Genomic DNA, 45308 nt, shown 5'->3' with positions numbered 1-45308 from the left:
TGCTCGTGTGTCCAGAGCCCAGCCGCGCCCTTCGCGGGACATTGATGGTCATCCGGTGAGGTTTGGTGCTGGAGCAGTGCGGTGTGTCTGGGAAACTGCATCTTGTGGATGGTTACCTCGGCATCATCGTGATCGTGGCCGTCGTCGCCCTGCTGGCGGTGGGTGGCCTGTTCCTGTTCTTCCGGCCCAAGGGCAAAGGCGCTCCCACGCTGGAGGCGCCGCCTCGGCCCCAGGCACCGGCAGGCGAGCAGCCGCAGGCCCCTGACCTCGGTGAACAGCAAGGTGCCGCGACCACCACACTGCCTCCGCCCCCCGCGGAAGAGCTCGTCAAGGCGCCGGAGATCGAGGTCCCTCCGCCGTCCGCGGGCCGGATGGTACGGCTGCGCAGCCGCCTGGCCCGATCGCAGAGCGCGCTGGGCAAAGGACTGCTCGAACTGCTCTCCCGGGACCGGCTCGACGACGAGGTCTGGGACGAGATCGAGGAGACCCTGATCACCGCTGACGTCGGCGTGGCCCCGACCCGGGCCATCGTCGAGGACCTGCGGACCAAGGTGAAGGTCCTCGGCACCCGCACACCCACCGAGGTGCGGGGCATGCTCCGCGAGGAGCTGCTTGCGCAGATCGCCCCCGAACTCGACCGCACCATCAAGACCCGGCCGACCGGCGAGCGGCCGGCCGTCGTGCTGGTCGTGGGGGTCAACGGCACCGGCAAGACCACCACGACGGGCAAGCTGGCCAGGGCGCTCGTCGGCGACGGCAACAAGGTCGTGCTGGGCGCGGCCGACACCTTCCGCGCCGCGGCGGCCGACCAGCTCCAGACGTGGGGCGACCGCGTGGGCGCGGCTGTGGTGCGCGGCCCCGAGGGCGGCGACCCGGCGTCCGTGGCGTTCGACGCCGTCGCCCGCGGCATCGACGACAAGGTCGACACCGTCATCGTCGACACCGCCGGCCGCCTGCACACCAAGACCGGCCTTATGGACGAGCTCGGCAAGGTCAAGCGGGTGATCGAGAAGAAGGCCGTGGTCGACGAGGTGCTGCTGGTCCTCGACGCCACGACGGGCCAGAACGGCATGCGCCAGGCCCAGGTGTTCGCCGAGGTCGTCAACATCACGGGCATCGCCCTGACCAAACTCGACGGCACCGCCAAGGGCGGCATCGTGATCTCGGTTCAGCGGGAACTCGGCGTGCCCGTCAAGCTGGTGGGCCTCGGCGAGGGCCCCGACGACCTGGCGCCGTTCGACCCCGAGGTCTTCGTCGACGCGCTCCTCGGCGACTGATCACTCGCGGGGCGCGGGCCGGGTCAGGTGCGCATGAGCGCGCGCAGCGCGGCCAGGTGGGGTTCGATGTCGATGTGCCGTTCGGCCAGCCACCGGTCGTCTCCGTAGGTGTCGCGGTAGCGTTCGCCGCCGTCGCAGATCAGCGTGACGACGCTGCCCTGCTCGCCGGCGGCGCGCATCTCCTTCACGATCTCCATCGCGGCCGCGATGTTGGTGCCGGTGGAACCGCCGACATCGCGCCGCGTGACCTCCTTGACCCAGCGCATCGCGGCGATCGACATCGCGTCGGGCACCTGGGTCATCCGGTCGATGACCGTGGGAAGGAACGACGGTTCGACCCGGGGACGCCCGATGCCCTCGATCCTGGAGCCGCCCGCTACGTGATCGTCGCCCGACGTCCATGCCGGGTAGAACGCCGAGCCGTCGGGGTCGGCCACGCACAGCCGCGTCCGGTGGCGGCGGTAGCGGATGTAGCGGCCGATGGTCGCCGACGTGCCTCCAGTGCCCGCGCCCACCACGATCCAGGCCGGCTCCGGGTGCCTCTCGTGCGCCATCTGCTGGAAGACGCTCTCGGCGATGTTGTTGTTGCCTCGCCAGTCGGTGGCCCGCTCCGCGTAGGTGAACTGGTCCATGTAGTGCCCGCCGGTCTGGTCGGCCAGCCTCCGCGACTCCGCGTAGATCGCCCCCGGGTCGTCCACGAGATGGCACTTGCCGCCGTAGAACTCGATGATCTCCCGCTTCTCCGGTGAGGTGGTGGCGGGCATGACCGCGATGAACGGCAGGCCCAGCAGCCGTGCGAAATACGCCTCGCTCACTGCGGTCGAACCGCTGGACGCCTCGATGATCGTCGTCGTGGGGCCGATCCACCCGTTGGCCAGGCCGTACAGGAAGAGAGACCGGGCGAGGCGGTGCTTGAGTGAACCGGTCGGGTGTACCGATTCGTCTTTCAAGTAGAGGTCGACGCCCCAGTGGGCCGGGAGGGGGAAGACGTGCAGGTGAGTGTCACAACTGCGGTTCGCATCCGCTTCCACGGCCGTGATCGCGTCGGCGGCCCATGCGCGCGTCGAGGGGTCGTGCCGGTCCAGGTGTTTCATCCCGCCACTGTAACGAGGATGGTAGAACGTGAGTTTTGCCACACTTTACGCAGGATTGAGGTCAAGGTGTTACGCTACTGAGATTCGTCCGGCCTGCGTGTGACTTCGACCGCGCAGGGCCCGAAGCCTGAGCGACGGTGCTGAACAGGCAAAACGCTTAACAATGCGCTTATGGTTCGCCTGGAACGATGACCTCGGGACAGCAAATGAATCTGGCGTTCTCGCATGGGACCATGCCGGACGGGTAACGGGGGAGAAGTTCCGTAGGGGGATGACATGATCTCGATGACCGACGAGCAGCGACACGCGTGGTTCGAGCGTGACGTCGTGCCGGTGACCAGTCAGCTCTACGCGTCCGCCATGCGGCTCACCCGTAACCCGGCCGACGCGGAGGACCTGGTCCAGGAGACCGTGACCAAGGCATACACGTCCTACCACCAGTTCCGCGAGGGCACCAACCTCAAGGCGTGGCTGCATCGGATCCTCACCAACAACTTCATCAACGACTACCGCAAGAAGCAGCGCTCGCCGAAGTTGTCCGCCGCGGAGGACATCGAGGACTGGCAGCTCGCCGCGGCCGAGTCGCACACGTCGACCGGGCTGCGCTCCGCGGAGACCGAGGCCCTCGACCAACTGCCCGACACCGTCGTGATGAACGCCCTGCGGTCCCTCCCTGAGGAGTTCCGCCTGGCCGTCTACCTGGCCGACGTCGAGGGCTTCGCCTACAAGGAGATCGCCGACCGCATGGGCACGCCCATCGGTACGGTCATGTCCCGTCTACACCGCGGCCGGCGCCAGCTTCGCGCCATGCTCGAGGACTACGCCCGTGAGGAGGGCGTCGTCCGGGTGGCGGAGCCCGCCGTGGCCGCCTGATAGCTCCTCCTCCGCTCCCAAACGGTACGGCTGTCGCGATCGCGGCAGCCGTACCGGCATGCCGGGGGTCAGGCGGCGGCGATGAGCGCGACCGCGCCGAGCGCGAAGCCGACGCCGGCCAGCTGCACCCGGCTCAGCCGCTCACCCAGCACGTAGCGGGCCAGCAGCAGCGTGCTCGCGGGATAGAGCGAAACGAGCACCGCGACCAGGGTCAACATGCCGCGCTGCGCGGCGAACACGTAGAGCACGTTGGCCGACATGTCGAGCAGGCCGGCCGCGGCGGTCACCCGGAGCGTTCCGGGGATGGGGCGCAGGCTCCTGCCGGTGACGACGGCGAGCAGCGCGACCAGGGTGATCGACGCGATGCGGGATCCGAGCAGCGGCCACAGTCCCGCGTCCGCGGGCGCCACTTTGAGCAGGATGAAGAAGCCGCCGAACCCGGCGCCGGAGATGAGGGCGTTCAAAATCGGCCACACCCTGGACCCACCCGCCGGGCCGTCGGGGGAGCGGCTCACCAGGGTGACGGCGACCAGGCCGAGCACCACGCCCGCGAGGGCGACGACAGAGGGACGATCACCTTTGAACAGGCCGAACAGCACCGGAAGGCCCATCGAGGTGGTGGCCGTGACGGGCGCGACCACCGACATCATGCCGGTGGCCAGTCCCCGGTAGAACATCACGATGCCGGCGGCGCCCGCCACGCCGGCGGCCATCCCCCAGAGCATGGCTGTGGGGCTGAACGTCCCGTTCAGAAAGGGCATCAGGGCAGCGATCAGCAATAAGCCCCCGAGCTGGGAGAACACGACGACCGCGAGCACGCGCGAGCGCCTGGTGGCCAGACCTCCGAAGAAGTCGGCCGTCCCGAAGATCACCGCGCACGCCGTCGCAAGTGCAGCCGCCGTCACCTGATCGCCTCCTGATGGTCACCGTGATAGTGCAATGGATTGTATATGTGAATCACTAGACTGTACCTATGCCGGATCCGGAAACTCTTGCCGCCGCCATCGCGGCCAACGTCCGCGGGCAGCGCGCCCACCGCGGCATGACCCTCGACGAGCTGGCGACCAGGTCGAACGTCAGCAGGGGCATGCTCATCCAGATCGAGCAGGGCAGGACGAATCCCAGCGTGAACACGCTGAGCCGGATCGGCGACGCCCTCGGCGTTACCGTGGGGCGGCTGGTGGAGGTGTCGGACACCCCGGTGGTCCGCGTCGTCCACGCCTCCGAGGTCGTCACGTTCGAGCACAGCGGCGGCGGCTCCGCCCGATTGCTCGTCGGCACCGACGCGCCCGCGATCCTGGAGTTGTGGGACTGGCACCTCGGCCCGGGAGAGGGGCACGACGGCGACGCCCACCCGGCGGGAACCCGCGAGATGATCACGGTCCTGGAGGGGTCGCTCACCCTCACCGTGTACGGCAGGAGCCATGTCGTGGGAGCGGACGAGGCGGTCGTCTTCAGCGCCGACCGGCCGCACCGCTACGCGAACGAGGGGGACGTGCCCCTGCGGTTCGTCATGGTGGTGACCGAGCCGGCAGAACGTCTAGATGACTGACGGGTATGCCTGCGCGGTCACGCTCCGAAGTCTCATCATTACCCCATGGGTATGCGAGGGCGGGCTCAAGGTTGGGTACATCCCTTTTTGTGCGCCTGTATTCGGCAACGGTCTGTGAGTGCTCTGCGGCGGGTGGTGGCGGATGAGTGAGTCGCAGGCCGCGATCGAGAAACTCCGCGTGGAGCTCGCCGCGCTCGGGGTTGACGACGCCTACGAGATCGGCGACGACGTGACCCTCTCGGTCTGGATCGGCCTGGTCGTCAGCTTCCGTGAAGGTCTTTACCGTTGGCGGGAGGGTGCCGTGAAATGCCGCCATCTGGGTACGGACCCGGTTGGATGCGCCACCCGGGTCGCTCGCCGGTACGCCGAGCTCAAGGCACACGTGCCGCCCTGGTGGGAGGAACTGGCCCAGGTTCTCCGGGGGGAAGGGGCCGAGAGGCATCCCTGAGGGTCCGCGGCCCCCCGATCGCACGGGGGGGTCGTATGCGGGTTGGTTCGCTGCTGCTGTCGTCCCTGCTTCTGCTCACCGCCTGCGGACAGGCCAGGTCGTCCGCCGTTCAGGGCCCGCCCGAAGCACCTGGCAAGGCGTACGACGTGGCCGGGCGGTTCGACGCCCAGGTGCTCGGAAGCAGGCTGGTGGCCCGCCAGCGCGGCTGGCCGGGTCCACGCATGCCGGTCGCCCCGCCGCCCAGGAAGATCGATTGCAAACAGCTCAAATGTGTGGCGCTGACCTTCGACGACGGACCGGGTGACGGAACGGGCGCCGTGCTGGACGCCTTGGCCGCCCACCGCGCCCGCGCGACGTTCTTCATGCTCGGTCAGATGGTCACCGACGAGACCCGCGGCTTCGTGCGCCGGATGGTCTCCGAGGGACACGAGCTGGGCAACCACTCGTGGGACCACCCCTCCCTCGTGGGCCTGTCGCAGGAGGCGCTGCGGCGCGAGCTCCAGCGCACACAGGACGTGGTGCGGCAGGTCGCCGGCGTCAAGATGCGCCTGATGCGCCCGCCGTACGGGTCGACCGACAAGGGCGTGGAGGATGCGACGAGGGAGGAGGGGCTCTCCCAGATCCTGTGGGACCTCGACACGCTCGACTGGAGGGACCGCAACGCCGCCCTGGTGGCCAAGCGGTCCGGTGAGGCGAAACCCGGCGACATCGTCCTGATGCATGACATCCACCCGACCACGGTCGAGGCGCTGCCTCGCCTGCTCGACGAGCTGGATCGCAAGCACTTCACGTACGTGACGGTCTCCGAGCTCATCGGCAGCCTCACTCCCGGAAAGGCCTACCACAAGGAATGAAGGGCTACGACTTCCCGGGGCCCGCCCTTGAACTGGGGGCGCTGGTGAAAGACGACGGCACGGCCGACCCGTCGTCGCCGATCCGCGTGCCTCTGGCCATGATGAACCGGCACGGGCTCGTCGCCGGGGCTACGGGAACCGGAAAGACCAAGACCCTCCAGCTCATGGCGGAGCAGTTGTCCGGCCAGGGGGTTCCGGTCTTCCTCGCCGATGTCAAGGGCGACTTGTCGGGCATGGCCTCGCCCGGCCTGCCGTCCGACCGCACCGCCCGGCGGGCCGCCGAGGTGGGCCAGACATGGGCCGGTACGGCATGCCCGGTCGAGTTCTACTCCCTGGGCGGCATCGGGGAGGGCGTCCCGCTGCGTGCGACGATGACGGCCTTCGGGCCGACGTTGCTCGCCAAGGTGCTGGGCCTGAACGAGACCCAGGAATCGTCCCTCGGGCTGATCTTCTACTTCGCCGACAAGCACGGCATGCCGCTGCTCGACCTGAAGGACCTCATCGCCGTCATCCAGTACCTCACCGACACGCCCGAGGTGCTGAAAGGCGTCGGCGGGTTGTCGGGGGCGACCGCCGGCGTGATCCTGCGCGCACTGATCAACTTCCAGTCGCAGGGGGCCGACGCGTTCTTCGGCGAACCCGAGTTCGACGCGCGTGACCTGCTGCGCCAGGCCCCGGACGGCCGGGGGTTCGTCTCGATTCTGGAACTGCCCGCCGTACAGGACCGGCCCCGGCTCTTCTCCACGTTCCTGATGTGGCTGCTCGCGGACCTCTTCGAGGCGCTGCCCGAGGTGGGGGACCCCGACAAGCCGAAGCTCGTCTTCTTCTTCGACGAAGCCCATCTGCTGTTCAGCGACGCGTCGCGGGCGTTTCTGGAGTCGATCACGCAGACGGTGCGCCTGATCCGCTCGAAGGGCGTCGGCGTCTTCCTCGTCACCCAGACGCCCAAAGACGTGCCGGCTGACGTGCTGGCCCAGCTCGGAGCCCGGGTGCAGCACGCGCTGCGCGCCTTCACGCCGCAGGACGCCAAAGACCTGAGGGCGACCGTCTCCACGTTTCCCGAGTCGTCCTATGACCTGCAGCGGCTGCTCACCGAGCTCGGCATCGGGGAGGCGGTCGTGACCGTGCTGTCGGAGTCGGGGGCGCCGACGCCCGTCGCCTGGACCCGGCTGCGCGCCCCGCAGTCGCTGATGGCACCCTCAGACCCCTCCGTGGTGCACGAGGTGATCGCGGCCTCGCCGCTGCAGGCGAAATACGGCACGGCCGTCGACCGTGAGTCGGCCTACGAGATGCTGAGCGCCCGGCTGGCTGCGCATGAGGCGCCCGCCGACTCCTACGGCGCCCCGCCGAAGGAGCCGCGCCGCGAGGAGGAGCAGAAGAAGTCGGTGCTGGAGAACGTGCTCGGCTCCTCGGAGTTTCACGCGATGGCCCGGTCCGCCGCCTCGGCCCTGGGCCGGGAGATCACCCGGTCGATCTTCGGCACCGCCCGCAGGCGACGGTGAGGGACGTGGTCTCGGAGGGACGTGCTTAGGTTGGTCCCATGGGTTTCAGTGGCTTTCCCGACGAGGCGCTCATTTTTTACGAGGGCCTCGTGGCCGACAACTCCAAGGGATATTGGGCGGCCAACAAGGCGCTCTACGACAGCGCGGTCAAGGAGCCGATGCTGGCCCTGATGGACGAGCTTGCCCCCGAGTTCGGCGCGCCGCACCTCTTCCGGCCCAATCGCGACGTGCGCTTCTCCAAGGACAAGTCGCCCTACAAGACCCATCAGGGCGCCTATGTGCAGGCCGACCTGAGCGGCGTCGGTTACTACGTGCAGCTGGACGCCGAAGGGCTGTACGTCGCGGGAGGCTGGTGGGCCGGGGGCGACCAGATCCTCCGCTACCGCGAGGCGCTCGACGACGAGGCCGCCGGCGAGCGGCTGGAGCGTGTCATCGCGTCGCTTCCGCCCGAGCTGACCGTCGGCGGCGACCGCCTGAAGACCCGGCCGCGGGGGGCGCCCGAGGACCACCCCCGGCTGGAACTGCTCAAGCACAAGTCGCTGCACGCCGGGCGCAGGTTCGAGCCGGAGTTGTGGCTGGGCACCCCCGAGACCGTCGACCGGGTCCGGGCCACCTGGAGGTCGCTGACGCCGCTGGTCGACTGGCTCCGCGTCCACCTGAGCTGAATGGCCTGGGGTCAGGCGAGCACCCTGATCACGCCGCAACCGATCCGGTTGCCGGCGTCGCCGCTCTTCATCGTCATGGCGTCGGGGCCGGAGGCGCCCGTCGCATCGGCCGGGTGGGTGTAACGGCTCGGGATGTTGGCGAAGTTGTCCGCCTTCGCGTGCACGACGACCGCGCTGCCGTCGGCGTCGGCGAGCTGCCCCAAGGTGAACCGGTCGGTGACGAAGGTCAGAGTCGCTGTGCCGTCGGCTGTCACGAGCAGCGAGGGCAGGTTGCCCGCGGCCAGGCCGTACGCGCCGGCCGCCGGGTCGAGATGGGCGCCCGCGCTGGTGAAGGCGCTGCCCGTGGCCGGGTCGATGGCGTGCGGGTCGCAGGTGCCCGAGGTGTGGATGTGCAGGCCGTGGAATCCGGCGGTCAGGCCGCGTGCGGTGACCGTCACCCGGGATTTGACGGCGTCGTAGCGGTCGATCCGCAGCGTGCCGAGCGGGATGCCGTTGACATCCTTGATCACAGCGAGGGCTGACGGGCCCACGGGGGGACGGTTTTCCGGCATGGCCTGGGCGAAGATCCCCGTGCCGACGCAGATGGCGAGGTTGGCGGCCAGGGCGAGATGGGTCTTGCGAAGCATGGACGGCTCCTCCGTGTGCGCTCGTGACCTGGCACAGGACAGCACGTCCCAAGGAGAGGAGGCGGGCCGGAAACGCCGCTCACGACGTGTCGTTTGCCCCGCCGTTGCCATCTCCCCGCGACTCTTGGGGCTGATCATGCAGAAACCAGCACGCGCTGGTGGTGATCACGCAGAAGCCCGCGCGCGGTTGGTGGTGATCATGCAGAAACTCGCAGGCATGCCGTCTGAGCTGCCCCGAGACGCCGCGTGATCATGCAGAAGTTCGACGATATGGAGGCCCACCAGCGAAAACGCCTTCCGTGATCATGCAGGGCGTGCATGACCTCGGAAGGCGTTTCATCGAGCTAGGGCGGGCCTGGCCGTACGGAGGGTCCGGCCTGGTCGTACGGGTCGGCGGGTCAGCTGCCGCGCTTTGCGCGGGCGGCGGCGCGGCCGCGGCTGGCCGCGTCGAGCACGACCTTGCGGAGGCGGACGGTCTCCGGCGTGATCTCGACGCACTCGTCGTCGCGGATGAACTCGAGCGCCTGCTCCAGCGACATGGGACGCGGCGGGATCAGCTTCTCCGTCTCGTCGCTGGTCGACGAGCGCATGTTGGTGAGCTTCTTCTCCTTGGTGATGTTCACGTCCATGTCGTCGGAGCGGGAGTTCTCGCCGACGATCATCCCCTCGTAGACCTCGGTCGTGGGGGCGACGAAGAGCGTGCCGCGCTCCTGGAGGTTCAGCATCGCGAACGCCGTGACCGGGCCCGACCGGTCGGCGACCAGGGAGCCGTTGTTGCGGGTGCGCAGCTCGCCGAACCACGGCTCGTACGAGTCGAAGACGTGGTGCACCAGGCCGGTGCCGCGCGTCTCGGTGAGGAACTCCGTACGGAAGCCGATCAGGCCGCGCGCCGGCACCACGAACTCCATCCGGATCCAGCCGGTGCCGTGGTTGGTCATGTGCTCCATGCGGCCCTTGCGTACGGCAAGCAGCTGGGTGACGGCGCCGAGGTATTCCTCCGGGCAGTCGACGGTGAGCCGCTCGACCGGCTCGTGCACCTTGCCGTCGATGAGCTTGGTCACGACCTGGGGCTTGCCGACGGTCAGCTCATAACCCTCGCGGCGCATCTGCTCGACGAGGATGGCCAGCGCCAGCTCGCCGCGGCCCTGGACCTCCCACGCGTCGGGGCGGTCGGTGGGGATCACGCGCAGGGAGACGTTGCCGACGAGCTCCTTCTCCAGGCGGTCCTTGACCATCCGGGCGGTGACCTTGGAGCCCTTGACCTTGCCCACGAGGGGGCTGGTGTTCGTGCCGATCGTCATCGAGATCGCCGGCTCGTCGACCGTGATCAGCGGCAGCGGGCGCGGGTCCTCGGGGTCGGCCAGGGTCTCGCCGATCATGATGTCGGGAATGCCGGCGATGGCGATGATGTCGCCTGGGCCGGCCTCCTCGGCCGGCTTGCGCTCCAGCGCCTCGGTCATGAGCAGCTCAGAGATCTTGACCCTCTGGATGGAGCCGTCCGTACGGCACCAGGCCACCTGCTGGCCCTTTGTGATCGTGCCCTGGTGAACACGGCAGAGCGCGATCCTGCCCAGGTAGCTCGAGGCGTCGAGGTTGGTGACGTGCGCCTGGAGCGGGGCCGTCGGGTCGTACGTCGGCGCGGGGATCGTCCTGGTGATCGTGTCGAACAGCGGCTCGAGGTCGTCGGAGTCCGGCAGGCCGCCGTCGGCGGGACGGTTCAGGGAGGCGCGCCCGGCCTTGGCGGAGGCGTAGACGATCGGGAAGTCGATCTGCTCCTCGGTGGCGTCGAGGTCGAGGAACAGTTCGTAGACCTCGTCGACGACCTCGGCGATGCGCGCGTCGGGGCGGTCCACCTTGTTGATGCACAAGATCACCGGCAGCTTGGCGGCGAACGCCTTGCGCAGCACGAAGCGCGTCTGGGGCAGCGGGCCCTCGGAGGCGTCCACGAGCAGCACGACGCCGTCGACCATGGACAGCCCGCGCTCCACCTCGCCGCCGAAGTCGGCGTGGCCGGGGGTGTCGATGATGTTCAAGGTCATCCCGCCGTGCCTGACGGCGGTGTTCTTCGCGAGAATGGTGATGCCCTTCTCGCGCTCCAGGTCGTTGGAGTCCATGACTCGCTCGTCGACGTCCTGATTGGCGCGGAACGCCCCGGACTGCCATAGCATGGCGTCCACCAACGTGGTCTTGCCATGGTCGACGTGCGCGATGATCGCGATGTTCCGCAGGTCGTCGCGGCTGTTCAAAGGCATAGTGGCGTCTCGCTCTGGTTTGTCGGGGTGGCGTCCGCGTCCCGGGACTTCGGCGAGACGGACATCCGCCGCTACGTGCGGCCACTCGATTTTAGTTGATCCCCGTTACCACCAGATGCCATGCATCCGCAGATCACCACTTTTGCGGGTGAACACCGTGTGACCTTGGGTTTCGGGCGTCGTGGTGCATGATCACGTACGGCGCTTTCGCAGGTGGGGTGGAGTGGCGGCGAGTTTCTGCATGATCGCGCACGAGGTTTTTGCAGGTGAGAGCGCGGGTCGGCGAACTTCTGCATGATCACGGGGAAGGTGTTTGCAGGTGGGAGGGGATGATCCCGAACTTCTGCATGATCACGCGCAAGGGGGTGGTGGGGGCGTTGAGGGGGGCAGGAATTAGGGTCGGCGCCATGGGTTTTGCTCCTGCCTTCGGGGCGATGCTGCGGACGGCCGACGGCATCAGGATCGACGCCTCGCACACGCCCAACGGCTCGCTCGGCCTCGGCATCGTCGTCGCGCACGGGTTCACCGGCTCGTGGAGGGAGCGCCCCACCCGGCGCATCGTGCACGTCCTGTCCGGCTTCGGCGGCGTGCTCTCGTTCGATTTCCGGGGGCACGGGCGGTCGGGCGGGGTGTCCACGGTCGGCGACCTCGAGGTGCTCGACCTGGACGCCGCGGTCAAGCATGCCCGTGCCGTCGGCTACGAGCGAGTGGTCACTGTGGGGTTCTCCATGGGGGCCGCCGTCGCCGTACGGCACGCCGCCCTGCACAAGGGCGTGGACGCGGTCGTGGCCGTCAGCGGCCCCGCCCGCTGGTACTACCGGGGCACCCGCCCGATGCGGCAGGTCCACTGGGCCATCGAGCGGTGGTCGGGGCGGCTCGCCGCCCGGGTGGCCAAGCACACCCGCATTTCCAACGGCACGTGGGACCCCGTCCCGCTGCCGCCGCACGAGGCCGCCGGGCTGATCGCACCCACGCCGCTGCTGATCGTCCACGGGGATGCGGACCCGTTCTTCCCCCTCGATCACGCCCATCAGCTGTACGAGGGAGCCAAGGAGCCGAAGGAGTTGTGGATCGAGCCCGGCTACGGCCATGCCGAGGCGGCCGCCACCCCTGACTTGATCCGGAAAATTGGCCGGTGGATTTCGCGAACCAAATCCCAATAACGGCCGTCTATCTCAAGTACGGACCCCGAGAGGGTTTGGATCGCCGATTCGAGGGGTCGGCGCGCACCTTCACGGGTGTGGCCCAGCGTCGCGGGGGCGCGCTGGGTGGTCTTCCTGGTCCTGTGCGGTCGGCTCCGGCACGCCGCCCGCGCAGGACCGGGCGAGTTGGTCGATCCGGGCAGGCTCAGCCCAGCCGGGCGATGGACTTGTATTCCAGGTAGGCCGACAACCCCTCGGGGCCGAGCTCACGGCCGAGCCCGCTGGCCTTGAAGCCGCCGAACGGCGTGTTCGGGTCCATCGTGTTCATCATGTTGACGCCGTAGGTGCCGGTGCGCACCTGCCGGGCGACGTCCACGCCGTGGTCGGCGTCGGCCGTCCACACCGAGCCGGACAGCCCGTAGTCGCTGTCGTTGGCGATCCTGATCGCGTCGCCCTCGTCCTCGTACGGTATGACCGTCAGGACCGGGCCGAAGATCTCCTCGCGGGCGATGCGCATGTCGTTGGTCGCTCCGGCGAACACGGTCGGCGCGACGTACCACCCGCGGTCGAACGGCCGGTCGAGGCCGCCGACGACCGGCTTGGCGCCCTCCTCCAGCCCGGCCCTGATGTACCCCTCGACGCGATCCTGTTGCCGCTTCGCGACCAGGGGACCGATGCCGGTCGCCGGGTCGGCCGGGTCGCCGACGGCCTGGCCGGTCACCATGTCGGCGACGGCCTGGACGACCTCGTCGTACCGGCGCCGGGAGGCCAGGATGCGGGTCTGGGCGACGCAGGCCTGGCCGTTGTTCATCAGCGAGGCGATCGACAGGAAGCCCATGGCGGAGGGCAGGTCGCAGTCGTCCAGAATGATCGCCGCGGACTTGCCGCCGAGTTCCAGCGTGCAGCGCTTGAGCTGCTCGCCGCAGATCGAGGCGATGCGGCGGCCTGCCGCGGTCGAGCCCGTGAAGGCCACCTTGTCGACGCCCGGGTGGGAGACCAGGTGCTCGCCGGCCTCGCGGCCCGCGGCCACGATGTTGACCACGCCCGCGGGGATGCCGGACTCCTTGATCATGTCGGCGAGGAGGTAGGAGTCGAGCGGCGTCTCGGGGGCCGGCTTGATCACGACCGTGCAGCCGGCGACGAGGGCGGGGGCCAGCTTGGTCATGATGACGAACTGGGGCACGTTCCACGGCACGATCGCGGCGACGACGCCCACGGGCTCCCTGCGGATGGTGATCGGGCCGAACGCGCCGGGTCGTTCGTCCTCCACCGGGAAGGTGGCGCCCAGCCCGGCGAAGTACTGCAGCATGCCGAGCGGCTGGGGAGCCTGCGCGAGCTGGGAGAACGTGATGGGGGAGCCCATCTCCAGGGTGATCGTCTCGGCGATCTCCGCTTGGCGGTCGGCGTAGATCTCCGCGAGCCTTCCCACGACGGCGGCCCGCTCGGCCATGGTCATGCGCGGCCACGGGCCGTGGTCGAACGCCTCACGCGCCGCCGCCACCGCCCGGTCCATGTCGGCCGGGGTGCCGTCGGGCACGCGCGCGACGATCTCCTCCGTGTGGGGCGAGACCACGTCGATGGTGCCGGTGCCCGCCGGGGCGATCCAGTCACCCCCGATGAAGAGCTTGTCGTGCTGGAGCATGTCTCCGCCTCCTGGGGCGCCTCACGAATCTGAGCGAGTGCTCTGATCTCGCGTGCGGACCGCACAGCACGCCGCACGCTCAGTGAGACCGAATCATGTTCTGTCGATGGTGGCAAGAGCCTTCATGCGTACGGCTCCCGCCCCGCGAATCGGGAGCGGGAGCCGTACGTCAGGCCCGCCCTACAGGGTGGTCGGGTGGAACAGGTAGGACATCGAGCGCTTCACCAGGTCGGTGCGCATGGCCTGGGTGGTCGCCCCCTCGGCGCCGAAGCCGAAGTAGACCGTGTCCTTGGTGACGACGCCGGCGCCGTCGTCGAGCGTCTGGTCGCTGCGTGCCCAGTCGTTCGTCGCGGTCTCGGACCCGTCGGCGGGCCCGGGGACCGTCCAGCCGTCGAGGCCGTCCTCGAACGAGGTCTGGGAGACGGTCGCGCCGTCGGCCGTGACCGTCGCGTCGTCGACCCATACGCCGAGGCCCTGGGTGCCCCAGTCGCTGATGTAGGAGACGGAGACCTCGACCTGCTTGCCCGCGTACGCGGTCAGGTCGACCGACCACTGCTGCCAGCCGTTCGAGGAGCCGGAGGCCGCGTGCCACGCGCCGGTGGTGCCGGTCGGCGTGCACGAGGACGCGCCGTCGAAGGTCTGGTAGCGCGCGGTGGACGGGTGGATGGTCACCCAGCCGCTGGCGCAGCTGTCACCGGACTCGTCCGAGGTGTGTCCGTTGGCGTCGGGCAGGGTCGTCCAGTCGTCCTGGCCCACTGTGTGCGCCTCGACGGTGAGGAAGTCCCAGCCCGGCTCGGTGTTGTACGAGGTCCAGAAGGACAGGTTGCCGCTGGTCTTCCCGGTCAGGTCGACCGTACGGGTGAGGCGCTTCCAGGAGACGTCGGCCTGGCCGCTGTCGACGTCCCAGGCGCCGGTGTGCGGGGAGAACGGAGCTCCGCCGCTGTACTGCCACTTCAGCGGAGCGGAGCTGGCGAACTGCGGGAAGGTTTCCGGCGACAGCACCGACGAGGTGGTGACGAACGCGGACGTGTGGTCCTGGTTGTCGGCCGAGTCCCCGCCGTTGAGGGTGCCGAGGAACCCCTTGAAGGTGGTGGACGTGCCCTTGAGCGGCAACGGGTTGCCGTCGGAGTCCTGGCCGCCGCCGTCGACGAAGGTGTAGGCGCCCAGGTAGTACTGCACGAAGTCGTTGCTCAGCGCGAGGCACGGCGGCTTGGTGCCGGTGGTGCACTCGGGCTGGCTCGGATAGTCGGGCTCGTACCAGTAGGCGTTGTTGACGTTCTGCGCGTACAACGCGTACTTGCCGGTCGCCAGGAGCTTGCCGCCCTCGTTGAGGTAGTCGCGGAAGGCCAGTTCGAGCGCCTCGGCGAGGTTGGCGGCGGTGCCGCCGGGCTGGGTGGCCGCGCGCGGGATGATGTCGTCGCCCGTCTCCCAGATGACCGCCTTGTAGTGGCTGAGCACGCCGAGCGGGTGCGGAGCCGTGCGGCCGTTCTTGTCCACGTCGTAGACGTCGGAGGTGTATCCCGCCTTGGCCAGCGCCGCCGCATAGTCGTCGGCGTACTTGGCCTGCGTCACGCCCTGGGCCGGGCTGGCCCCGGTGACGTCCTCGGCCGCGACGACGAGCACCTTGCCGCCGATGTCGCTCGCCACCTTGTACGTGAACGACTCGCTCTTGCCGGTGCGGGAGGTGAACCACACCTTCACGCTGTCGCCCGGCTTGGCGCCCTTGACGGTGCCGCGAAGCTGGTGGAAGTAGGTGTCGTAGTGGGAGCCGTATCGCTCGCCGCCCTTCCACTCGGAGGTGCCCGCGCTCCGCGCGGCGCCGCCGTTGATCTGGTAGCGCAGCGTCACGGGACCGAGCTTGCGCTGGGCGTCCACCTGCACGACCTGGTCCCTGCCGTAGCTCACGCCGAACTTGTCGACCACGAAGTCGGGCACCGTGTTGCCCAGGTGGCTGGTCGGCTCGGTCGGGTCGAGCGCCGACTTCAGGATGTCGAGCGCGAACGGCAGCTGCTTCTCGAACTCGGCCTGGACCAGCGCCTCGTCGTCGGGGAACACGAAGCCGCAGCCCTCGCAGCCCTCGTCGAGCTCGGGCGTCCACGCGAGCGTGCCGTACTTCTCGTGTGCGTGGTCGGTGGTCTCACCGTTGGTCGTGTACAGCTCGGCGCTCACGCCGGGGTCGAATCCGGGGACGGCCGGGTTCTCGTCGGTGCCGGTCAGTGCGAGGTAGACGGGGTCGTCGGCGGTCTTGGTGGCGACCTGCCAGCCCTGGGGATAGAGCAGCAGCGGGCCGTAGGAGTGGTAGTTGACCTGGGCCTTCGGGCGCAGGCGCTTGAGCAGCCCGTCCATGGCTTTGGTCTCAGGCTCGGAGGCGGGCGCCTTGCCGCGGTAGGTCTCGCTGCTGAAGACGCCGGACGAGCCCTCGTCGTCGTAGCGCCACTTGGTCGGGAAGTTGCGGTTGGGGTCGACGCCGTCGTTGCCGGTGATCTCGCCGTCACCGTCGTTGTCGCGCAGGTTCTTGCGCCACAGGCGGTTGCCCTCGGTGAAGGTGAAGTCGTAGCCGTCGGGGTTGGCCACCGGGACGAACCACACCTCGGTCGTGGTCAGCAGCTTGCCGATCTCCGGCTTGGCCTTGTTGGCGACCAGGTATTTCAGCAGGCGCATGTCGACCTCGGTGGAGATCCACTCGCGGGCGTGCTGAGTCGCGGAGTACAGCACCGCCGGCTTGGCCCCGTCGGGCAGCACCCGGGCCGCCTTGGTCAGCTTGACGGCGAGGATGTCCTTGCCCTCGACGGTTTTCCCGATCGACGTGAGCTTGGCGACGTCCTTGTTGGCATCGGCGATGGCGCGAAGCTGGTCGGCGATGCCGCCCTTCTCCGAGTAGGACCGCCATACGGTGTAACCACCCGCGGCCTGGGCCTTCGCGGCCTGCAACTGCGTCTGGCCCTGGGGGTTGCGCACGGGTTGCGGCGTGTAGCCGAGAATCTGCAGCTTCTTCAGGTCGATCGGGGTGGCGGTGAGCTCGATGTGCTCCTTGGCCCCCGTGCTCTCATGCTGGACGACGTCGAAACCCTTCTGCGCCAGCATGCCGGCCGTTCCGGCGGGGCTGTCCATCTGGTAGAGCTCGCTCCGGTCCTTGGGCGGGAGCGGATCCGGGGTGACGGCCTGGGCGCCGGAGACCGGCATCAGGGACGTCGCCAGCACGGTGCTCGCCGTCAGGACTGAAAAGATCAGTCTTCGGGACATCGATACGGCCCTTCGTCGGGAAAGGATCTCCCGAAATCTCGCCTGTGGTCAGCGCTCCCGCAAGTCATGTCGGGACTCGTGTAAGTCTCGAAATAGTCACGACCACGCCAATCGCGAATCCGACGATTCGATGAAAAATGGGCTTATTCCTCACTAATGAGGCATGAGTTTCTCCCGTTCCGGTAGCAGACACAAAGATCGTCTTCTATAGTTTCTGTCCGAATAGGAATGGAGGCCGTGTGCGAGCGGGGCGCTGGGCTGGGCTGGCGGTGGTCACCACCGCGCTTCTCGTGACGTTCGCGGTGCCGTCGGAGGCCGCGCCGGATGAGCAGGCCACGCTGAGCCAGCTCACCAAGCAGGCAGCCGCTCTGGAGAAGGCCTACCGCGGCGAGATCGCCAGCCTCGACGACGCGCGCGACTCCGCCGGCAAGGCCTCCTCGCGCGCGAAGAAACTCCAAAACGATCTTCGTACGGCACAGCGGCAGGTCGTGGAGTTCGCCCAGATGTCGTACATGGGCGGCGGGATCGACGACTCGCAGTTATTCAGCATGCGCGTCGACCTCGGCACGTATTCGACGATGGAGTATCTGTCCGACCTGCGCGCCGAGCAGCTCAACAACGTCAAATCGTTGCTCGAGGAGCACACGAAGGCGACGAAGAACGTCGGCGTCAAGATTCGCGAGCTCCGCGAGCGCATCAAGGAATTGCAGGCGAAGCAGCGTGACGTTGAGCGGCGCATCGCCAAGTTCGGCATCCAGAAGCCGGGATCGTCGTCAGGCCTGACCAGCCGCATGATCAACGTCCGGGCCGCCATTATGGCGGTCTTCCCCATGCCGTTCAGCGTCGGCTGCCTGCGGGTGGGCGACCCCGGTGAGCACGGCAAGGGCCGCGCCTGCGACTTCATGATGAGCTCGGGCGGGCGCATGCCTGACGCCGTGGCCCAGGAGCGCGGCGACGCCGTGGCCCAGTGGTGCATCGACAACGCCGGCAAGTACGGGATCATGTACGTCATCTGGCGGCAGCGCATCTACGACATGCGCACCGGAGGCGGTTGGCAGCCGATGGAGGACCGCGGCGGCATCACCGCCAACCACTACGACCACGTGCACGTGTCGGTGCTCTGAGCTCAGCCCTGTTGCGCGAGGAACTCTTTGAGCCAGCGGTAGGACGCCTTCGGCGTGCGCTTCTGGGTGTCGAAGTCCACGTGCACGAGCCCGAATCGCTGGCTGTAGCCCTCGGCCCATTCGAAGTTGTCGAGCAGCGACCACACGAAATAGCCCCGGACGTCCACGCCCTCGGCCTGCGCCTGGCGCAGGGCCGCGATGTGGCCGTCGAGGAACGTGATCCGCTCCTGGTCGTCGACCCCGTCGTAGGAGCAGCCGTTCTCGGTGATGTAGATCGGCGGGAGGGCCGTGCCGTACCGCGATTTGAGGGTCACCAGCAACTCCCTCAGGCCGTCGGGCACCACCGGCCAGCCGAACGCCGTCGTGGGATAACCGGTGATGCCGGCGTCCTCGAACGGCAGGCCGGCGCCGCCTCCCGGCCCGGAGATCCGGGTGGGGTTGTAGTAGTTGATCCCCAGGCCGTCGAGGGGCTGGGCGATCGTCTCCAGATCTCCAGCGCGGACGAAATCCAGACTCCCCATGCCGTACGCCGAAAAATCGGGATATGTGCCCAGGAAGAGCGGGTCGTTGAACAGCCGGTTGTGCAGGGTGTCGTAGGCGTCGGCAGCGGCCAGATCCTCGGCGGAGCCGGAGGCGGGCCACACCGGCGTGCAGTTGTTGGTGATGAGCACCTGCTCGGCGCCGTGGCCGCGCAGAGCCTGTACGGCCAGGCCGTGCCCGAGCAACTGGTGATGGGCCGCCGGGAGCGCGTCGAGGAAGAGGGCCTTGCCGGGGGCGTGGATGCCCAGGGCGTACCCGAACACCATGTGGATGAAGGGCTCGTTGAGGGTGATCCACATCTTGACCCGGTCCGACAACCGGTCGGCGACGACGGCGGCGTAGTCCGCGAAGTAAGCGGATGTGTCGCGATTGAGCCAGCCGCCTTCTTCTTCCAGAGCCTGCGGGAGATCCCAGTGGAAGAGCGTGGGCGCGGGGACGATGCCCTGCTCGCACAGCGCGTCGACCAGTCGGTCGTAGAAGTCGAGCCCCGCCTGATTGACGGGGCCGCGGCCGGTCGGCAGCACGCGGGGCCAGGCGATCGAGAACCGGTAGGCGTTCAGCCCCGCGTCCTTGATGAGCGCCACGTCCTCCGGCCAGCGGTGGTAGTGGTCGCAGGCCACGTCACCGGTGTGCCCGTCGCGGATGCGGCCGGGCTCGTGGGTGAAGGTGTCCCAGATCGACGGGCCCTTGCCGTCCTCATGGGCGGCTCCTTCTATCTGGTAGGACGCGGTAGCCGTACCCCAGAGGAACATCGCCGTCTCCTGTGCGCCGGGCCCATGACGTGAGTGAAGCTCATGTTAATCTGCCAGTCGCCGAGCGGGGTGACAATAGCGGAATGACGGACGCCACGGGTGGGACGCTGCGCCGTCGGCCCGCGCAGCGGCGCAGCCAGGAGCGGGTCGAGCGCATGCTGGACGAATGCGCCCGGCTTCTCGACGAGGTCGGCTACGACGCGCTGACGACCAAGGAGGTCGCGCGGCGGGCCGAGGTGCCGATCGGCACGTTCTACCAGTTCTTCTCCGACAAGCAAGGGCTCGTGAAGGCGCTCGCCCAGCGCAACCTCGACGCCTTCCTCGACCGGGTGACCAGCCGGCTCGCCGCCGCGTCGCCGTCCGGCTGGGGCGACGCGGTGGACCTCGGCATCGACGAGTTCGTGGACATGAAACGCACGACGCCCGGTTTCGGGGTGGTCGATTTCGGCGAGGTGGTGGCGACGCCCGGCGGCCCCGCCGTACCGGGAACGCAGCGCATGCTCGACGCGGCTCTGGAGAACAACGTCGTGGTGGCGGCGCGCTTGCGCTCCCTCATCGCCGATCTGCTCGGCCTGCCGGCGGCCGATGGGATGGCCCGCGCCTTCCTGGTGGCGGTCGAGGCGGCCGACGCGGTGCTGAAACTGGCCTTCCGCGCGCATCCGGACGGCGACCCCGAACTGATCGCCGAATGCAAGCGGCTGGTCCGGCGTTATCTGGCCGACCATCTCTCGTGATCACGAAGAGGACTGGTAGGCCCGGGCCTGGAGGTTGTAGAGGTCGGCGTAGAGGCCGTCGACCGTGATGAGCTCGGCGTGGGTGCCCTGCTCCACGACCTTTCCGTGGTCGAGCACGTAGATCCGGTCGGCGTAGCGCACGCTCGCCAGCCGATGGGTGATCAGCACGACGGTCCGGCCGTCGGCGTGGCGCCTGATCCGCTCGAAGAGCGCATGCTCGGCCCGGGCGTCGAGGGCGGCGGTCGGCTCGTCGCAGATCAGCAGGGGCGCGTCCCGGTAGAACCCGCGCGCCACGGCGATCCGCTGCCACTGGCCTCCCGACAGTTCCTGGCCGTCCTTGAAACGGCGGTCGAGGAGGGTGCGGTAACCGTACGGCAACTCGGCGATCACCTCGTCGGCGCCCGCGACCTCGGCGGCTTGGACCACGGCCTCCTCGCCCTTCTCCATGCCCATCGTGATGTTGTGGCGGGCGGTCAGCGGCCATCGGGTGTGGTCCTGGGCGATGACCGCGATGTTGTGCCTGAGCAGGTGCGGGGCGACCCCGCGCAGGTCGGTGGAGTCCCAGGTGATCCGGCCGCCGTCCGGGTCGTAGAGCCCGGCGAGGATCTTGGCCAGGGTCGTCTTGCCCGAGCCGTTCTCGCCGACGAGCGCCACCACCTCACCCTTGTCGATGCGGACGGAGACGCCCACGAGGGCGGGTTTCTCCGCCCCCGGATAGGTGAAGGTGACGTCTTCGGCCGTGATCTGCTCGAAGCCGGCCGGTGCCTTCCCTGTGCGGTCCGCGGCGACGCGGGTCTCGGCTTCGGCGAGGAATTCGAGGTAGTCGGTGAAGTACAGCCCTTCCTCGTACAGCCGGTTGGTCGCGTACATGAAGTTGGCCAGCGAGGCCTGCGCGGAGCGGATGGCGAGGACCGCGGTGCCGGCGACCGCGAGGGGCACCGCCGCGACGGCCAGCAGCACGCCGAGTGCCACGTAGACGGCCGCCTGGCCGACGCCACCGAGCGCTTCGCCCACGATCCGGGTGTAGGTCTGCCGGCGGGCCAGGCCGAGCAGCACCCCCTGCTCGGACTGGGCGAGGCTGTCATACATGCGGAGCAGGAACCCGCGCATCGTGAAGGTGCGCACCTCGGCCGCGGTGTCCTTGTCGGCCATCAGGTCCGAGACGATCCACTTGCGGCGCCTCGCGGGCACGAGCCGCAGGTCGATGGCGTAGCCCATGCGCGCCGAGCGGACGGCCGCCCACGCGTCGGGCAGGACCGCCAGCAGGAGCAGCGGCAGCAGCAGCGGATGCAGCACGCCGAGCACACCGGCGGCCGCGACGATGCCGACGACACCGCTGATCGTGTCGATCGCCGTGTAGACGACGGTGCCGGCCATCTGCATGCCCCGCGCCTGTGCCCGCTGGAGCGAGTCGTGGAAGTCGGGGTCGTCGAAGCTGACGAGGTCGACCTGGCTGGTCAGCTCGTAGAGCCGTTGCTCGGCGATTCTGCGTACCTGCGGGCCAAGCCGTGCCTGAGCCCACCCCGCCCCCGCCTGCAGCACGGTGCGCACAGTCGCCGCCGCACCGACCAGGAGCAGACTGGGCAGTGCCGCCCTCACCCGGTCGGGCGTGGGGCCCGCCTCGAACAACGCGGTCAGCACGCCGGTCGTGGCGAGCAACCCGAAGGCGGTGAACACCCCGCCCAGCAGGCTCAGCGCGATTGTGGCCAAGGTGTCGCGCGGGCTCGCCCTCCATGCCATGCCGAGCGCCTGCCGGATCAGGCCGGGGAGCCGGCGGGCCATCGTGAGGAACCCCAGCCCGATCATCGCGTCGCTGTGCCTGAACCATTCGGGCGACTCGACGTCGGCGAGGGCTATCGAGTCGTCTTCCTGATCGTCGTGCTGACCATCCTGTTGATCGTCCCGTGAAGTGACCGCCATGGCTGCAGTGTGAACGGCCCCTCCGACAATTCCCATGGCCGTTCCGGTGAGCGGGCACGACCGGACTCGGGCTCACAGGCACCGGCGGGGCTTTGGTGTGGTTATGGTGCATCATGGGCAATCGGGGGCGAATAGTGCTGTTGGCGGGGTTCCTCTTGGCCGCCTGGAACCTCCGGCCGGCGCTCGCAGGCGTGTCCCCCTTGCTCACCGACATCATGGGAGACCTCGGGCTCACCCCCGCGGCGGGCGGAGCGATCACCACGGTCATGGTGTTGTGCCTTGGACTGCTCGGGCCGCTGGCCCCCGCCCTGTCCGCCCGGCTCGGCCTCGACCGCACCCTGCTCGTCGGTCTGCTCCTCCTCGCCGCCGGTGTGCTCGTGCGCAGCTCCGACGGCCTCGCCGGCCTGTACGGCGGAGCCGCCCTCGCCGGTGCGGCCATCGCCGTCATGAACGTCGCCATGCCCGGCCTCGTCAAGCAGCACTTCCCCGCCCGGGTGGGGGTCGTCACCGGGATCTACGTCTCCTGCCTGGTGGCAGGTGCGGCGGTCGCGTCGTCGGCCATGGTGCCGCTCGCCCGCGAGTGGGGCTGGCGGACGGCGGCGGCCTCGGCGGCCGTGCTCGCGCTCGTGGGGGCGCTCGTGTGGGCCCCGCAGGCCTTCCGTCCGGTGTCGCGTGGCGGGGCGAGCGCCCGCCGCGGGCGATATCGCGCCCTTCTGCGACGCCGCACGACATGGGTCGTGACGGCGTTCATGGGGCTGCAGTCCCTGACCTTCTACGTCATGCTCGCCTGGCTGCCGACGATCTTCCAGGACGCCGGGCTGTCCGCGGAGAAGGCGGGATACCTCCTCGGTCTCACCAACCTGGCCCAGATCGGGGCGACGCTCACCGTGCCCATTCACGCGGGAAGGGCCAGGTCGCAGGCTCCGCATGTGGCGGCGGCCGCCGTGCTGACCATGGTGGGATACGCCGCCGTCCTGATCGCCCCGGCCACGCTCCCGTGGTTGTGGATGATCGTGCTCGGCATCGGGCAGGGCGCCTCCATCGCGCTCGCGCTGCTCATCATCACCCTGCGCGCCCCCGACCCCGCCTCGGTGACGGCCCTTTCCGCCGTCGCCCAGTCGGCCGGCTACACCCTGGCAGCCCTGGGGCCCGCCGCGATCGGGCTGATCCACCAGTTCTCCGGCGGCTGGACCGTGCCGCTTCTCGCCGGCCTCGGCCTGTGCGTGCTCCAGCTCGGCTTCGGCGTGAGGGCCGGTTACCCCGGTCCGCTCGGCTCGATCGCTGGGGAGCACGCCGTGGCCGAGGCCACGCCGTCGCCGCGCAGCCCCGGGCCGTGAGCCAGGCTATGCTTTAGGTAAGCCTTGCCTAATTTGTGACTCGCTGGAGGAGTCGTGCTCTCTGGCGCCCTCGCCTCGACCGTCGAGGCCCTCGAAGGCCTCGCCGCCGAGCGTGACGGCGTCATCGGGGTGCTCCCCGGGCTCGTCACCTCGGAATCCGAGGGGTGGACCCGAGTCACCGATCTGGTGCGGGAGCCGTACGAGGAGTTGGACGGCCTCGTGCGGGAGACGGCCGAGCGCTGGGGCGCGCCGCGCCACGTGGGGGCGGCGTTGTTGTGGAAGACCTACGGCTACTGGCACACACTGCCGATGGCCCTCGGCTGGGGGCTCGGCCGGCGGGTGCCCCTGATGCGCATCGAGGACACCCTGGTCCGCTCGTCGGAAGCCGGGGTCACCATCGCGGCGGAGAAGGTCACCGTCGCCGTCCTGCCCGGCGACCCGCTGGAGGGCCGGCCCGGCACGGTGACCGTCGGGAGCCTCGGCGCGGCGATCAGGGAGGCGCTGCTCGACGGACAGAGGCCCGTCATCCACGCGCTGGGCGCCCTGGCAAGGGTGGGGGAGCGCACGCTGTGGGGCTCGACGGCTGAGGCCTTCGTCGGCCCGCTGCTGGACCTCGGGAGTTATGAGCAGGCGGCGGGGCTTCTCGCCGAGATCGGCTCTCCGGTCGACGGCCTGGTCGAGCCCCACGGGGCGGGCTACCGCCGCCGCACCTGCTGCCTATGGGTCACCATTCACCCCGACGACCCCTGCACCACCTGCTGCATCCCCGACCTATAGGCGTGATCATGCAGATCTTCGCGGAAACCGTCATTGACCTGGCCTTACGCGAATCGTGATCATGCAGAACCTCGCCGAAACCGGCGCCCACCTGCGCAGACGCTTTTGGTGATCATGCAGACGCTCGCCGGTCGCGGGGAACGCCACGTGCATGATCACGATTTGTATTTGCGCAGCTCAACGGCTGAATCGCCGAACTTCTGCATGATCACGTTAAGGGTTCACGCAGGTCAGCAGGCATGATCCCGAACTTCTGCATGATCACGGCCAAAAAATGGGGGGTCAGGCGGGGTCGAGGGGGCGGAGTTCGTCGGCGTAGCTGACCGACTGGCGGCGCATCATTCCATCACCGCTGATCGAGTACTGCCCCAGGCGCCACAGGGGAGGGGAGTAGGCGTGGATCGACACGCTGCCGTGCCGTGCCCCGGTCAGCCGGTGGATGTGGTCGGGTCCGAACGAGAACGAGTCGCCCTCGCTCACCGAGACCTCCAGATGCTCACCACCGATCCGGGGGTTGCACTCCTTCAGCTCGCCCGAGACCACCCGGACGGCGCCCGACGAGATGTCGTGGTCGTGCCAGCCCGTGTCGTCCTCGGGGCGCCAGCACAGCAGCCACACGTCCACATAGGAGTCGCGGTAGAGCGAGGCGTAATGCCGGCCGCCGTCCTCGGCGCCCTCGAAGTTCAGGTGCTCCTGCCAGAGATCGGGTTGCGCGGCCAGCTCGTTCACCAGCTCGGACAGCTCGCGTCTGTCGAGCGCGCGGGCCGGGAGCGTGTCGAAGGGAACACAGCTCTCGGCGACCTGGACGGTGGGGGTGCTCATGACTGCGACTCCTTTCGTTTCAACAAGCGGTGGGGATTGGCCACGCGGATGGCGTGGACGGCGGCGTCGCCGAAGTCCGGGTTCGGGGCCTCCGCGTACGGAAGGTCCGAGCCGTTCACGACGACGTCGATGCCGAGCTCCCTGACCACGGCGTCGATGGCGCGTGGTCCGTAGGAGGAGGTCTCGACGAACACGGCCGAGTCGACGAGGCCCCGGCCGGAGCCTCCCCGGTTGATCTGTCGCTCCGAGTGGAGGGGAGCCAGCCCGGCCAGCAGGGCGAAGCAGATCTTGAGGTGCGGGTGCCTGGGCCGGCCGAAGGCCTGGAAGGCGTACCACGAGGCGTGCATCTGCTGCACGTACGGAACGACCGCGGCCCACCAGACGGGGCCCTCGGCCGCTGCGGCCGGCCCGGGATGGACGAACAGCGGCAGCCCGCGCTCCTCCAAAACGTCCAGTAACGGCGCCACGGCCGCGAATCCGCCGGCCCCCTGGAGCGCCGTGGCCGGCAATTGGAGCCCGGCGAACCCCTGGTCCAGGGTCTGCGAGAGCCGTACGGGGTCGATGTCGGTCACCGGGGCGGCGGCCCATGCTCCGAACGGCGCGGGCAGATCGCGCGCCCCCGCGTGGTAGGCGTCGATCAGCGGCCACGCCTCGGCGGCGGGCAGGTGCTCGATCCCGAGCGGGCTCGACAGGGAGACGAGCGCGAGGTCGAGCTCGGCGTTCTGCTTGAGCCGCGAGTCCAGGTCGTGGACGCTCGGGTCGACCTCGTACGGCGCCTCGCCGTCGAGGACGAGGGTCCAGTCGTCGAGGAACGGCGGCCGGTCCCGGCGGCGCAGGGCATCGAGGAACGACGGCGTCCACAGGTGCTGATGCACGTCGATCATTGCCACCTCCTCGTTGCCCCAATTCCCGACTGATAATACATGTAATCGATGGGGAATGACGATGTCAAGGCACTGAAGCGCTTCACTGATCCGTTTCAGTGAAACGCTTCACCTCGTAAGGTGTCAAGACGGGAGCCCCAGTCCGGCATAGGGTTACGGCGTGGCTCAGCGCAAGCGTGCGACGATTCGCGAGGTGGCGCAGGCGACCGGCCTGTCACCCGCGGCGGTGAGCTATGCCCTGCGCGGCATGCAGGTGTCGGAGGAGACCATCCTGCGGGTACGGCAGGCCGCGGCCGAGCTGGGATATGAGGCCGACCCGATCGCCAGGGCCCTGGCAAGCGGCAGGACGGGCATGATCGGCCTGCTCTGCGGCTCGCTCGAGGACCTGTGGCAGCAGTCGCTCGCCGTCGGCATCGGCCGGGCACTGCGCAACAAGGACCGCTACGCGCTCATCCTCGACGCCGCCGGCGACCCGGCCAGGGAGCGCACGCTCGCCCTGCAGCTCAGGGACCAGCGGGTCGACGGGCTGATCGTCCAGCCGGTCGACCCTGCGGCGCTGTTCTGGGCCGACCTGGCCGACTCGCTGCCCGTCGTGGCCATCGGCGACGCGCTGCTCCACGGGGACACCGCCGCCGAGGTGGTCTTCGACAACCGGCGCGGGGTCACGATGGCCCTCGAATATCTGAAGGACAAGGGCCACCGGTCGATCGCCGTGCTCACCCCGACCCGGCCGAGCACCCCCGACCGCCCGGCGGATCAGCACGTCATCGCGGAGGCCGAAAGACTCGGCCTGGACATCGCGGTGAAGACCGCGGGGCAGGGGCTGGCCGATTCGGCGGGCGTCGCGACCGCGATGTTGTCGGGCCCCGCCCGGCCCACCGCCGTGTTCTGCTTCTCCGACTCCATCGCCTACGGCGTCTACAAGGCCGCCGCCGAACTGGGGCTGTCGGTGCCCGGAGACGTCGCCGTCATGGGCTACGACGACCATCCGATGTCGGAGCTCCTCGGGCTGACCACCGTCAACTGGGACCTCGACGGCATCGTCCGCGCCGCCGTCCGGCTCGTGGTCGCCGCGTCCGGCGGCTCCGACGACAAGATCCGCCGCCGTCGCATCGTCCAGGCTCCCGACCTGTGCGAACGGACCTCGGTCTGACCGACGAAAAGCGCCCGCTCACCTGCGGGTGAGCGGGCGATCTCCTCGGTTTCGCCGGCGCCGTCGCGCGGCGTGCTTCCCGGTCCCCTGGGAAGCGAGCCGGGTCTAGTAGACCAGGCCGGCGAAGTACTGGTGCTCTCCACCGTTCCAGTACCAGGTGTCGATGGCCGCCCCCCGGGACGTGCTGCCGCCGCTGACGTCCATGTACAGGCCCGACTTGACGTTCCGGATCGAATGGACGTGGAGGTCGCTCGGGGTCAGGCCGGTGCTCCACAGCTGGCTGGTGTCAGAGGTGCAGACCCACTGGTAGAGCTGGTCGCCCGCGACGCCGTCGGAGGTGATGCACTTCCCGCTCTTCACGTTGACGATCTGGTAGTTGTCCCCGACCGGCTTGAAGTACCACCCCTGGTTGCTGCCGCTCAGAGTCCACTGGATGATCTTGGCGCCGTCGGAGGTCGATCCGCCGCTGACGTCCAGGAACATCAGCTGGTTGGAAATGGGGGCGAGACGGGCGGTGAAGCCGCTGGCGGCTTGGGCGGCTCCCGGGGAGACGGCGAGCAGGCCGGCGGCCGCCAGGGCGCCGACGGCGAGGGTCATCGTGATCTTCTTCAGTGTGAGGGGGATCCTGGACATTGCTTTCTCCGCTTCTACGTCCGTGGCCGTGCGGTGGTGATCCGGACCGGCGAAGGGAACGCTACGGACTAAGGGGGGCGCGGAGCCTTAGGCGTTCGTCCTATATGAGTGCCTTAGATTCGCCGGCCGTGGAGGCGCCCGAGCCGTACGGCACGACGCCCGGCCTCTGCCACCTGATGGGGGCTGCCTGGCCGTCACCTGCGGCGCTGACCTGGCCGAACACCGTCACGCGTCCGGTGGGGCCCGCATGTCCCCGGCGGCCGGCCGTGGCTCTGTGGTCCGGGGTCGCTTGTTGATAAGGGGGCCTTACGCGATGATCGCGATGTGACGGAGCGATTGTCCAGTCCGGTGCTCGTCGGTCGCGCCGCGGAAGTGGCCAGCTTGCGGGCCGCTTTGGAGCGGGCCGTAGCCGGAAAGCCGTCGGCGGTGATCGTGGCCGGTGAGGCGGGGGTCGGAAAGACCCGCCTGGTGACCGAGTTGAGCGGCCAGGCTCGGCAGATCGGGGCGATCACGCTGATGGGAGGCTGCCTGGACGTCGGTGACGGCGTACTCGCCTACGCCCCGGTGGTCGAGGCGACGCGCTCCCTGGCCGCGATGCTGGACGAGGACGAGCTGGAGCGCGTCCTGGGCGGCGCGCGCGACGAACTCGCGCGGCTGGTGCCCGAGCTGGGCACACCGGCGGTGGGGTCTGACCCGGTGGCACCGGCCCGGTTGTTCGAGCTGCTGTTGGGAGTGCTGCACCGGCTGGCCGAGCGCCGGCCGGTCCTGCTGATCGCGGAGGACCTGCACTGGGCCGACCAGTCGACCCGTGATCTCCTGGGTTTCCTGGTCAGGAACCTGCGTGCCGGGGTGTGTACGGTGCTGACCTACCGGAGCGACGACCTCCACCGCCGCCACCCCTTGCGGCCGTTCCTGGCGGAGCTGGGGCGCAGCGATCGGATCGAGCGCCTGCAGCTGGGCTCCCTGGGCCGGCGGGACGTGGCCGGGTTGCTGGCCGAGATCACCCGGGAGCGGCCGTCGGCCGCGACGGTGGCCGAGATCCACGAGCGGTCGGCGGGAAACCCGTTCTTCGTGGAGGAACTGCTGGCCGCGCGCTGGGAGGGCACGGCGCTTCCGACCGCTGTGCGGGACGTGGTTCTGGCCCGGGTGGAGGCGTTGTCCGAGCCGGCGCAGCGGGTGCTGCAGGTGGCGGCGGTGGCCGGGCGCCGGGTCGACCACCATGTGCTGGCCGCGGTGTCCGCGCAGTCGGTGGAGGAGCTCATCGGGGTGTTACGCGAGGCCGTCGCCCGGCACGTGCTGACGGCCGAGGAGGGCAGCGAGTCCTACGCCTTCCGGCACGCGCTGGTGCAGGAGGCCATCTACGACGACCTGCTGCCGGCCGAACGTGGACCGTTACACGGGGCCTATGCCCGGGCCCTGTCGGACCGTGTGGAAGCCAGGGCGGGCGCCGCGACGGCCGCCGAACTGGGACAGCTGGCCTATCACTGGTATGCCGCGCACGACCTTGGGGCGGCGCTGCTGGCCTGTGTGGAGGCGGGCCAGGCGGCGGAGGCCGCCTATGCCCTCGCCGAAGCTCAGCGGCATTACGAGCGGGCGGTGGAACTGTGGAACCGGGCGCCGCAGTCGGCGGCGCGGAGCCCGCTCGATCGGGTGACTCTGCTCCAGCGGGCGGCTGAGGCGGCGTACCTGATCGGGGAGCATGACCAGGCGATCGCCCTGGCCGAGACGGCGCTCGCGGACCCCGGCGCGGCGCGTGATCCTCTGCGAACCGGCGCGCTACTGGAGCGGCTGGCGCGCTACCACTGGATGGCCGGTGACAGCGCGAAGGCGCTGACGACGATCGAGCAGGCGGTGAGCGCACTCCCGGCCCAGCCGCCTTCCCGGGAACGGGCTCGCGCGCTCGCGGCCCGCGGGCAGTTGCTGATGCTGATGGCCCGTCACCGCCAGGCCTCGGAGTCCTGCGAAGAGGCCATCGCCGTCGCGCGCCAGGTCGGAGCCCGGGCCGAGGAGGGGCACGCCCTGACGAGCCTGGCGACCTCGCTGGGGTTGCTGGGCCGGTTGGAGCCGGCGAGAGAGCACTTCGAGGAGGCTTTCCGGATCGCCGAAGAGGTCGGCAGCATCGACGACATGTGCCGGGCACGGTTGAACTTCGGTGGGTCCCTGACGATGTACGGCCTCTGGGAGGAAGCCGCGGAGGTCAGTCTGGAGTGCTATCGGCTGGCCAGCCGGTTCGGGGCGATGCGCACCTACGGCCGGGCGGGGCTGGGCAACGTGGCGGAGGCGTTGGTCTTCCTGGGGCGTTGGGAGGAGGCGCTCCCGATGCTGGAGGAGGTCTTCGAGCTCGACCCTCCGAATGCCTGGGCGCCCGTTCCCCTGCAGACTCGTGCCTTGTATCACCTGCACCGCGGGGACCTGGCCGGAGCCCGGGAGGACCTCTCGGCACTTCTCAAGAACGTTCCGCTCCCGTTGGATCCGCAGTACGCCGCCCCGCAGCTCGCGCGTACGGCCCTCATCGCCATGTGGGACGGACACCTTGATGAGGCGCGGGCGGCGGTCGCCGACGGGGTCGCGGCGCTCGCGGACGACGACGGCGGTTTTCTGATCTTCGAGGTGTGCCAGGCGGGTCTGGCGGTGGAAGCCGCGATCGCGGAGAGGACGCTGGCACTGCGGGCCGCCGACGAGTACGCCATGTCACGCGGTATCGCGTGGGACCTTCTCGATCGAGCGCGCGCCGCCGGCGCCCAGGCTTCGGCCATACCGCTGGCGCAGGCCAGACTGGCGACCTCGGAGGCGGAATGGACCAGGGTCGAGGGAGCCGGCGACCCGGATCGCTGGGCCGAGGCGGCGGATGCCTGGCAGCGCCTGAGCTGCCCCCATGAGACGGCCTACGCGCAGTGGCGGCATGGCGAGGCGCTGCTCGCCACGGGCACCGCGCGGGCGACGGCGGAGGAGGTGCTCCGGCGCAGCTGGACGACGGCGAGCGAGCTGGGAGCTCGCCTCCTTGTTCAGGAGATCGAAGATCTGGCCCGCCGTGCCCGCGTCTCCCTGGAGGGCCCGCCCGGCGCGACCGAGGCCGTCGCAGAGCGTGCCGAGCCCGGCGGCGACTTCGGCCTCACCCCTCGCGAACGGGAGGTGCTCGCTCTGGTGACCACCGGGCACACCAACCGGCAGATCGCCCAGGCTCTGTTCATCAGCGACAAGACCGCAAGTGTCCACGTGTCCAACATCCTCGCCAAACTCGGTGCGGCCAACCGCATGGAAGCCGCGGCGATAGCTCACCGGCTCGGCTTGGGCTGATCCGCGGCCAAGGAGGGGAGCGCGGCACGGGCGGCCTCGATGTCGGCCTCCAGTGAGCGGTCCTCCAAACGCCCGTCGAGCACGTCGAGGGGCGGCTCGATCGCGATGCCGCGCTGCCGCCGTGCCCGCACGGCGGCCACCAGCTCGCAGGCCAGCACGATCTCGTACGGCTCCCGCGCCGCGAGGCAGGCCCGGGCGGCCTGGGTGCCGAATCCGGCGTGGTCCTCGACGCTGCGCGACAACACGGCCCCGCCGAGGGTCACGGGGGCGGCCAGGTGCCGCAGCGTCGCCAGGGCGTCGTAGGCGACGTATTCGAGGATGAGCGCGCCCGACGCCCCGGGCCGCTCGGCGAGGAAGGGCACCAGGCCGGTGTAGGCGGGCTCCATCAGCGTCGCGAGCCGCGCGGTCGACAACGACGCCGTCTGCACGAGCGCGGCGCGCAGGCCGTCGAGGGCCAGGGCCACGGGGGCGGTGTGGAAGTTGCCGTTGTGCCAGGCCCGGCCGCCCGCGATGAGCGGATTCTCGGCAGCGGAGTTCATGTCGGTGGTGACGGCGTGCTCGGCCGTGTCGAGCGCGTCGAAGGCGGCGCCGTGCACCTGCGGCAGCGCGCGGTAGCCGTACGGGTCCTGAAGGCGTGGGGAGGACGGGCCGGGCACGAGGAGGCGGCGCAGGCGCGTGGCCACCCGCGCCTGGCCGGGGTGACGCCGCGCGTCCTGGACGGGCTGCTCGAGGGGTTCGCCGGAGGCGTCGACGGCCCGCCACGACTGGGCGGCGACGCCGATGGAGGCGTCGAGCAGCGGGCGCAGCTGCGCGCACGCCAGCGCGGCGTCGCCCAGGGTCATCGCGTTGGCGCTGATGAACGGCAGGGCGTCGGACCCGGACACGGGGAAGGACGGCTCCTCGGGCGGCGACCAGGGGGCACGCCGCCACGGGATCTCACCAGCCAGGCAGAGCGCCGCCGTCGCCAGGGCGGTGAGGTCGCCGGTGCCGATGGCTCCGTACAGGCGGACCGGGGGAGTGAACCCGCCGTTGATCGTGTCGGCGAGAGCGGGGAGGAGGCCGGGGTCGGCGCCGGACCCGCCGCGCAGGAGCTGGTTGAGCCGGACGACCAGCATCGCCCGGGCACGCTCGTCGTCCACCAGGGGGCCCGCGCCACCGGCGTGGCTGCGGAGCAGGCCGAGCCCCTGCTCGGGCAGGGCCACGTCCTTGTTGGCGCCGACCCCGGTGGTCCGGCCGTACACGGGGCCCTGCAGCCGGGAGGCGGCCTCCCAGGCGGCCTGGGCGGCCGCGGTGGAGCCGAGCGCGACCCGCGCCCGGCCGCGGGCGACCACGCGGACCTGTTCGCAGGTCAGCGTGGTGCCGTCGAGCGTGATGTCAGTCGTCACCGAAGATCATGTTCAGGGCCCAGCTGACCACGCCGACGATGATCGCGCCCCAGAAGGCGGCCAGGAAGCCGCTGACGTGGAACGGGAGGTCGGCCTGGTCGGCCAGCCAGCTCGTGAGCAGCAGAAGGAGGGCGTTGACGACGAGGGCGAACAGGCCCAGCGTCAGGACGTAGAAGGCGCAGCCGACCGTTTTGATGATCGGCTTGAGCACCGCGTTGACGATTCCGAAGATCAGCGCGACGGCGATGAGGGTGCCCGCCTGCTTGGCGGCCGTGTCGGTGGTGACCGTGATGCCGTCCACGAGCTTCGTGGACACCCACAGAGCTCCGGCGACGATCAAGATCTTAATGATGATCTTCAACGGGGAGATCCTTCCATGGTTGGACAAAAGGGTGTCAAACCTCTGCGACGGATAAGCATGCTCGCCCCGATACCGCCGGGCAAGACTTCATGTCGCCCCTTGCGCCCCTTATGAGCCCAGTCTCGGGCATGGCGGTCGCGTGTGGTCCGGCGACCGGCGCCGGACCACACGTCTCCGGATCGTCTCCGCTCAGATCTTCGGCAGACGGGTCTCGAGCAGGGGGGCGAGCAATTCGGCGTACTGGCTGGTCATGTGACCCTCGTCTCGGTAGACGAGCAAGTTGCCGACGACCGGCGGGCAGCTTCCCGACGTGCCGCAGAACCACGTGGTCGGGTCGATGAGCTTGATCTTGGCCTTGGTCGCCGCGTCGGCGATTGCGGCGCGGCGGTCCTTCGATGCCAGGGCGTCCGGCAGCTTGTTCGTGCACATGCTCGGGACGCGGGGGTTCTGGGCCAGACACTCGGGCGCGTCGCCCTTAGGCCAGGGGATGTCCTGGATCAGGGCGATCTTCGTGCCGGGCGCCTTGATGCGCTTGAGCGTCGTGGTGAAGCCCGCGCCCCAGGCGGCCGGGTTGTCGGCCGTCTTCGGGAAGATCGTTCCCTCCTCCGAATTGGACAGGACGACCAGCGCCGGGTGGAGTTTCTTGATCCTCGCGATCGCCTGGTCACGCCAGGTGGTGCAGCTCTTGTACGCCTTGCCGTTGCGCACCAGCTGGATGGAGGCGACTTTGCACGAGGCCTTGGTCCACGAGTACAGCTTCCAGTGCCTCTCGCGGGCGAGCTTGTCCAGGGCGGGGAACCAAGACGCGGCGTGCGAGTCGCCGAAGAGCACGACCGACTTGTTCGCCGTCAGGTCGCCGAAGGCGCACGTGGGCTCCTGGGTGGAGTCGTAGCCCACGTGGCAGCCGTTGTCGTAGACGATCGCATGGTCGCCCTTCACCGTGGTCAGGGACGGCGTCAGGTTGCTGGGAAGCCGGTCCTGCGGCAAACCTTCGGCCAGGCTGGACTTCAGGAACGCCTCCGGGTCGGGCGCCGAGGCCATGGCCTTCGCCAGGTCCGGGACCGGCGGGCCGTACGGGATGGAGGGGGGCAGACCGGCGGCCACCAGGGTGATCACCGCCGCGCCCGCCGACAGGGAGACGCCGAGCGAGATCGCGCGCCCCGGCCGGTTCTTGAAGGCGCGGTGGAAGCGCACCGGGTTCTCGACCAGGTAGAGCGTGATCGCGGCCATGATCAGACCGATGCCGCACAGCGCGAGGTTGAGCCAGACGGTGCCGTGCATGCTGAGCGCGGCGGGCCCGATGACCAGCAGGGGCCAGTGCCAGAGGTACCACCCGTAGGACAGGCCGCCGATCCGCTGGAACGGCGCCAGGCCCAGCAGTGACCGCGCGTCCCCGCGTGCCGCGGCCGTGCCGCCCGCGATGACCAGAGCGGTGCCGGCGACCGGCAGGATCGCGTGGTAGCCGGGAAACGGGGTGTTGTCGTCGAAGACGACCGCTGCGACGAGGATCGCGGCCAGGCCGGCCCAGGTCATGGCGGCCGCGACGGGCCTCGGAGTGCGGGCCAGACGCGCCGCCGCCAGGGCGACGAGCGCTCCCGCGCCCAGCTCCCAGACACGGGTCTGGGAGCCGAAGTAGGACCAGGGGGCCGACCGCGGCGTCTCCACGATGCTGAGCGCCAGGGACGCCACCGACAGCCCGATGAGCGGGATCGCCAGCCACCGGGTGCGGCTGGTCCGGCCGCCCCGCCCCAGCAGCCAGGCGGAGACGATCAACAGCAGGGGCCATACGAGGTAGAACTGCTCTTCGACGGCCAGCGACCAGAAGTGCTGGAACGGCGAGGGCGGGCTGCCCTCCTGAAGGTAGTCGGTGCCGGTGATGGCCAGGCGGAAGTTGATCGCGTAGAGCGTGCTGGCCAGGGCGTCCTTGGTGTATTCGGCGAACCTGACCGGTGTCAGCCACAACCAGGAGCCGATCACGGTGAACACGACCACGATGGTCGAGGCGGGCAGGAGCCTGAGGGCGCGCCGGGCGTAGAAGCGGCGGATGGAGATACGCCCGGTCGTGGACAGTTCGCGCAGCAGCAGCGAGGTGATCAGGAAGCCGGAGATGACGAAGAAAACGTCGACGCCGATGTATCCGCCGCCGACCAGAGCCACTCCGGAGTGGCTCAGCACGACCAGCGAAACGGCGATGGCCCGCAGGCCCTCGATGTCGGTTCGCTTCTGCGTGTGGTGTCGCGGTGGGGCCGTCTCGCCTCGGCTGGTCGTCTCCAGAGGTACGGGTGCAGCGTGGGTCACTCCGGGATTCTCCCGGACGTGGGCGCGAGCGTCTGCTGCTCGCGAGTCAATGTTGGGCGAGACGACATGGAAACAAACCGAAACAGTACTTCCGGGCATATGTCAAGATCTCACCCAGGGGTATTCCGTCGAAGTTCACGCGAGTTTCACGTGCGCCTCGTCCGGCGTTCGTACGGCCGGTCGGGCCGGGCTCCGTGCCCGCTGGATCGCCGCTCGGGGCACGCGAACGGCGGCTCCCTCGGCAAAGTGATCGTCCGCCTCTGACTAGCCTTTTCCCTGCCATGGGCATAAGTGGCAAAAATTGGGGCAATCATGATTTTTGGGGTGAGGCTGGATGGATGTGGAAGAGCTCGATGCGCTGTCGGCCAAGGAGCTGCATGACCGGGCGGTCCGCTATGCCGTACGGCACGGCGACTTCGGCTTCCTGTGGGACCTGCTGAAGCTGATCCCGGCGGCGGAGGCGGCCAGCGGCAACTCCGACGAGACGGCCAACGATCTCAGCCGGGTCTCCGCGCTGCTCAGCGATGCCATGGCGGCGGGGGAAGGCGAGCTCGGCGACGCGCTGCGGCCCGTCTACGTGGACTATCTCTCCAAACACCCCGACGCCTGAGCCGCAGCTCCGCACTCTAGAGCTCGAACGGGTCGAGGTGGACGTGGCGGTCGCGGACCCCGGCCTTGCGCAGTTCGGCGCCGACCCTGCGCACAAGGCCGGGAGGTCCGCAGAGGAAGACGTCCCGCTCCTCGATTCCCGGCGTCAGCCGCGTCAGCCCTGGCGCCGTGAGCGCGTCGGGAAGCCCGCGGCCGTCGCCCCCCGTGCCGTCTGAGGAAGGCGTCCTGACGTCCTCGTCCAGCACGTAGACCATCCGGGCATTCCGCGTCCTGGCCAGCGTGTCCAGCTCCTCCCGGAAGACGACCTCCTTCTCCGAGCGGGCCCGGTAGATGACGACGGTCCCCGGGGGCATCTCCTCCATCAGCGCCCTGATCGGGGTGATCCCGATCCCGGCCGCGATCATCAGGACTGTTTTGCCATGGCGGGTCGTGAAGCTCCCGTACGGCCCCTCCACGATCACGCGCGTGCCGACTCGCACGTCCTGCAGACCCCTCGTGTGGTCGCCCAGCGCCTTGACCGTGACGCGCAGGCTGTGCCCGTCGGGGGCGGCCGACAGGGAGAAGGGATGGGCCTGGCCCCAGCCGTCGCGCGTGAGGAAACGCAGCCAGAGGAACTGCCCCGGTCTGATCTGGAACTCCTGCATCCGGCGGCCGCCGATGTGGATCGAGGTGACGTCCGGCGTCTCCTGCACCACCTGGGACACCCGGAAGCCGTGCCGTACGGCCAGGCGGCCCGGCCGTATGATCCGCCGCCACACCGCCAGCGCGACGGCCGTGCCGTACAGGGCGATCCAGAAGGCCTTGGCGGCCCCGACGATGTCGGTGGAGATCGTGACGGTGTGCGCGAAGGCCAGTGCGGTGCCGAGGTAGGCGTAAAGGTGGAGGTAGTACCAGGTCTCATAGCGCATGCGCCGCTTGAACGCGCGGATCGAGGTCAGGCCGATCATCACGATCAGAGCGGTACCGACATACGCCGCGAGGAGCCAGGGATAGTCGTAGATGAACGTCAGGGTCTGGGCTCCCAGGCTCCGGCCGGCCGCATGTCCCACGGTGCTGAACACGATGTGAGCGGTGATGAACGCGAAGACCGCGCCGCCCAGCCTGCGGTGCCATACGGCGATGAGCTGCGTCTCCAGGACCCGGCTCATCAGGATGAGCTGCACGGCGACGAGATAACCCGCGATCAGGCCAGCGATCTTGGCCATGCCCAGCAGAGGGGCCGACGCGAAGCCGGCCGCCGAATTGAACGCCCATGGCGCCAGCGCCGCGACCGCCCCCGCCCAGAAGATCGCCGGCCAGAGCCACGTCACGAAGGCGCGAGCCGTACCTGCTCGTGGGCGGACCGGAGGGGCCGCGCCAGTCAAGTCGGTTGGTGCCATCCCACGACGATTGCTGACAGATATGAAACAGATCTGAACGAGTCGCCCGCGGGCGGGCGCCCGATCGCCCGGCCCGCCGGGGGACACGGCCGGAGAGCCGCGGCGTTCCTTCACGAACTTCTCATCGGCCCGGTCCAAGATTCGGATGTGGCCAAGACTCGGATGCTGGTCGTCGACGACGATGCTGAGGTGCGCGAGGCGGTCGCGCGGGCCCTGCGGGGAGAGGGATACCGCGTCACCACCGCCGGAGACGGCGAGGGGGCGCTCGCCGCGATCGCGAGAAGCGCGCCAGATCTAATGGTGCTCGACGTGCTGATGCCGCGCCTGGACGGCCTCGAGGTGTGCCGGACGCTGCGGAGGAAGGGCCATCGGCTCCCGGTGCTCGTGCTGACCGCGCTCGCCGACGTGGGGGACCGCGTGGCCGGGCTCGACGCAGGAGCCGACGACTACCTGATCAAGCCGTTCGCCGTCCAGGAGTTGTTCGCCCGGGTCAGGGCGTTGCTCCGCCGTACGGCACCGGCCGGCCCGGCGGCGGGCTTCTCCGACCTGACCCTGTTGCCTGAGAGCAGGCAGGCCAGGCGAGGGGGCCGGCTCATCGACCTGACCCGCACCGAATACGCCCTGCTCGACCTGCTCATCCGCAACGGCGGCCAGGTGCTCACCCGCAAGGTCATATTGGAGCGCATCTGGGGTCACGCCTTCCGGCCGTCGTCGAACTCGCTGGAGGTCTACATCCGCTACCTGCGCAGGAAGACCGAGGCGGCCGGTGAGCCCCGGCTGATCCATACCGTGCACGGCCTCGGGTACGCCCTCAGGGAGGCCACCGCGGCGGCCGAGCCCGGCGAACGAGAGGATCTCCGCCTAGGGTGATGTCATGGCATTTGTCCACGTTGAGCGCACTGAAGATGGATTCATCGCCCGGAACGACCGCGGGGCGGAGATCGTCATGAGCACGTCCGAGGGACGGTTCAGTCCGCTGGAGTTGCTGCTGGCCGCGGTCGGGGGGTGCAACATCATGACCGTCGAGCCGCTCACCGCCCAGCGCGGGCACCGGCTCGACCGGCTCGCCGCCGACGTGACCTCGCAGGCCGCCGGTCCGACTTTGCTGGAATCGGTCACGGTCACCTACGATGTCGAGCCGCCGACCGAGAAGGCGCGGGAGGTCTTCGAGGCCGTGGCGCAGCGGGTGCACGAACGGCACTGCATCGTGAGCCGCTCACTCGAAAAGGGAACCGAGGTCCGGATCGTGCTTGATGATTAGCCCGATTCCGGCCGGTCTTCTGGCCGCTCGCCTGGGGGTGGCTTGACCGTGTCACACCAGGTCAAGGCCGGTTGTAGGCTGAAAATCCACCTGTGGATGACGAGTTCATGACAACTCCGTCTGTAGTGTGGTAGCAGGTCGAGAGAGATCTGGGCCAACAGGCTTTACTAGGGCTTTTTCCATAAGGACGCGGAGGGGGAACCGCGTCCGAAAGAAAGCGGGGGCCCGCCGGTGCCTTTGGGGAGGGCATGTCTGGGCGGAACCGCTTCGGCTGGGGCCGGACAGTTGGGGGACTGTCCGGCCCCGGCGTCTTTTCTCCCCCTCCCTTGCCCGTGATCATGCAGAAGTTCGTGCGCAGCGGCTTTCAGCTGCGCCGACACCGTTCGTGATCATGCAGAAGTTCGGCGATTGCCGACCTGGCCTGTGACTGCGTAAAACGTGATCATGCAGAAAGGCTCTCCCCGGCTTTGCAGTCCGATCGCCTCACCCATCCGGTCGGCCCGCCGGCTCGGCCGTGGCCCATGTGAACGCGCAGCCTGTCAGGGCTCCGGGGGCCTTCCCTTGCCCGTCGCCATGTCGTGCTCTGCTCACCACGCCGACCGGTTCGGGCGTCGCCGGACATCACGGCGGCACGTGAGCTGTGTTCGTGGCAACCCTTTGACCAGGCGCGGCGGCGTGGCGGCGCCGACGTCCACATGCTCCCCGCGATCGAGGCGGGTGTCATCGGTGCTGTTCATCAACGGCCAAGCTCGGCGTGAATGACCGTCCGGCCGCCGTCACCGAGGCGTTCAACCGCGGGCGGGACACAGGCCCTGAGCGCCGTTCACCCCGGCTTTGGCTTTGCCGTACAGCCGTGTAACAGCGCTGAGCGCCGTCCACTGACCTTGGCTTTGCCGTACGGCGGTCGCTTTGCCGAATCGGGGAGGTCGGGAGAGACGGTGGGGTGGGGGTGGTACTACCCCCCTCTTTACGGCTTCCATGCCGACCTGTGCCTTACCCCTGCCACAAGCTCGCCGAGAGCTTGTTCTTTACTCTCCGACCTTTACTTCGGGGCGCCGTCACGCCCACATGACGGCGGTGCGCCGGGCAAGAAACCGGCTTGTGCTGGGGTTTGGTGTCCTGGTGAGGACTTGAGGGAACGCGGTAGATCTTCTGGGACTTATAAGGGATTTGCTTGGTTATGTCCTGACTCATCCTGTAGTGTCCAAATTGCTACCGACCGGTGGCTGCAAGACCGGAGACGAGATCAGCGGAGGGCGACCCCACCGCGAGCGGCTCCAGATTTTTCGGATCACGTCTGACATACGACGGCCCTCGGGCCGCTCCTCCTGGCCTCCGTGCCGGAGCGTGTGTCCCGCGGGCGATCGAATCAATCTCGCCCCGCTCAGCGGCGCGTGTCGCGTCGCCCGCCTTCAACCGGCGGGCGGATCGACGATGCGAAGACCGCCCGCCCAGTCGTCTCACGAAAGATCCCCTCCTCTCCATGAAGACCGTTCTAGACCCGCGTGCCAAAGCCTTCATCGATCTCTGTGGCAAGACGCTGACCGGCCTGCGTGACAAGGCCGTACGGGAGGTGCGCGGCCACCGGACCCTCGCATCCGTGACCGCCGTCGCCTGCGCCGGAATCATCGGCGGCTCCGTCATCGGCGTCGTGCCCGTCTCACAGCAGGCCGCCAACGCCGCCGGAGTGCCGGCCAACGAGCAGGTACTGCTGAGCGGCACCACCAGCGGGTCGTACTTCTGGGACGACGGTTCCGGCCAGCAGGGCGACACGGGGGTTCCCGCGATCGGCAAGCCCATGCAGCAGGGCCTGTTCGCCAGCCCCAGCTGGCCTCTCGGCACCGAGGGCTACATCCGCTACAACGGCAAGACGGCCAAGTTCTTCATCGGCGACCGCGGCCCCGGCACCCCTTCGGACGACGGCGTCATGCTCGACATCGACGGCAAGACCTACGCCGACCTGGTCGGCGCCACCTGGGACTCCCAGACCCTCACCGTCGGCAGCGACCAGGGCCACATTCAGGTGGACTACATCGTGACCAAATGGGGAGACGGCCCCGGCAAGAGGGGAACGCCGGTTCCCTTCTCCAGCGGCGCATGGGGCAGCAGCTGACGATCTCCACCGTGGCGTCCTTCCCGTGCGGCATTTCGGATGTGCGCAGCGCCTGACAGGCTGCTAGGGTTACGCACGTCGCAAGCGCCGCTAGCTCAGTTGGTTAGAGCAGCTGACTCTTAATCAGCGGGTCCGGGGTTCGAGTCCCTGGCGGCGCACAGCGGAACCAGCCAGCGCGTTCATGATCTCGGTCGTGGCGCGCTGGTTTCGTTTATCTCCCGGTTCATCTCCGCCCCCGTCGCGCCCATCACCCCTCGGACCGGGTGCGGGCCAGGGCCGCCCGGATCGCGGTGAAGCACGCCGGACGATTCGGCCTCACCGCGGCCGAGCAGATCAAGGAAGCCGCGACCCGATCTGGTAGCCCACGTGGCCGCCGGTGGCATGATCGACTTGGTTGTCCCACTGAGTGCGAGGTGCTGACTGTGGCCGATTTCGTAGCGGGTGAGACCGCGCTCATTGCCGCTGTTCCCGAGGCGGAACCCGTGGTGGGCGAGTGGAGGAGCAGGTTCGACCCGTCGGTGGCCTACGGGGTACCGGCGCACGTGACGATCCTCTATCCCTTCCTCCGTGCCGATCGGATCGACGCCGGAATGCTGGCGGATCTTCGCGCGCTGTTCGCGGCTCATGCGCCGTTCGACGTGCGGTTCTCCGGCTGCGGCCGGTTTCCCGAGGTGCTCTATCTCGCTCCCGACCCCGGCAGGCCGTTCGCGGACCTGACCGAGGCGGTGGCGGCGCGCTGGCCGGAGGCTCCGCCGTACGGCGGGCGGTTCGACGAGGTCGTTCCGCATCTGACCGTGGCGGACGGTGTGCCGGTCGACGTGCAGGACACGATCGAAGCCGGGCTCGCCGCCGGCCTGCCGGTCGCCGCGCATGTGAGCAGCGTCTCGCTGCACTCCTACGACGGGACGATCTGGCGGAATGTCGCCTGCTTCCCGCTCGGTGAGCCTTCCTAGCTCGGCGTTTTTGTCGGTGGGGCCGTACAGAATCAGCAGGGTCTTTCCCTTCTGGAGGTCTCGATGGCGAGGCGTGGATCACCGGTGCGGAAAGGACGGCGTGGCGGCAAGAGAGGCGAGAGCGGCGTGTGGTGGGCGCCGGCCGTCGGGGTGGTGCTGCTGATCGCCGTCCCCAATGTCGTGGCGTCGTCGTGGACGACCCTGCTGGCCGTCGCCGTCGTGCTCGGCGTCCTGGTGGGCGTGGCGGTGCTGGTGATCCGCCGGCTCGGCGCCGCCTACCGGAGGGACGCGCTGCGCAGGGCGGGGGTGGAACGGCTGGATCCGCGCCGGTTCGAGGAACTCGCGGCCGAGTTGCTGCGCCGCGACGGGTTCAGGAGGGTGAGTGTCGTCGGAGGGGCGGGTGACCGGGGAATCGACGTGGTCGGGGTGGCCTCCGACGGCGCCAGGTACGCGATTCAGTGCAAGTACTACACGAGGGCGGTCGGCCCCGGTCAGGTGCGTGACTTCGTCGGGGCGCTGCAGGCCAAGCCGTACCGCGACCATCGGGGCGTCCTGATCACCTCGCACTATCTGAGCGCGGAAGCCACCCGGACGGCCGGCGAGCACGACCTGATCGTCATCGACCGTGACCGGCTGGGAGACTGGCTCATCGACGCCTACCGGCTGGGGCCCGGCAGGCGTCCACCGGCCTGGCTGGTGCGGTTACGCCACGGCAGGGAGGCGAGATGACGCGGCTGGTCGACGACGAGACGCTGGAGCGGTCGGCGGTGGTGGCCAACCGCACGATGAACCGCGAACGCTGCCTCACCGGTTCCAACGGATACGGCCGTGAGCTCGGCATGGACGTCCTTGCCTTCCTCCGCTCCCGGGCCTCGGGGCGGCGGGTGCGCTGGCTGGACCTGTGCTGCGGTACGGCACGCGCCCTCTTCGAGGCGTCCCATCAGCTCGGTGACGACGCCGAGATCGTCGGCGTGGACCTCGTGGGCTACTTCGCCGGGCCTCCAGCCCCGCCACGGCTGCGGCTGGTCACCGGCTCGATCATCACGTGGGAGCCGGACCGGCGGTTCGACCTGATCACCTGCGTCCACGGCCTGCACTACGTCGGGGACAAGCTCGGGCTTTTGTCCCGGATCCCCGCGTGGCTGGCGGACGGCGGCCTGTTCGCCAGCAACTTCGACGTGCGCAGCGTCGTGCTGGAGGACGGCTCGCCGGCGGGGCGGCGGCTCACCTCGGCATTGCGGGCCGCCGGGTTCGCCTACGACTCCCGGAACCGCCGGATCAGCCACCGCGGCGAAGCCGGTGAAAGGGCGCTGCCCTACCGATACCTGGGATCGGACGAGCATGCCGGGCCTAACTACACCGGACAGCCGGCGGTCGACTCCTACTACGCAGCTCTGACCTGACAGACCTTCGGCGCATGACGGACGGCCTGCGCCGATCGAGGTCGATGGCGTGGGCGAGCCGTCTGCCGGGCAAGTCCGGCACGTCGGCGCTCGCCGTATAGGCACTAGATCATCGCTAATATCCGTACGAAATGGATGATCTGCAAAAGGCCCAAGACTTCGTGAAGTCTGGCGATATTTCCGGACTTATGGGCAATCTGCGGTTCACTGCGGAGAAGTTGCCCCTCGCAGAGGTGGCGCGCCTCGTCGGGTGGGCGGCTGCCGGCATGAGCTTCGAGGACCTCACCGAGGCGTCGTCCCGTCTGGCCGCCTCCCCCGGCGAGCCGCAGGCGATGTACGACTTCGGGTATGCCTGCGTCGAGCGGGGAGTGCCTTACGTCGCGATACCCGCGTTGCGAGAGGCTCTGCGTCACGTTCCCGGCTCGATGGTCGTCGTCGCGGAACTGGTGGAGGCGTTCGAGGGCGAAGGGCGGCACGCCGAAGCGGTGGCGGTCCTGGCCGAACGGGACGCCGCCCTGCAGGACTGGCCGGACCGATACCTCCTCACCTACAACGCGATCATGGCTGGTGACCTGCCGGTGGCCGAGGCGAACTTCGCCCGGCTCGCGCAGCCCGGTGACCCTCGATGGCGGCCGGCGTGGGAGCGCGCCGGCCGCATGCTCGGCCGGGCCGCAGCGGCCGCCATCGCCACCTCGCTCGACCACCGTGACCTGCGCGGCTGGCATTTCGTGCTGACCGGCGGCATCCTCGCCACCATCTCGCCGCATGGCTTCGACCAGGGAATGAACGGCCGCTACGCCTACCAGCAGGACACTCCGGACCAGTGTCTTCTCGGGCTGCTGCGGCTGCGGCGAATCCTGGAGGCGACCCGAACACGCCCGCGTTCCGTCAGCGTTCTGCCCGACCGGTCGAGCCGCATCCTGGGTCTGGCGGCCGCCGAGATCCTCGGGCTTCCGGCCGAGCCGTACAAGCCGGGCCGTACGGACACCGTCGTCGTCGCCTACGACCTCAACGAAGCCGGCGACGAGATCCTTACGGGACTGAGGGACCGGGCGCCGGGTGAGGTGCTCTTCGAACACGCCACCTGCTGGACCGATCCGCCACAGGTCACCGCCGACGTGAGTGTGCTGCTCCGCCAGGCCGGCGGGCCGTCGTGGGGAGGCGTGTTGCGCGCGGGCCCGGACGGCTCGGCCGAGAGAACACCGCCAGACGAACGGCCGGCTGACGAACTGGCGGCGGAGATCGTCCGCGCCGAGCCGGAGTCCGGCCTGGACTCTGACGCCGACGGGACTCCCGCCGACACCGACGAGGTCCTTTCCGCGTTCGTGGTCGGCGTCGCGGACCGCTGGCTGGCTGGGCCCAGAGACGGTGTGCGCTCGTCAGGGCCGGTCCCCAGCTCTCGGTTCCGATGATCGTGCCCGTCGAAAGGGCCTCGGCATGACCGTCAGCGCGGGCTGCGGGGAAGCGCTCGCCGGTGCTGCCCGCGATCACCTTCCCGGCGATATCGCAGACGTCTGGATCTCGCTGCTGCGGCCGGGCATCCGGCTCCGGCATGCGGAGGAGGGCGACCAGATGGCTGGGCATCTCGGCGGGCAGCCCTCGCTGCCCCCGGGCGTGCCCTGGCCCGAATGGGAGGAGCAGGGGCCGCTGGCGTTCGTCGCCTGCCTGGACTGCGCGCACCTCGCGGGCGTCGGGGGGCTTCCCGCCGACGGCGTCCTGTCGTTCTTCTACTTCGACGGCCAGATCGACGACGGCGACACCATCGTGGGCCCGTGGGATCCCGGAACCCAGGCAGGGGCGCGCGTCCTCTACGTCCCCGCCGGAGTCGAAACGTCGCCGCGCGAGGCCCCCACGGGGATCGAGCCGTATCCCCGCGTGCCACTGCGGGCCGACCTCGTGGTGACCGCTCCGCCGCCGACGCATCCCGTCGTCCTGGCGGCCTTCCAAGCCGACTTCGGCACGATCGCCGACCATCCCGTCTCGGCGCGCGCCTTCCGCCAGGCGTTGCCGTCGAGCGGGGACATCGGCCACCGGGTCGCCGGTTATGCGGCACCCGTCCAGAACGACGTGGAGTACGAGATCGCGACGACCGTACTCGGCGACGTGGAGTGGCACGATCCCGCGCTCCAGGAAGAGGCCGCCGGGTGGGTGCTGCTCGCGCAGTTCGACACCGACGACCGTGCCGGCATGATGTGGGGCGACGTCGGCGCCCTCTACTGGCTGATCCGGCTGGACGACCTCGCCGCCCGGCGTTTCGACCGGGCGGTGTTCACCTGGCAGTGTTGCTGACTCTCTCGGTAGTCAGAAGGGCGGCACGTCGTTCGGGTCGTCAGCGGACGGCTTGCGGGACTTTTCCGCCGGTTCACGGCCTGCCCGGGCCGGTTGTTGGAGCGCGGGGTCTGG

38 protein-coding genes and 1 tRNA gene are annotated in these 45308 nt (G+C 69.3%); 24 read left to right on the top strand and 15 right to left on the bottom strand.

Annotated elements, in window-relative coordinates; genetic code table 11:
• The first annotated feature begins 104 nt into the window (after positions 1–104).
• The gene (gene ftsY / locus Pth03_RS20165; RefSeq protein ID WP_203945877.1) at positions 105–1277 is read left to right on the top strand and encodes a signal recognition particle-docking protein FtsY; all 1173 of its coding nucleotides are present in this window, start codon (positions 105–107) and stop codon (positions 1275–1277) included.
• A 23-nt stretch (positions 1278–1300) separates the two neighbouring features.
• Here the strand turns inward: ftsY and Pth03_RS20160 are convergent, their stop codons facing one another.
• The gene (locus Pth03_RS20160; protein ID WP_203945876.1) at positions 1301–2371 is read right to left on the bottom strand and encodes a PLP-dependent cysteine synthase family protein; all 1071 of its coding nucleotides are present in this window, start codon (positions 2369–2371) and stop codon (positions 1301–1303) included.
• A 276-nt stretch (positions 2372–2647) separates the two neighbouring features.
• Here Pth03_RS20160 and Pth03_RS20155 point away from each other — a divergent pair, with 276 nt between their 5' ends.
• Positions 2648–3244 (top strand): sigma-70 family RNA polymerase sigma factor, encoded by a 597-nt coding sequence (locus Pth03_RS20155; protein ID WP_203945875.1) that lies wholly within the window; start codon positions 2648–2650, stop codon positions 3242–3244.
• A 68-nt stretch (positions 3245–3312) separates the two neighbouring features.
• On the opposite strand, the gene Pth03_RS20150 is transcribed toward Pth03_RS20155, so the two are convergent.
• Positions 3313–4149, bottom strand: coding sequence for an EamA family transporter (locus Pth03_RS20150; RefSeq protein ID WP_203945874.1), 837 nt, complete (start codon positions 4147–4149; stop codon positions 3313–3315).
• A gap of 68 nt (positions 4150–4217) precedes the next feature.
• Here Pth03_RS20150 and Pth03_RS20145 point away from each other — a divergent pair, with 68 nt between their 5' ends.
• The 5 genes from Pth03_RS20145 (at position 4218) to Pth03_RS20125 (ending at position 8265) form a co-directional block, all read left to right on the top strand.
• Positions 4218–4796: a helix-turn-helix domain-containing protein gene (locus Pth03_RS20145; RefSeq protein WP_203945873.1), complete on the top strand. Its 579-nt coding sequence runs from the start codon at positions 4218–4220 to the stop codon at positions 4794–4796.
• A gap of 142 nt (positions 4797–4938) precedes the next feature.
• Positions 4939–5244 carry a hypothetical protein gene (locus tag Pth03_RS20140; RefSeq protein WP_203945872.1) on the top strand — a complete coding sequence of 102 codons (306 nt, stop codon included), beginning with the start codon at positions 4939–4941 and terminating at the stop codon, positions 5242–5244.
• 35 nt (positions 5245–5279) lie between these two features.
• The gene (locus Pth03_RS20135; RefSeq protein ID WP_203945871.1) at positions 5280–6098 is read left to right on the top strand and encodes a polysaccharide deacetylase family protein; all 819 of its coding nucleotides are present in this window, start codon (positions 5280–5282) and stop codon (positions 6096–6098) included.
• On the top strand, positions 6095–7600 hold the full coding sequence (locus Pth03_RS20130; protein ID WP_203945870.1) for a helicase HerA-like domain-containing protein: 1506 nt from the start codon (positions 6095–6097) through the stop codon (positions 7598–7600). Before Pth03_RS20135 ends, Pth03_RS20130 begins: the two co-directional genes overlap by 4 nt.
• 38 nt (positions 7601–7638) lie before the next feature.
• Complete coding sequence (locus tag Pth03_RS20125) at positions 7639–8265, top strand: DUF2461 domain-containing protein (protein WP_203945869.1); 627 nt, start codon at positions 7639–7641, stop codon at positions 8263–8265.
• Between the two features lie 11 nt (positions 8266–8276).
• On the opposite strand, the gene Pth03_RS20120 is transcribed toward Pth03_RS20125, so the two are convergent.
• Complete coding sequence (locus tag Pth03_RS20120; protein ID WP_203945868.1) at positions 8277–8891, bottom strand: superoxide dismutase family protein; 615 nt, start codon at positions 8889–8891, stop codon at positions 8277–8279.
• 398 nt (positions 8892–9289) lie between these two features.
• The gene (gene typA, locus Pth03_RS20115) at positions 9290–11143 is read right to left on the bottom strand and encodes a translational GTPase TypA (protein WP_203945867.1); all 1854 of its coding nucleotides are present in this window, start codon (positions 11141–11143) and stop codon (positions 9290–9292) included.
• A gap of 407 nt (positions 11144–11550) precedes the next feature.
• Here typA and Pth03_RS20110 point away from each other — a divergent pair, with 407 nt between their 5' ends.
• Positions 11551–12306, top strand: a complete 756-nt coding sequence (locus tag Pth03_RS20110) for an alpha/beta hydrolase (RefSeq protein ID WP_203945866.1) — start codon at positions 11551–11553, stop codon at positions 12304–12306.
• A gap of 184 nt (positions 12307–12490) precedes the next feature.
• On the opposite strand, the gene Pth03_RS20105 is transcribed toward Pth03_RS20110, so the two are convergent.
• Complete coding sequence (locus tag Pth03_RS20105) at positions 12491–13927, bottom strand: aldehyde dehydrogenase (RefSeq protein WP_203945865.1); 1437 nt, start codon at positions 13925–13927, stop codon at positions 12491–12493.
• 180 nt (positions 13928–14107) lie between these two features.
• Positions 14108–17170 (bottom strand): M14 family metallopeptidase, encoded by a 3063-nt coding sequence (locus Pth03_RS20100; RefSeq protein ID WP_239119201.1) that lies wholly within the window; start codon positions 17168–17170, stop codon positions 14108–14110.
• A gap of 239 nt (positions 17171–17409) precedes the next feature.
• Between Pth03_RS20100 and Pth03_RS20095 the strand changes: the two genes are divergently transcribed.
• On the top strand, positions 17410–18294 hold the full coding sequence (locus Pth03_RS20095) for a coiled-coil domain-containing protein (protein WP_203945864.1): 885 nt from the start codon (positions 17410–17412) through the stop codon (positions 18292–18294).
• A 2-nt stretch (positions 18295–18296) separates the two neighbouring features.
• Here Pth03_RS20095 and Pth03_RS20090 read toward each other — a convergent pair whose 3' ends face one another.
• Positions 18297–19586: a GH1 family beta-glucosidase gene (locus tag Pth03_RS20090; protein ID WP_203945863.1), complete on the bottom strand. Its 1290-nt coding sequence runs from the start codon at positions 19584–19586 to the stop codon at positions 18297–18299.
• Positions 19587–19669: 83 nt separating this feature from the next.
• On the opposite strand from Pth03_RS20090, the gene Pth03_RS20085 reads away from it, so the two are divergent.
• Entirely contained in the window at positions 19670–20320 is a 651-nt protein-coding gene (locus Pth03_RS20085) for a TetR/AcrR family transcriptional regulator (RefSeq protein WP_203945862.1), read from the top strand.
• On the opposite strand, the gene Pth03_RS20080 is transcribed toward Pth03_RS20085, so the two are convergent.
• Positions 20321–22240 carry an ABC transporter ATP-binding protein gene (locus Pth03_RS20080; protein WP_203945861.1) on the bottom strand — a complete coding sequence of 640 codons (1920 nt, stop codon included), beginning with the start codon at positions 22238–22240 and terminating at the stop codon, positions 20321–20323. It lies immediately after the preceding gene.
• Positions 22241–22353: 113 nt separating this feature from the next.
• Between Pth03_RS20080 and Pth03_RS20075 the strand changes: the two genes are divergently transcribed.
• Complete coding sequence (locus tag Pth03_RS20075) at positions 22354–23577, top strand: MFS transporter (protein ID WP_203945860.1); 1224 nt, start codon at positions 22354–22356, stop codon at positions 23575–23577.
• A 54-nt stretch (positions 23578–23631) separates the two neighbouring features.
• Positions 23632–24354, top strand: coding sequence for a hypothetical protein (locus tag Pth03_RS20070; RefSeq protein ID WP_203945859.1), 723 nt, complete (start codon positions 23632–23634; stop codon positions 24352–24354).
• Between the two features lie 282 nt (positions 24355–24636).
• Here Pth03_RS20070 and Pth03_RS20065 read toward each other — a convergent pair whose 3' ends face one another.
• Positions 24637–25176 (bottom strand): cysteine dioxygenase, encoded by a 540-nt coding sequence (locus Pth03_RS20065; protein ID WP_203945858.1) that lies wholly within the window; start codon positions 25174–25176, stop codon positions 24637–24639.
• Entirely contained in the window at positions 25173–26060 is an 888-nt protein-coding gene (locus Pth03_RS20060) for an amidohydrolase family protein (RefSeq protein ID WP_203945857.1), read from the bottom strand. Before Pth03_RS20060 ends, Pth03_RS20065 begins: the two co-directional genes overlap by 4 nt.
• A gap of 160 nt (positions 26061–26220) precedes the next feature.
• On the opposite strand from Pth03_RS20060, the gene Pth03_RS20055 reads away from it, so the two are divergent.
• Positions 26221–27213, top strand: a complete 993-nt coding sequence (locus tag Pth03_RS20055; protein WP_239119200.1) for a LacI family DNA-binding transcriptional regulator — start codon at positions 26221–26223, stop codon at positions 27211–27213.
• Between the two features lie 105 nt (positions 27214–27318).
• Here the strand turns inward: Pth03_RS20055 and Pth03_RS20050 are convergent, their stop codons facing one another.
• Positions 27319–27846, bottom strand: coding sequence for an RICIN domain-containing protein (locus tag Pth03_RS20050; RefSeq protein ID WP_203945856.1), 528 nt, complete (start codon positions 27844–27846; stop codon positions 27319–27321).
• A gap of 324 nt (positions 27847–28170) precedes the next feature.
• On the opposite strand from Pth03_RS20050, the gene Pth03_RS20045 reads away from it, so the two are divergent.
• Positions 28171–31143 carry a helix-turn-helix transcriptional regulator gene (locus Pth03_RS20045; RefSeq protein WP_203945855.1) on the top strand — a complete coding sequence of 991 codons (2973 nt, stop codon included), beginning with the start codon at positions 28171–28173 and terminating at the stop codon, positions 31141–31143.
• Here Pth03_RS20045 and Pth03_RS20040 read toward each other — a convergent pair.
• The 3 genes from Pth03_RS20040 to Pth03_RS20030 form a co-directional block, all read right to left on the bottom strand.
• A complete protein-coding gene (locus tag Pth03_RS20040; protein ID WP_203945854.1) occupies positions 31122–32528 on the bottom strand; it encodes an aromatic amino acid lyase in 1407 nt (468 codons plus the stop codon). The genes Pth03_RS20045 and Pth03_RS20040 overlap by 22 nt on opposite strands.
• Positions 32518–32889: a phage holin family protein gene (locus Pth03_RS20035; RefSeq protein WP_203945853.1), complete on the bottom strand. Its 372-nt coding sequence runs from the start codon at positions 32887–32889 to the stop codon at positions 32518–32520. Before Pth03_RS20035 ends, Pth03_RS20040 begins: the two co-directional genes overlap by 11 nt.
• A gap of 189 nt (positions 32890–33078) precedes the next feature.
• Complete coding sequence (locus tag Pth03_RS20030; RefSeq protein WP_203945852.1) at positions 33079–35187, bottom strand: acyltransferase family protein; 2109 nt, start codon at positions 35185–35187, stop codon at positions 33079–33081.
• A gap of 334 nt (positions 35188–35521) precedes the next feature.
• Between Pth03_RS20030 and Pth03_RS20025 the strand changes: the two genes are divergently transcribed.
• The gene (locus tag Pth03_RS20025; protein WP_203945851.1) at positions 35522–35797 is read left to right on the top strand and encodes a hypothetical protein; all 276 of its coding nucleotides are present in this window, start codon (positions 35522–35524) and stop codon (positions 35795–35797) included.
• 16 nt (positions 35798–35813) lie between these two features.
• Here Pth03_RS20025 and Pth03_RS20020 read toward each other — a convergent pair whose 3' ends face one another.
• Complete coding sequence (locus Pth03_RS20020) at positions 35814–37106, bottom strand: ferredoxin reductase family protein (RefSeq protein WP_203945850.1); 1293 nt, start codon at positions 37104–37106, stop codon at positions 35814–35816.
• 216 nt (positions 37107–37322) lie between these two features.
• On the opposite strand from Pth03_RS20020, the gene Pth03_RS20015 reads away from it, so the two are divergent.
• The 9 genes from Pth03_RS20015 (at position 37323) to Pth03_RS19975 (ending at position 45194) form a co-directional block, all read left to right on the top strand.
• Positions 37323–38045, top strand: a complete 723-nt coding sequence (locus tag Pth03_RS20015; protein WP_444544174.1) for a response regulator transcription factor — start codon at positions 37323–37325, stop codon at positions 38043–38045.
• A 4-nt stretch (positions 38046–38049) separates the two neighbouring features.
• Positions 38050–38436: an OsmC family protein gene (locus tag Pth03_RS20010; RefSeq protein WP_203945849.1), complete on the top strand. Its 387-nt coding sequence runs from the start codon at positions 38050–38052 to the stop codon at positions 38434–38436.
• A gap of 1483 nt (positions 38437–39919) precedes the next feature.
• Complete coding sequence (locus Pth03_RS20005) at positions 39920–40549, top strand: hypothetical protein (RefSeq protein WP_239119199.1); 630 nt, start codon at positions 39920–39922, stop codon at positions 40547–40549.
• Between the two features lie 84 nt (positions 40550–40633).
• Positions 40634–40707: transfer RNA gene (locus tag Pth03_RS20000), tRNA-Lys, on the top strand.
• Between the two features lie 264 nt (positions 40708–40971).
• Positions 40972–41502 carry a 2'-5' RNA ligase family protein gene (locus tag Pth03_RS19995; protein ID WP_203945848.1) on the top strand — a complete coding sequence of 177 codons (531 nt, stop codon included), beginning with the start codon at positions 40972–40974 and terminating at the stop codon, positions 41500–41502.
• A gap of 84 nt (positions 41503–41586) precedes the next feature.
• Complete coding sequence (locus tag Pth03_RS19990) at positions 41587–42231, top strand: restriction endonuclease (protein WP_203945847.1); 645 nt, start codon at positions 41587–41589, stop codon at positions 42229–42231.
• Positions 42228–42905 carry a class I SAM-dependent methyltransferase gene (locus Pth03_RS19985; RefSeq protein ID WP_239119198.1) on the top strand — a complete coding sequence of 226 codons (678 nt, stop codon included), beginning with the start codon at positions 42228–42230 and terminating at the stop codon, positions 42903–42905. Before Pth03_RS19990 ends, Pth03_RS19985 begins: the two co-directional genes overlap by 4 nt.
• 188 nt (positions 42906–43093) lie before the next feature.
• Positions 43094–44317, top strand: coding sequence for a tetratricopeptide repeat protein (locus Pth03_RS19980; RefSeq protein ID WP_239119197.1), 1224 nt, complete (start codon positions 43094–43096; stop codon positions 44315–44317).
• Positions 44318–44342: 25 nt separating this feature from the next.
• Positions 44343–45194: a YwqG family protein gene (locus tag Pth03_RS19975; RefSeq protein WP_203945845.1), complete on the top strand. Its 852-nt coding sequence runs from the start codon at positions 44343–44345 to the stop codon at positions 45192–45194.
• Positions 45195–45308: the final 114 nt, after the last annotated feature.

The organism is Planotetraspora thailandica (assembly GCF_016863335.1).
Taxonomy (GTDB): domain Bacteria; phylum Actinomycetota; class Actinomycetes; order Streptosporangiales; family Streptosporangiaceae; genus Planotetraspora; species Planotetraspora thailandica.
Note: the sequence above shows the minus strand (reverse complement) of the source record. Positions and strands in the feature narration are given on the sequence as shown.

Coding starts and splice junctions, on each gene's coding strand:
- Pth03_RS20065 (WP_203945858.1), bottom strand. CDS start 25,176: ATGAGCACCCCCACCGTCCAGGTCGCCGAGAGCTGTGTTCCCTTCGAC.
- Pth03_RS20090 (WP_203945863.1), bottom strand. CDS start 19,586: ATGTTCCTCTGGGGTACGGCTACCGCGTCCTACCAGATAGAAGGAGCC.
- Pth03_RS20100 (WP_239119201.1), bottom strand. CDS start 17,170: ATGTCCCGAAGACTGATCTTTTCAGTCCTGACGGCGAGCACCGTGCTG.
- Pth03_RS20160 (WP_203945876.1), bottom strand. CDS start 2,371: ATGAAACACCTGGACCGGCACGACCCCTCGACGCGCGCATGGGCCGCC.
- Pth03_RS19980 (WP_239119197.1), top strand. CDS start 43,094: ATGGGCAATCTGCGGTTCACTGCGGAGAAGTTGCCCCTCGCAGAGGTG.
- Pth03_RS20110 (WP_203945866.1), top strand. CDS start 11,551: ATGGGTTTTGCTCCTGCCTTCGGGGCGATGCTGCGGACGGCCGACGGC.
- Pth03_RS19985 (WP_239119198.1), top strand. CDS start 42,228: ATGACGCGGCTGGTCGACGACGAGACGCTGGAGCGGTCGGCGGTGGTG.
- Pth03_RS20080 (WP_203945861.1), bottom strand. CDS start 22,240: ATGGCGGTCACTTCACGGGACGATCAACAGGATGGTCAGCACGACGAT.
- Pth03_RS20050 (WP_203945856.1), bottom strand. CDS start 27,846: ATGTCCAGGATCCCCCTCACACTGAAGAAGATCACGATGACCCTCGCC.
- Pth03_RS20140 (WP_203945872.1), top strand. CDS start 4,939: ATGAGTGAGTCGCAGGCCGCGATCGAGAAACTCCGCGTGGAGCTCGCC.
- Pth03_RS20155 (WP_203945875.1), top strand. CDS start 2,648: ATGATCTCGATGACCGACGAGCAGCGACACGCGTGGTTCGAGCGTGAC.
- Pth03_RS20120 (WP_203945868.1), bottom strand. CDS start 8,891: ATGCTTCGCAAGACCCATCTCGCCCTGGCCGCCAACCTCGCCATCTGC.
- Pth03_RS20135 (WP_203945871.1), top strand. CDS start 5,280: ATGCGGGTTGGTTCGCTGCTGCTGTCGTCCCTGCTTCTGCTCACCGCC.
- Pth03_RS20145 (WP_203945873.1), top strand. CDS start 4,218: ATGCCGGATCCGGAAACTCTTGCCGCCGCCATCGCGGCCAACGTCCGC.
- Pth03_RS20105 (WP_203945865.1), bottom strand. CDS start 13,927: ATGCTCCAGCACGACAAGCTCTTCATCGGGGGTGACTGGATCGCCCCG.
- Pth03_RS19975 (WP_203945845.1), top strand. CDS start 44,343: ATGACCGTCAGCGCGGGCTGCGGGGAAGCGCTCGCCGGTGCTGCCCGC.
- Pth03_RS20060 (WP_203945857.1), bottom strand. CDS start 26,060: ATGATCGACGTGCATCAGCACCTGTGGACGCCGTCGTTCCTCGATGCC.
- Pth03_RS20075 (WP_203945860.1), top strand. CDS start 22,354: ATGGGCAATCGGGGGCGAATAGTGCTGTTGGCGGGGTTCCTCTTGGCC.
- Pth03_RS20005 (WP_239119199.1), top strand. CDS start 39,920: ATGAAGACCGTTCTAGACCCGCGTGCCAAAGCCTTCATCGATCTCTGT.
- Pth03_RS20025 (WP_203945851.1), top strand. CDS start 35,522: ATGGATGTGGAAGAGCTCGATGCGCTGTCGGCCAAGGAGCTGCATGAC.
- Pth03_RS20130 (WP_203945870.1), top strand. CDS start 6,095: ATGAAGGGCTACGACTTCCCGGGGCCCGCCCTTGAACTGGGGGCGCTG.
- typA (WP_203945867.1), bottom strand. CDS start 11,143: ATGCCTTTGAACAGCCGCGACGACCTGCGGAACATCGCGATCATCGCG.
- Pth03_RS20010 (WP_203945849.1), top strand. CDS start 38,050: ATGGCATTTGTCCACGTTGAGCGCACTGAAGATGGATTCATCGCCCGG.
- Pth03_RS20125 (WP_203945869.1), top strand. CDS start 7,639: ATGGGTTTCAGTGGCTTTCCCGACGAGGCGCTCATTTTTTACGAGGGC.
- Pth03_RS20085 (WP_203945862.1), top strand. CDS start 19,670: ATGACGGACGCCACGGGTGGGACGCTGCGCCGTCGGCCCGCGCAGCGG.